The sequence below is a fragment of the Proteus sp. FZP2095 genome, from assembly GCF_023701425.1.
In the GTDB taxonomy this organism is placed as follows: domain Bacteria; phylum Pseudomonadota; class Gammaproteobacteria; order Enterobacterales; family Enterobacteriaceae; genus Proteus; species Proteus cibarius.
This window is the reverse complement of the sequence record NZ_JAMQBJ010000002.1, coordinates 57,672-115,342: the sequence shown is the minus strand read 5'-3', so window position 1 is coordinate 115,342 and position 57,671 is coordinate 57,672. Positions and strand designations below refer to the sequence as shown.

The following is a 57,671-nucleotide window of genomic DNA, read 5'->3' as shown; positions in this document are numbered from 1 at the left end:
ACATTGCACGAGTAAAAAGCGCGCGTTAGAAATTATCAGTGAAAATGCAGCAAAAGCACTTAATTTACCCGAAACACTGATATTTGAAGCTTTATTGACGCGTGAAAAAGTCGGTACAACAGGGATTGGGGGGGGGTTAGCTATCCCTCATGGACGTATTGAAAGTGATGAAACAGAAAAAGTAGTTGGTGTGTTTCTTCACCTAAGCGAACCTATTGCCTTCGACGCTATTGATAATCAACCTGTCGACTTGTTGTTCGCATTACTCGTTCCTGCGACACAATGTAAGGAACATTTACACACACTGTCTTTGATTGCAAAACAGTTGGCAGACAAAAACTTATGTCGCCGACTACGCTCCGCACAAAGTGATGAAGAGCTTTATCAGATTATCACAGAATAACCCCTACGGGTTTAGTAGGACGCGAATAGCATACAGTGGAATGATATTCATCACTGGGAAATTATAGGGGAGCTACCTCATGGTGCTGATGATAGTCAGCGGACGCTCTGGTTCAGGTAAGTCAGTCGCTTTGCGTGCGCTTGAAGACATGGGATTTTATTGTGTTGATAACTTACCTGTTGATCTTTTACCTGAGCTCGCAAAAACACTGGCTGAACGTGATGCTTCTGCTGCCGCAGTCAGTATTGATGTCCGAAATATGCCAGAATCGCCGGAGATCTTCGAAAAAGCGCTGGAAAGTTTACCCGCTGAATATTCTCCACAACTCTTATTTTTAGATGCAGATAGAAATACCTTAATTCGTCGTTATAGTGATACTCGACGTCTTCACCCTCTTTCGACCAAGAACCTTTCATTAGAAGTGGCAATTGATACCGAAAGTGATCTACTTGAGCCATTGCGATCACGCGCTGATCTCATCATTGATACTTCTGAGATGTCAGTTCATGAGCTCGCAGAAATGCTACGTACTCGCTTATTAGGTAAGCGTGAACGTGAGCTGACAATGGTCTTTGAATCATTTGGCTTTAAGCATGGTATTCCTATTGATGCAGACTATGTTTTTGATGTGCGTTTCTTACCAAATCCACATTGGGATCCTAAACTGCGTCCAATGACAGGTCTTGATCGCCCTGTCGCGGCATTTTTAGATAGACACACCGAAGTTCATAACTTTATTTATCAAACTAGAAGCTACCTTGAACTTTGGTTGCCGATGTTAGAAACCAATAACCGTAGTTATTTGACGGTTGCGATTGGTTGTACGGGTGGTAAACACCGTTCTGTTTATGTTGCAGAGCAACTCGCAGATTATTTCCGTTCTAGAGGGAAAAACGTACAATCACGCCACAGAACACTAGAAAAACGCAAATGACCCAATATCGACAAGTTGCGATTAAAAATCGACTTGGTATGCATGCAAGGCCTGCGATGAAGTTGTTTGATTTAGTAAAAACATTTCAATCAACCGTCATTTTACGCAACAACGAAGGGGTTGAAGCACAAGCGGATAGTGTGATTGCTATGCTGATGTTAGATTCAGAGCAAGGCAGTCAAATTGATATAGAAGTAACTGGTAGTGATGAAAATGAAGCTATTAATGCTATTATCGCATTATTTGAATCGGGGTTTGATGAAGAATAATCGTAATAGAAAACAATAGATTAGCATTTCTTAACTAAATAACCCGAAAGAGACTGTGATCACTGTCTCTTTCTTTTTTATACAGAACCGCCTATTATCTCTTATATGAGTTTAACAACACCCCCACCTCACCCGTGGGGGTGTTGTTTTGCATTGGAATAAATTGGAGTGTGGTATGACAAAGCCAACAATTATCATCAACGAACTTGATGCAGAACGTTTAGATTCATTACTTGAACAACCGGCATTTGCAGATAGCCCGATTGCTGAAGCATTGAATGAAGAGTTAGATCGTGCTGACATTGTTACACCAGCTGATATCCCTGCTAATATTGTCACAATGAACAGCAAAGTCCGTTTTATGGACTTAAAAAATAATGAAGAGCGTACTCGTACGTTAGTGTATCCAGCTTCATTAAAAGATAGCACTACTGAACTTTCCGTTATGGCGCCAATGGGTGCTGCGCTACTAGGTTTAGCGATTGATGATGAGATCAGTTGGAAGCTACCAAATGGCCTTGAAACCAAGGTTAAAGTATTAGAAATTCTATACCAACCTGAAGCTGCGGGTGAATTACACCGTTAAGCAGAGCTGAAGGTTCGCGTCTTATTTTTATCTTATCAAATTGAAAAGCACACTGATAAACGCGATATCTCAGCCCATTGCGGGCTGAGATTAAAGGTTACGATAAGTGTCTAAAATTCACTCACCAGCAATACTCATTTCTGGTAATAACAGCGATCCACACTGAACATTACTACGCATCTCGATATCATCACCCATAGTGGCAATATTTGCCCACATATCTTTTAAATTACCGGCAATAGTCACTTCGCTTACAGGGTATTGGATTTCACCGTTTTCAACCCAAAAACCACTCGCGCCACGAGAATAATCACCCGTTACTGTGCTGACGCCTTGTCCCATCAATTCAGTGACAACAAGACCTGTTCCCATCTCTTTTAACAACGCATCAAACGATAAACCTTGTCCTGGGATATACCAGTTATGGATCCCACCAGCATGACCATTACTTTTTAAACCCAATTTTCTCGCTGAATAAGTAGTTAATAGCCACTCTTGTAATACGCCATCTTTAATAATTTCGGCATCGGTTGTGCGCACACCTTCACTATCAAACGGTGTTGATGCCAAACCTCTTATTAAGTGAGGTCGTTCTTGAATATTTAGCCATTGAGGGAAAATTTGCTTACCTAAGCTATCGAGTAAACAAGATGATTCACGATAAATCATGCTACCACTAATTGCTGCAACCAAATGACCAAAAATACCTGTCGCAACATCGGCAGCAAAAATAACGGGGGCTTTCATGGTTGGAAGTTTACGAGGTGCAAGGCGAGATAAAGTACGGCGAGCACACTCTTGACCTACCCACTCAGGTGATTCTAGATCATCAAAACGACGGCTAATGGTGTAGGCATAATCGCGTTCCATATCTTCACCATCACGAGCAATAACACAGCTCGACATAGAATAACGTGAAGATGAATAGCTTTTTAATAAGCCAAGACTATTACCAAATACACGGGTTCCACTATGACTATTAAAGCTCCCCCCTTCGGTATTAATAATACGACTATCGCTATCTAAAGCAGCTTTTTCTGCTCTTGATGCTAATTCAATCGCTTTATCTGCCGTTATCTCGGTAGGATGGTAAAGATCAAGGAAAGGCGCATCAAAGGCTAATAGATCTTGATCAGCAGGTCCTGCATATGGGTCAACGGAAGTGTAGCGTGCAATATCCACAGCGGCTTGTACAGCTCGCTTAATTGCATCAGGACTTAAATCTGTTGAAGATGCACTACCTTTACGTTGTTGTTGGTAAACCGTAATGCCTAAAGCACCATCACTGTTAAATTCAACATTTTCAACTTCACCGTAACGCGTACTCACACTAATACCCGTCGATTTATTAATAGCGACTTCGGCACTATCACACTGTTTTGCAGCCAGCTCTAATGCGAGTGAGACGGCGTCTTCAAGCTGTTTTACCTGATCTGAATTATTCATTGAGAACCATTTTCCTAAGGAGAACACCACTTTTTACTTATTTTTCGCAAAGTAAATCAATTGACAGGTGGTCAACAAGCGATTTTCCCAGTTACAATAGAAGATATATGAATGTTATCACCCGTCGGGCTTTTGGTCATTCACCAAATCACACTCCCGGCTTACTCTGCAACAGGAATTTTTATTATGGCAAAGCAGCCTGAAGAGTGGCATTACCTCAATCCTGAATTTGACGATACATCGTCAGAAGAGGAAGAAGAGGAAGAAATTATCTGGGTCAGCAAAAGTGAAATTAAACGTGATGCTGAAGCACTCAAAAAACTGGGTACTGAATTAGTTGAATTAAGTGCGCAAGAATTAGAGCGTGTGCCATTAGATGAGAAATTATTAGCCTCTATTCAATTAGCACAAAAAGTACAGCGTGAAGCACGCCGTCGCCAAATTCAATATATTGGAAAACTACTGCGCAATGTGGACGAAGATCCGATCCGCCAAGCACTCGATAAACTAAAAAACCGCCACAACCAACAGATCTTAGTGTTACATAAACTAGAAGATCTGCGAATTCGCCTTATCGAAGGTGGTAATGAAGTGATTGAAGAAGTCGTGGCACTTTATCCAATGGCCGATCGCCAACAATTACGCACACTTATCCGTAATGTAAAAAAAGAAAAAGAAGCGAATAAACCACCAAAATCATTCCGCTTACTATTCCAATATCTAAAAGATTTATCAGAATCAGCATAAAACCTGATCATCCTGAAAACGCAGTGTAAATTCAGTATCACTGCGATTTTCAGGGCGTGCCTTCTACGCTTAATTACTTTTGCGCTTTATGCTCACAATGAAAGCTCAATACGTCTTTACCAAGCTCATTTTGTGCTTCTTGCATCACTTCTACTAAAGGCTGAAAATCACGGGAATGATGAGGTAGATGCTTGAAAACAATACTGACAGGTAATTCTATTCCTCCCACTAATGCATCCCATAATGCATCTAGGTTATCGCCAAAATTATCATCTAACTGAAATTGCAGTGCAAAATCCTGATAAAAAGCATCTCTATCTACTAGCATCTTAAAATCGAAGATAACCTGTTTCATTAAGGAGCAACCTTTGTCATTGTGCGGTAATGATCGGTGGTGACATAAATCAACCCATCATTCGAATAGAGCAATCTGTCGCTACCACGATGACCACAGTGATAATTTACATCCGCTTCATACCACTGCCGTCCTGCTTCTTCTGGTAGCTGTTTTTCACGGTTCATAAAACGATCGCCACCAATTGCTCTTCCCGGCAAAACTTCACATAAGTTACCTTCTTTCGCATTCCAGCCTTGTTCTCTTGCCTGTTTTTTAGTGAGATAAAAACTCGGTAGCTGTTGGTGACGTTGTAAATAGTTAGCCACTGCATTGGCTTGTGTTTTTTCATCAATAGAAAGAGGAATTTGTGCTGGTTTATTGCTGCTATTACTTGATGATGTTGGAACAGAGACTGGCGATGAAGAGGATGATATTTTCGCTTCAGGAAGCAAACCTTTGTAGAGAACACCAAATAAAACAGCAATAACAATAATAACTGGTAATAAACGTTTACCCATAAATTAGCACCTTCACTGTCGCTAGGATAAAAAACTCCATCAAAAGATGGAGTTTTATTAATACGTATAAATAACTATAACAAAGATTAAGCAGTACCGCCTACAGTGATCTTATCAAGCTTCAACGTAGGTTGACCCACACCAACAGGGAGGCTTTGTCCTTCTTTACCACAAACGCCCACTCCTTTATCTAAAGCGAGATCATTACCCACCATAGAGACCTGTTGCATAGCTTCAATACCTGAACCAATCAGAGTTGCCCCTTTAATTGGTTTTGTTATTTTTCCATTCTCGATTAAATAAGCTTCTGAAGTTGAGAAAACAAATTTACCCGATGTAATATCAACCTGACCGCCACCAAAGTTTGGTGCATAAATACCGCGATCAACGCTGGCAATAATTTCTTCAGGTGAGGATTTGCCTGCTAACATATAGGTGTTTGTCATACGAGGCATAGGAAGATGCGCATAAGACTCACGACGACCATTTCCTGTCGGTGCAACACCCATTAAACGTGCATTCATCTTATCTTGCATATAGCCTTTTAAGATGCCGTTTTCGATTAAGACATTATATTGACCCGGAACACCTTCATCGTCGATAGCAACAGAGCCTCGACGACCTTCAAGAGTGCCATCATCAACAATCGTACAAAGCTCAGAAGTAACTTTCTCACCAAGGCGACCAGAAAATACGGAGGTTTCACGACGGTTGAAATCACCTTCTAAACCATGACCCACAGCTTCATGCAATAATACCCCCGGCCATCCTGCACCTAATACCACAGGCATTGTTCCCGCTGGTGCTGCAATCGCTGATAAATTCACTAATGCCATACGTACAGCTTCACGAGCATAAGTGACTGCATGGCTTTCACCATACACTTTAGTTAAGAAATAGTCATAACCAAAGCGACCACCGCCACCACTTGCGCCACGCTCACGCTTGCCATCTTCTTCCACCAGCACACTGACAGAAAGACGAACTAAAGGACGCACATCAGCGGCTAACGTACCATCGGTTGCTGCAACCAGCACATGCTCATAAACACCAGTTAATGACGCGTTAACTTGTTTAACACGTTTATCTTCAGCACGAGCGGCTTTATCTACCTCATGCAATAATGCAATTTTCTCTTCGCGAGAAAGACTTTGCAGAGGATCATTTAAGCTGTATAGCGGAGAATGTTGAATAGCACCTAAAGTATGGATACGACCATTACCTTTAGTCTGAACAATACTTCGTGCAGCATGAGCACTTTGATTAAGTGCGTTAAGCGTTAGTTGGTCAGCATAAGCAAAACCGGTTTTTTCACCGTAAATTGCTCTAACGCCAACACCTTGATCAATATTGTAAGAGCCATCTTTAATAATCTGATCGTCGAGGATCCAAGCCTCGTGATAACTTGACTGAAAATAAAGATCACCATAATCAATTTGACGCTGTGCAAGCTGCTCTAGTGTTGATGCTAAATCATCTAAACTAAGTTTGTTTGCTTCCAACAGACTTTCGCTGACAACAGCTAAACTCATAATTCTTCTTTATCCTTAATTTTTTTGATTAAGTGGGTCAGTTTCGGGCGAAAACGGTTATGTTTTACAACTCGGATCTGTTCACGCATACCGTGTAAACTATCGACGCCAACATTCAGCGTTAGCGCACTGACAGCATCAGGGTTCTTTTTCAAGACTTTACCCCAGCCATCAATCGCCATAGTATGACCCCAAGTCCGGCGCGTATCATGTGTACCCACTTGTGCTGGCGCTAATATAATACACTGATTCTCAATGGCACGAGCACGTAATAAAGGTTCCCAGTGTGCTTTTCCTGTTAAACGGGTAAAAGCCGCTGGCACAGAGATTATCTCGGCACCTTTTTCTCTTAATGCTTGGAAAATACCTGGGAAGCGTAAGTCATAACAGATCGTTAAACCTAATTTCCCAACGGGAGTATCAACGACGGTTAAACGTTCACCACGTTGATAAATAGAAGACTCATTATATTCGCCTTGCTCATCATCAATACTGACATCAAACATATGGATTTTGTCATAACGAGCGCGGATAACTCCTTCATCATCAAACACCAAGCTACTGCTGGTAATTTGGTCTGGAGAGTCTCGACTAATCAATGGCATAGAACCGACTAAGATCCATACTTTGTAACGCTGAGCCATTTTAGCGATAGCATTTTGTAAAGGCCCATCGCCCTGAATTTCAGCGTGTTTATGGTAATCTTTAGAGTTTGAAAAAAGTAACGCATTTTCAGGTGTTAATACAAGCTTCACTGAATCGGGTAATTGTTTAATCTGTTGCTCAATTTGCGCTAGATTATTTTTTGTGTTTTTACCGCTACAAAGTTGCAAAAGTGCGACATTAACTTTTTTCATAACGCCTGATTCTCCTTAAGCTGACGCAGTACTTCGTCAATTTTGGGTTGTTCCATAGTTCCGGTCACATGATAACGGATAACAGAAATCTTACTCCAAAGTGGCCCCAGAACCTTTGATGCCGCAAACACTGCGGCGCCTGCAATTGGGTTTATAGCGAATGCAGTAGCAACACCGACTGTTGCTGAAATCTCTGGCGTTACCACAACTTGTAGGTCCATTTTACGTTCAAGTAAATCAACTTTCCCACTGATTGCAATATCGGCAATAACACCATCAACTCGGACACTATCAGCATTCATAATACCTTGATTAATCGTAATTTCACTCTTAATCGAATCATATTCAAAATGCTCACTGAAAGTATCTCTAAAATCAAACTGTAATTTACGTAAAAGTGCATCGAAACTCACAAGGCGAAGTAACTTACCGGCTTGTCCGACATTCACTTTTTCTATCCGCCCTTTCCCTAAAGTAGATTTGATATCACCATTTAAGGTCGCAAGATCAAAATTCCATGGCGTATTATGCCATTGTAATGAAAAATCAGCAGAAAGAGGAGATTGCAAAATAGGAACGATATAGCCAAAGTAAGCTGCCATTTCATCAATTTCATCTGCTTTTAGCTTACCTTGTAGCTTTGTGATGTTGTTTCCTGCGATATCATCAGACCATTCGCCATTAACATGTAGCTCACCACTGCTATTTTTTAATTTACCGTCAGTTAAAAGCAATGTGCCATTACTTTGCTTTAATGAACCTTGAATTTTCCCTAAAAGCAGACCGTTCACCCAACATTCTCGACATTCAAAATCAATAGAAGGGATATTTTTTACTGAAAATTTCAAAGCATTAGGATCAGAAGCGCTCGCCATTTTTAACGTTTTTTCTTCTTGGTCAGAGGAGATACCATTAAAATAGAGGTAATTAATATTCACTTGCCAAGGTGTTGATGTTTCAGGAATAAACACATCACCTCGTAATTCATTTCCTGAAAATGCAAATTTTACACCGTCACTAACGCGCATAATTTCAGTTTGCGGATCACGCCATTTTTGCCCTGCAAAATTTAAATCAGGCAAACTAATGTGCACATTATCAGGAAAAGTGACTTCTTTTTCAGATGGCGTTAAAGACGAAAAAGCCATTAATGTTGGCAACCATTTATCCCCCTCTAATCCTTTAAGGGCAATAGTTAAGCGTTGTTGTGAACCTAATTCTGGTAATTTAATAGAAGAAGAAACAAGATTACCTTGTAATAACCGTAACTGTTTTCCTAAAGCCCATTGGCTATTAAGTTTCCACAGTTTCTCAGCACTAGCATTCACGCTTAAGGTTTCACTGTTACCTTTTGCAGAAATAACAATAGGTGGTGAAGTTTTTAAATCTTGCGTTTCAGGTGCGGTTAATTTGCTATTTAATGCATTTATATTTCCAGTTAAATCGACTTGATAATCGACATCACCTTTTTCGGGGATCTTAACATTAACGTTGCCGCTCCAAGGGAGTATGCCACTCAATTTCTGTTGAATATCGCTTGGTAAACCTTGAATTTTTTGAATATCCCATTGACCTTTCAAGCCTACATCAACCTGATAATTATCCGTATCATTGTGACTTGTAAATGAGAAAGCGAGAGGCTGCCCAAACCAATTAGCTGTTAATGTATCACTCTCAAGTTTGTCATTGTGATAACGAAATTGTCCACTGACGCCCTGTAAGGTGGTATCCATAAAATTCAATGTGACATCATTGTTTTTTAAATTAATATCACCCGAAGCCACCACATCTTCACCACCAAAGGGAATATCTAATTTCAATGTACCATTGATTTTCCCAGCGACTTTAAGCTCTTCAAGTGTATGACCTATACTCGCCATTTGAGAATCTAAGAAATACTCTTTCAACTCGTCGCCTGTGGCTTCAATATCCGCATTAATTAAGATCTTCTCTTGTCGATAACTCTCAATCACTGCACTTAAATTTGTGGCAGTGGCTTTACCCACTTTCGCTTGTGCAGAAGACATCCATAATCCATCATTTTTAAAATCTAAATTAATATCTAGATCGAATAATGCAGGCCATTCGCTATCAAATTTAAAGGTGGCGTGTTTAACAGGAGCATAAACTTGGAACCAGCCTTTGTGATTATCAAAAGGAAAATCGGCGGGATCGCCATGGAAAATAAAGGTTCCATTATCGATATTACCCGCAATAATCGCCTCTGAGAGGTATTGTGTCAGCTCTTTACCAACATATTCCTCTGGCAGATAACGCCATGCATCTCCTGCATTTGTAACTCTTACACCTGAGAGTATAGAAAGACGCTGATCTTCACCTTGTTTCTCGTAACGAAAATCACCCGTAACCCATGCTGATGTAGCTTGAACATCTACCCCTTCACTCCAAAGAGATAAGTCATCTCCAGAATGAGTCCAGTAAACTGTGCCTTTCCCTTTCTCAATATTCAGCGGTGCTTTAAACAATTCGCCAGTATCTATTTCACTGTTTGCTAGCGCGAAATTAAGTTCACCGCGTTGCATATTGCCTTTTAATTGCCCGCTGAAATGTTGTATAGAAGGGATCTCTTGCCAACGCTTCCAACCCACATTTTCCCATGAGAGATTAATCGCGCTTTGCTCAAAATGCTCAGGCGTAAGATCTAATGCAAAATCATTAACCATCCCAGAAAATTGGCGATACTGCCATTGACGAACAAAATCAGGTGTTAAAAAAGAGAATAATGGCAATACAGCATATAGCCTATCTAACTCAATATTTTTGGCACGAATACGCCATGCTTCATCATGTTGTTTTTCTTTTGGTTGATAAAGAACCGCCAAATAACCATCAGGCCACTCTTCACCATCCATGGTAATTTTTCGAGTATAAGGAATATCTGCAAGCCAACCATTCTCTTGCCTTCTCATCCGCAATATTAAGTCTTCAACTTTTAATGCATGTGAGGTTCCATCATTACTCCAATCCATTTCACCTTGATGAATTTGCAATTGACTTCCGGTAATACGCCCTTGAGTAATTTCAATCCAGTTAGATAAACTCGCTTTGGCTTCACCTACTCCGCTATTATTTTTTACCCACTGACTAAGCCAAGGTGAGATATCAATATCATCTGCGGTAAGAAATACTTTGCCGTTATCGATTAAACCGTTCTCTGTGGTATAGAGATCAAGGCGCACCTTTAATCCGCCATAATGATTAACCGGTGTATCAAGAGTGACTTCACCTTGAGCACGATGACGATTTTTTTGATTTAACCACATCAATTCGGGCACATGTAATGTACTGGTATCTCCTGAAGGGGTTAAAAAAACAAAACGGCTTTCAATCAGTTTAAAGCGATCAAACTGTTCAAGAAAAATGGAAGAAATATCATCAGGTTCAGTTAACGTTATATCCCCACTTTGCCCAGTAAAAATAGGGCTATGGTAATTAACATATAATTGTTCAAAGGTCAGTTCACGAAAATGAAGGCGAAAAGCGAATAATGAACGCCAAACGTCAAAAGAAAAAGTCACTTTTTCTGCCGTAACGTTCACATCTTTATTGGTAATATTCAGCCCTTCTACTTGAATATCAGGGCCAAAATTCTGCCACTCCCCCATAATCTTTGTCATGGAGACAGGGCTATTGAGCTGCTTTGTAAGATACGATTCTATTTCTGGGCGATAACTATCTAAGCGAGGCAGAAAATAGCGAAATCCGCTTAATACCAAGGCAAAAACGATGAGGCAAAAAACTGTTATCACTAACAGGTATTTAGGCAGCCGCTTCATTTTTGTCTCCTTTCTGCCATCATATTCATTAGGAAGGCGAATCCATTACATCATCACCACATCAAATTGCTCCTGACTATAGAGTAGCTCAGTTTGCACTTTCACTTGTTTACCGACAAAAATTTCAACCTCTGCTAATGCATGTGACTCATCGCCTTTCAAGGTGTCTGCCACTGCTGAAGATGCATAAACCAAGAAGCGATCTGCATCAATCGTTTTATGCACGCGTACTATTTCACGTAAAATCTCATAACAAACCGTCTCAACTGATTTTACCGTACCTCGCCCTTGGCAAGTTGGGCAGTCATCACAAAGAACATGTTCAAGGCTTTCTCGAGTTCTTTTACGTGTCATTTCGACTAAGCCAAGTTGAGAGAAGCCATTAATCGTTGTTTTCACTCTATCTTTACTTAGAGCTTGTTCAAGTGATGCCAATACTCTGCGTTTATGCTCATCATTATTCATATCAATAAAGTCAATAATGATGATGCCGCCTAAATTACGTAACCGTAATTGACGAGCAATGGCTTGGCTTGCTTCAATATTAGTATTAAAAATCGTTTCTTCTAAATTTCTATGACCAACAAATGCCCCTGTATTGATATCAATAGTGGTCATTGCTTCAGTTTGATCGATAATTAGATAACCGCCTGATTTCAATTCAACTTTGCGCTCTAAAGCCCGTTGAATTTCATTTTCTACACCATAAAGATCAAAAATAGGCTGATTACCTTGGTGTAATTCAAGTTTAGCGGTTAATTCAGGAATATATTCACCAATAAATTCCTGTAGTTGATTGTAAGTTAATTTAGAATCAACTCGTATGCTATCTAATTCAGATCCAGCAAAATCACGTAAAATACGCTGTGCTAAAGCCAGTTCGCCATAAATTTGAATGCGGGTTTTATTTCTTTTCTTACGCTCAATAATTTTATTCCATAAGCGTTTAAGAAAAGCGGCATCTTGCTTAATTTCATGCTCGCCAACACCTTCAGCCGCTGTACGAATAATAAAACCGCCATTTTCATCGCAATACTCTTCAACGAGTTGTTTTAAGCGCTCACGCTCTTCTTCACTATCAATTCGCTGAGAAACGCCCACATGAGATGCGCCAGGCATAAAGACTAAATAACGAGAAGGTAATGTAATATCAGTGGTAAGGCGAGCGCCCTTGGTTCCTAAAGGATCTTTAACCACTTGTACAATTAAGTCTTGTCCTTGATGCACCAGTTGTGCAATATCACGAACATTAAATTTCTTCTGCTCTTCACCCGCAATGCATTCAGTGTGAGGCATAATATCAGAAGCATGTAGAAAAGCGGCTTTATCCAGCCCGATGTCAATAAATGCAGCTTGCATCCCGGGTAATACGCGACTTACCCGACCTTTGTAGATGTTTCCGACGATACCTCGTTTGGCTTCTCTTTCGACATGAATTTCTTGAAGTATGCCTCCACGAATATAGGCAACACGAGTTTCAGATGGCGTCACATTCACTAATAATTCAGCTGTCATGAAATCTCCTTCTCATTAGCTAGAGACGAAAATTGAGCTATCAACGCTTCGGTTTCAACAAGAGGCAATCCGACAACAGCATGATAACTCCCCTCAATCCGTTGAACAAAACGGCCTCCTTTTCCTTGAATACCGTAAGCGCCAGCTTTATCCATTGGCTCTCCTGACTCAATATACGCGCTAATCTCACTCTCTGTCATCTCTCTAAAAGTGACGTGTGTGACGACTAATTGACTCAATGTGCGTGTTCTATTAGAGATAGCAATTGCTGTCATCACTTGATGTGTTGCGCCTGAAAGTGAACGTAGGATTTGTGCGGCATGGGTTTCATCACGAGGTTTTTCAAGAATGTGACCATCATGAACCACAATAGTATCAGAGCCCAAAACGGGATAATTATGAGGTGCTTGTCTTACGCCTTCTTGTGATTTTTCTTTTGCCAAACGAAGAACATACTCTTCTGGCTTTTCACCTTGTTGCCAAATTTCATCAATTGCTGGCGTAATAATACTAAATTCAATATCTAATAACGCGAGAAGTTCACGTCTTCTTGGCGAGCTGGAAGCAAGGTAAAGCGTGGTCACAAATAATGTCCTCATGACGGTAACGCAAAAGTGACCGCCATGATCCAATAACTTAGTGAACTAAAAACTGGTGACGGATTTTGCGAAGCAAAAAATAAAGCCATGGCCAAAGAATACCACTGACTGGGCTATTCCAGAATACTTGAGGGTGAAAAGTCACAGGTGAAAGTAAAAATTCCGCCCAAAATACAGCAAGATCAACAACAACAACGCTTAACATCACCACTAAGGCTTGTTGCCATAACGCTAAATTACAAAAAAGCTGATATTTAAAGGCGATGACATAACTCACTAAAGTATAGGCCAGTGCATTAACACCCAAGGTTGTTCCTTGGACTAAGTCCATAACCATACCCAAGACAAATGCAGTTCCGACACTGATACGATGAGGAATTGCTGTTATCCAATAAATAAGAAATAACATGGGCCAAATAGGTCGATACACGGCTAACTGTTCTGGCCACGGCATAATTTGTAAAACCAATGCGACAAGAAAAGAGAGCCAAACGACCCAACGTCCACGACTTTGATATGGATTCATCGTATCTACCTACTTCTATTAGTATTAGCAGGTGTATTTGTTGCAGCCGGCGTTGTTGCTGGTGTCGCGGTTCCATTAGTTCCTTCAGCCGTATTGTCTAATGGCTCTTGAGACATAGAACGAGGAAGCGGTGGTCCTGCTTGTTCATAATTAGGTAATACTTGAGGCATCAGTTGCATTAAACGCTCATTGGCAGCGTGATAAACCTCTGAAGGCAGAGGGGGCTCCCCCGTTTTATCTGATGCATTCCATAATAAAAGCAAATAGCGTAAACGCTGTAGCTCTGCTGATGGACGAACATTAATTACGGAATAAGCCCGCTGATTATCTACTTTAACGGAAGATACCACACCAACAGGATACCCTTCTGGGAAGCGACCGCCCAATCCTGATGTCACTAAAACATCACCTACACGAATATCAATATTGGCCGGTAATGCTTCTAACAATAAATCATCGGCACAACCCGCACCAGAAGCTATAACTCGAATATCGTTACGCAAAACTTGTACTGGTAATGCATGAGAAGTGTCACATATTAATAGAACACGACTCGTAAGCTCACTTACGGCAATAACTTGTCCTACAACACCTTTATCACTAATAACAGGTTGTCCTTCATAGACGCCATCATTGGTTCCTTTATCAATAACCACTTGATCTCGATAAGGCGTGCTATTACCAGACAGCACTTGCGTCACTGTCATTTGTTCATTTTGGCGTAATGGTGAACCAAGTAATTCTCGTAAACGAGCATTCTCTTGCTTAAATTGTTCAAGTAATTGACTTTCTCCGCTGCGAACTAACAACTCTTTTCTTAACGCCTGATTCTCAAATTGTAAACGCTCACGCGTGGCAAATGTTTCTGAAATTTGATCAAGGAAACGGCGTGGACCATTTGCAAGAAAATAGAAGGGACTAACAGCAGTATCAAGATACTGGCGGACTTTAGAAAATGCACCAATACGGTTATCAGCAATCAATAAAGAGATAGCAACAACCACGGCGATTATTAATCTTAGTTGCAGGGAAGGGCCCCGACTAAAAATTGGCTTCATAAACTCTAAGATCACTCACACGGAGAAGTAAAAGAACAGGCGTTAATATTCTCACCAAGGGGGAATCCATTCTCCCTTGTTAGAATTAATCTCAATCTTCGCTAAACAGATCGCCACCGTGCATATCGATCATTTCTAATGCTTTACCACCACCACGAGCAACACAAGTCAGTGGATCTTCAGCAACAATCACAGGAATACCTGTTTCTTCCATTAATAAACGGTCTAGGTTACGTAATAACGCACCACCACCAGTTAATACCATGCCACGCTCTGAAATATCAGAAGCCAATTCTGGCGGGCATTGTTCTAATGCAACCATGACTGCGCTTACGATACCTGTTAATGGTTCCTGTAAGGCTTCAAGAATTTCATTAGAGTTTAATGTAAAGCTACGAGGTACACCTTCTGCAAGGTTACGACCGCGAACTTCAATCTCATTGACTTCATCAGAAGGATAAGCTGAACCGATATCGTGTTTGATACGTTCTGCGGTTGCTTCACCAATCAGTGAGCCGTAGTTACGACGCACATAGTTAATGATAGCTTCATCAAAACGGTCACCACCGATACGAACAGATGAAGAGTAAACGACACCATTTAATGAAATCACGGCAACTTCTGTTGTACCACCACCAATATCAACCACCATTGAGCCTGTTGCTTCAGAAACAGGTAAACCTGCACCGATTGCTGCAGACATAGGTTCTTCAATTAAAAACACTTCGCGAGCACCTGCACTTAGTGCTGATTCACGGATAGCTCTACGTTCTACTTGAGTTGCCCCAACGGGTACACAAACTAATACGCGAGGACTTGGACGCATAAAGCTATTGTTATGAACCTGTTTTATGAAGTGCTGAAGCATTTTTTCGGTTACATAAAAATCAGCAATCACACCGTCTTTCATTGGACGGATAGCAGCGATATTCCCAGGTGTACGCCCTAACATCTGTTTGGCTTCATGCCCTACAGCTGCAACACTTTTTGATGTGCCAGCGCGATCTTGACGAATAGCGACAACGGAGGGTTCATCGAGAACAATACCCTGTCCTTTGACATAAATAAGGGTATTGGCGGTACCCAAGTCAATAGACAAATCGTTGGAAAACATGCCACGAAATTTTTTAAACATACGAAAGGATAATCCTGCAAGCCGGGACGGAAAAATCCGTCTACTCTATCAACCACAATAAGCAGCGACAAGGCGCGATTCACTACTTAAATTAAAGTGGACACGTAAATAATCTTAAAGGCACAATATTCTACGTTACTTTTCCCAATTGGAGCAGAAAAAAACTGCATAAAAATGGGCTAATTAGAACGATTAACGCATAATTTCGATCCTACGCTGTTCATATTTAAGTTATGTAACAATACAAACAACGCTCACATCAATAAAGAAAAATCTCACTTTGTTGCCAAACTGTGACTCAAAAGTCTCGTTGCAAGTTCAAATAAAATTTATTCATTTGAATAAGCACAATCACTCTATTGATATTAAATGGTGTTTCATCGACAAAATTTGACTGAGATAACAACCAGAGTACCCATCTCGAATACTTCTAAGGCAACACATTATCTTTAAAATTCGAGTAATAAAGAGAAATGCTAATTTTCATCCAATCGTAAACCATTAACGGTGTTATCTAATAACCAAGATATAAAACTCAGAATAATCTCTGCACCAATAAACATAGCCCCCCGTTTATACACTAAAAAAGGATTATTTGTCTCATTATTACAATAGATATTGTGCACAATCACGACGAGGCCTAAAAAATCACCTATCATGACACAAGTAGAAATCGATGAGGGGTCAAGATGAAAGCATTATTAGTAGAACAAAATGACAACAAACTCAGTGCCAGTGTACAGAGTGTTGATGAAAAAAAACTTCCTATTCATGAGGTTATTGTCGATATCCATTACTCAACGCTTAACTATAAAGATGGACTCGCGATCACAGGCAAAGGAAAAATACTGCGCCAATTCCCAATGGTACCAGGTATCGATTTTTCAGGTGTTGTTCATCACACCGAAGATCCTCGCTTCCATATTGGTCAACATGTTTTATTAACTGGCTGGGGTGTAGGTGAAAGTCACTGGGGTGGGCTTGCACAAAAAGCTGGTGTAAAAGGTGATTGGCTAACTGTAGTACCAGAAGGACTCTCTTTAAAAAATGCCATGACAATTGGGACTGCTGGTTTTACTGCCATGCTTTGTGTAATGGCATTAGAACAAGGCGGAGTCACTCCTGAAAGTGGTGATATTTTAGTCACAGGAGCCAGTGGTGGTGTCGGAAGTACCGCCATTAGTTTACTAACAGCATTAGGTTACCAAGTTACCGCACTAAGTGGCAGAGCAAGTAACCATGACTATTTACGCAAACTTGGTGCTAAAAATATTATCACTCGTGAAGAGTTTGAGCCTGCGGGTAAGGCTTTAGATAAACAACACTGGGCGGGTGCAATTGATACCGTAGGTGGGCAAATTCTTGCCAATATTCTGTCACAAACAAACTATAACGGAACAGTAGCAGCTTGTGGATTAGCGGGTGGTTTCTCTTTACCAACGACAGTCATGCCTTTTATTTTACGTAATGTTCGCTTACAAGGCGTCGATTCGGTTTATTTCCCAGCAGAAAAACGCGCTCAAGTTTGGCAACGTTTGTTAAAATTACTGCCAGAAACGTTCTATCAACAAGCGACGACTGAAATTACGCTTGATGAAGTTCCTCGTTATGCCCAAATGATTATGGATAATCAGGTAACAGGTCGAACCCTAGTAAAACTCTAATTTTTGGTTTTTATCTGCTTATTTCTGGCGTTAACTCACCTTATTTAATGCCAGAATAAGCTTCTTTGTGTGTAGTAGAGATGCCAAATTGTGATGTAGATCACATTTATGACATATATTGATGATTAATCTCAAAGAAGCTCAGATTTCCAGTGACATCAATAAATAACGTGGTGTTATGATTATTTTTTAGACACCTATTTATTTTGCTTTCTTGCATTTACAATCTTGTAAAAACTTTTAACTTTTCATCAAAATAAACCCTTCACTCCCTGATTAGACCAGTATTTTGCTGTTATCTTCTGTGAAATGTCTATAATGTCGGACTTTGTGATATGTATCGTAGCATTGGATACAATAAAAGATGACAAAACGAAAAGCACAGGTTATTTTGTCATTTCGTTGACGAATTGACGGAGATAGAAGCATAATGTCGGAAAATTTTCATATTTTGCTCCTGAATGGTCCGAATCTAAACCTGCTTGGAACAAGAGAGCCGGAAACCTACGGACACTTAACTCTGGATGATATCGTTCAAAGTTTGTCAGCAGATGCTCAGGCATTAAATGTGAAACTCAGTCATTTTCAGTCTAACGCTGAATTTGAGCTGATAAATAAAATTCATGCAGCTCGGGGTAATGTCGATTATATATTAATCAACCCTGCAGCTTTCACGCATACCAGTGTTGCACTGCGTGATGCATTATTAGGGGTGGATATTCCATTTATTGAAATTCACCTGTCCAATGTCTACAGTCGGGAGCCTTTCCGTCACCATTCATATCTCTCTGATATCGCAACAGGCGTAATCTGTGGATTAGGTGCAGAAGGTTATCGGTTTGCTTTACAGGCAGCGGTCAGCCGCTTGTCTTAATAAAAAACATCAAAAAGAGTACGGAATCAACTCATGGATATTCGTAAAATTAAAAAACTGATCGAGCTAGTCGAAGAGTCTGGCATTTCTGAACTGGAAATCTCTGAAGGTGAAGAGTCAGTACGTATTAGTCGTAACTCTGGCCTCCAGGGTCAAATGGCTCCTCAGCAATATTTTGCGGCACCAGTGGCACCACAACCTGCATTAGCAAATGCAGTTGCGCCTGTAGCGCCAGAAACACCAGCGGCTACACCAGCGCAAGAAATCAGCGGTCACGTTGTACGTTCACCAATGGTCGGAACGTTCTACCGCTCACCAAGCCCTGAAGCTAAGAAATTTGTTGAAGTCGGTCAGCAAGTCAATGTAGGCGATACTCTGTGCATCGTTGAAGCAATGAAAATGATGAACCAGATTGAATCTGACAAAGCGGGTGTTGTTAAATCTATCCTTTGCCAAGATGGCGACAACGTTGAGTTTGACGCTCCACTCTTTGTTATCGAATAACGAGGCAGGTCCATGCTAGAAAAAATCCTCATTGCCAACCGTGGTGAGATAGCACTGCGTATCCTAAGAGCATGTAAAGAGCTTGGGATCAAAGCAGTTGCTGTTCACTCCACGGCAGACCGTGATTTAAAACACGTTCTGCTGGCAGACGAGACTATCTGTATTGGTCCCGCTGCTTCAGCAAAAAGTTACCTAAATATCCCTGCAATTATTGCAGCGGCTGAGATCAGTGGCGCACAAGCCATTCATCCAGGATACGGTTTCCTGTCTGAAAATGCTGATTTCGCAGAGCAAGTTGAACGTTCAGGCTTTATTTTTATCGGTCCAAAAGCTGAAACCATCCGCCTAATGGGTGACAAAGTTTCTGCTATCGAAGCGATGAAAAAAGCAGGTGTTCCTTGTGTACCAGGATCAGATGGTCCTTTAGGTAACGACACTGCAAAAAATATTGAAATTGCTAAACGTATTGGCTACCCAGTTATCATCAAAGCCTCTGGTGGCGGTGGTGGACGCGGTATGCGTGTTGTTCGTTCTGAAAAAGATCTAGAACAATCCATTACAATGACGCGTGCGGAAGCAAAAGCGGCATTTAGCAACGACATGGTATACATGGAAAAATACCTTGAAAACCCACGCCATGTTGAAATTCAAGTTATGGCTGATGGTCAAGGTAATGCAATCTATTTGGCTGAACGTGATTGCTCAATGCAACGTCGTCACCAAAAAGTGGTTGAAGAAGCACCAGCACCGGGTATTACCCCTGAAATCCGTAAAAATATCGGCGAACGCTGTGCGAACGCATGTATTGAAATCGGCTATCGTGGTGCAGGTACATTCGAATTCCTGTATGAAAATGGTGAATTCTACTTTATTGAGATGAACACCCGTATTCAGGTTGAACATCCAGTAACAGAAATGATCACTGGCATCGACTTAATCAAAGAACAGTTACGCATTGCATCAGGCTTACCTTTATCAGTAACCCAAGATCAAATTAATGTTCATGGTCATGCAATTGAATGTCGTATCAACGCAGAAGATCCAAAAACCTTCATGCCAAGCCCTGGTACGATCACTCGATTCCACTCACCAGGTGGATTTGGCGTTCGTTGGGAATCGCATATTTACGCAGGTTATACTGTTCCACCTCACTATGATTCAATGATTGGTAAATTGATCACTTACGGTGAAACACGCGAAATCGCGATCTCTCGCATGAAGAATGCGTTGGCAGAACTTATCATTGATGGTATTAAAACCAATATTGAACTACACCAGTTCATTATGAATGATGAGCAATTCCAAAAAGGTGGTACCAATATTCACTACCTTGAAAAACGTTTAGGTTTAGCTGAGAAATAATCTTTCTCACTTAACAAGAAAAGGCATAGTTTATTAACTATGCCTTTTTTATTGCAGATTTTCTGATAGGTATTTATTTAATAGGAAACCCTTTAAAAGGTTTTATTTCTCGAATGCTAAAACTGGTATTCATCTCTTTAATATTACCAATGGCACGCACTTTCATCATTGAAACGTTGTGAAAATCTTCCATATCTTTAACAACCAGTTGCAACATATAGTCGTATCGGCCTGAGATATTATGACAAGAAATCACATTATCAATTTTCATTATTTCTTGTTCAAAATGCGCCATATTATCTTCAGAATGCAGATCTAACGTGATGTTCATAAATGCATAAAAATTAAACCCTAAATGCTTAGGTTCAATTATCGCTCGATAACTCTTTATCACTCCCTTTTCTAATGCCTTAAGTCGCTTCCAACAAGCCGGTGGGGATAAAAAAACACGCTTAGCAATTTCCGAATTATTTAATCGCCCTTCTTCCTGTAACAGCTTAAGTATCCCCATATCCGTTTTGTCAAGATCCATTCTATTCGCACCTCTGTGACATTAATCAAAATAACTTTTTTATCAAAGATAATTAATTCATAACTAAATTTTAGCGAATTTTATTAATAAATAAGTCCATCTAGCTTCCAATATGGAGAAATAATTAATCACACTAATTGCTAAAATAATTTTCGAAGTATCGTTATTCAGCTAATACAAAATGATTAGAAATCATGTTCCAAAAATAAACTTAACAAAACAAATACTATAAATTTTACTTTCACATGGGATTACATGTATGACCTTATTAGAACAAAAAGTTGATAGGGCCTCTCTCTCAAAAGAAGAATGGAAAAAATTAACTCGATTTGATAATACCGATATGGGGTGGATTATTATCAGTATCGGTATGGCAATTGGTGCTGGTATTGTTTTTTTACCCGTACAAGTTGGCTTAATTGGATTATGGGTATTTTTACTCTCTTCTATTATTGGCTACCCTGCCATGTACCTCTTTCAACGCCTGTTTATTAATACCCTTGCCGATTCTAAAGAATGTAAAGACTACCCTAGTGTTATCGAAGGTTATCTTGGTAAAAACTGGGGAATGTTTTTAGGGTTACTTTACTTCTTGATGTTAGTGATTTGGATTTTTGCTTATCCAACAGCGCTGACTAATGATACAGCATCTTATCTACACACCTTTGGCGTAACAGAAGGATTACTGTCAGAAAATCCATTCTATGGCCTAATTCTTATCTCATTTCTCGTTTTAATTGCATCACGAAGTGAAGAGTTATTATTTAAAATCTCAAGCTTTATGGTGTTATCTAAATTATTAGTTGTGTTTGCGCTGGGTGTCATGATGATCAGTATGTGGGATTTATCGAAAAATATCGATGCCTTCCCGCCTTTTAGTCTATTAATTAAAAACGCTATTATTACCCTACCTTTTACGCTCACTTCTATACTCTTTATTCAATCCCTTAGCCCAATGGTAATTTCTTATCGTGCCAAAAATAAGTCGATTGAAATCGCTCGCTACAAAGCCCTAAGAGCCATGAATATCTCTTTTGGTACATTATTTTGTGTTGTTTTCTTCTATGCCGTTTCTTTTACTTTTGCCATTGGACATGATGAAGCGGTTAAAGCCTATGAGCAGAATATTTCTGCACTAGCGATCGCAGCACAATTTATTGAAGGTGATGCAGCTAAATATGTGACTCCTGTTGGTGTGACACTCAACATCTTTGCATTAATGACAGCATTCTTTGGGGTTTATCTTGGCTTTAAAGAAGCAGTACAAGGCTTAGTCATGAATGCTCTTACTCGTATTATTCCCGCAGAAAAAATTAATCAGAAAATCCTCTCGCTCTGTATTGTCATTTTCACTGTCGTTATTGCGTGGGGAGCCATTGTTCTTAATCTGCCAGTATTAATGTTCACTTCAATCTGTAGTCCTATTTTCGGGATTGTAGGTTGTCTTATTCCTGCTTATTTAGTTTACAAAGTACCTTCATTGCACCGCTATAAAGGTGGATCACTGTATTTAATTATCTTTACAGGCATCCTACTTTGTATTTCTCCTTTCTTAAAATTTATTTAATTAAATTAGATGTATTAAAGGCTTAACCATGAAATATAACTTTGACGAAATTATAGATAGAAAAGATACTGATGCTTTAAATTATGATGGTTGGCGCCAGTATATTTTTAAAGCAGATAAAGATGCGCAATTTTCCTTTGCTGATAATGAGTTTATTAGAATGTGGGTTGCAGATATGGACTTCTCTACTCCTCCTGAAGTGCTTGACGCCATTAAAGCGCGCCTTGATAGAAAAATATTAGGTTATACCAAGGTGTATGATAATGAGTATTACCAAATATTTAAAAACTGGTGTCAAAGACATTATGATTGGGAAATTGATCCGCGTGAAATCGTATTATCACCGGGTATTATTCCTGCGTTAAATCGCCTAGTGCCTTTATTAATAAAAGAAGATGAAAGCATCCTGATTCAAACGCCTTCTTATACTCCCTTTAAACAAGCGGGAGATTATAACTCTCGCCAAGTGATCTACTCTGATTTATTAGAAGAAGATGGTGAATACGCTGTCGACTTTGCTGATATGGAACGCAAAATTAAAGATAAGTCACTTAATATTAAGCTCTTTATTTTATGTAATCCTCAAAACCCAACGGGTAAAGTATGGATTGAAGAAGAGCTAATTAAGATGGGGAAACTCTGTATTGAAAATGATATTTGGATAATATCAGATGAAATACATTGTGATTTATTACGTAACGGTGTGACGCATACTCCTATTGCTAAACTCTTTCCTCATTATGAAAAAATTATCACCTGCATGGCTCCAAGCAAGACATTTAATCTTGCAGGTAATCTGATGTCTCATATCTTTATTAAAGATAAAGAAGTAAAAAAAGAGTGGCTTCGTCTTTATGATGACTTTATTTCACCATTAAGTTTAGTTGCAACAAAAGCCGCTTATTCTCAATGTGATGAATGGTTAAAAGAACTAAGAAACTATCTCGATGATAACTTCAAATTAGTACAAGAGTTTACACAGATTCATTTTCCAAAAGCAAACTTTAAAATACCTGATTCAACCTATTTAGCGTGGATTAATTTGGCAAATTATTTACCTGAAGATGTCGATAACCAACAGCTTTCACTCTATTTTGCGAATAAAACAGGCATTCTATTAGAAGGTGGAAATATGTTTGTAAGTAATGGTGATAACTATATTCGTATTAATCTTGCTTGCCCTCGCACCATTATCAAAGAAGGTTTAGAAAGAATAAAAAATGCCCTTTAATTTTTAATTTATGAGATGAGTAAAACAAAGAAGAGCACCACTTTTGATTAATTTATTTTAGTGTCTGCTCTTCTTTTATCCTATTTCCATTATATTAAGCACCCTGCTTATGGCGATTATTTCAACAATTTATTTGTTGATTAATATACAAATCTATCTCTATTCTATTATTCTCTTAATAGAAAATGGTCACTAATCCTTTTTAAAACAATAAGATAATCTATTTTTAATATCCTCTCGCGACTTTGTGATTAATTTTCACTGAATCAATACTCACTTTCCCGTACAATCCTTCCATCATTTTTAACCCTATTAAGATTGGGAGAACAGATGGACAAACGTTTTGTTCAGGCCCACAAAGAAGCCCTTTGGGCCCTAATTTTAACTTTTATGTATTTGTTGGGTTGGTTAATTACCGGCTATTTACCTGATAACACACTAGGCATTACTGGTTTACCTCTTTGGTTTGAGCTTTCATGCTTATTCCTACCTGTTTTGTTTTTTCTGTTGTGCTATCTGATGGTGCGCTACTTTTTCAAAGATATGCCGTTAGGAGATGAGCATGACGATGCAAACTGAGGTCATAGTGCCACTGATTGGCTACCTTCTGCTGGTCTTTCTGTTATCAGCTTATGCTTATCGTAAGCGCGAAAAAGGCGAGTTTCTTAACGAATATTTTCTGGGTAACCGCTCAATGGGTGGCTTCGTGCTAGCCATGACTATCACAGCAACTTATGTCAGTGCCAGCTCCTTTATTGGTGGGCCGGGTGCTGCCTATAAATACGGTATCGGTTGGGTATTACTTTCGATGATCCAACTTCCCGCAATTTGGCTCTCTCTGGGGGTTTTAGGGAAAAAATTTGCCATTTTAGCGCGCCGTTATAATGCCGTAACCTTAAACGATATGCTCTATGCGCGTTACAAAAGCCGTTTTCTAGTCTGGTTTGCCAGTTTAAGTCTGTTAGTCGCTTTTGTCGGCGCCATGACAGTGCAATTTATTGGTGGAGCGCGTTTATTAGAAACTGCAGCAGGCATTCCTTATGAATTCGGCTTACTGATCTTTGGGATCTCCATTGCGTTGTACACTGCAATTGGTGGATTTAGAGCTAGCGTATTAAACGATGCCTTACAAGGCCTTGTGATGCTGCTTGGTACCTTTATTCTCCTGTTTGCCATTATCTATAAAGCTGGTGGATTAGATATTGCGATACAAAAACTCAATGCCATCGATCCTGCGTTAACATCTCCCCAAGGGGCGGATGGTATTTTAAGTGGCCCATTTATGGCTTCATTTTGGGTACTGGTCTGTTTTGGTGTTATCGGCTTGCCACATACTGCGGTACGTTGCATCTCTTACAAAGACAGTAAAGCCATGCATAAAGGGATCATCATTGGTACCATTGTGATGTCACTACTGATGTTTGGTATGCACTTTGCTGGCGCATTAGGTCGGGCGATCATTCCTGATCTGACGGTTCCTGATCAAGTTATTCCAACACTGATGGTTGAAGTATTACCACCTATTGCAGCAGGTATTTTTCTTGCGGCACCGATGGCTGCCATTATGTCGACGATTAATGCGCAACTGTTACAATCATCAGCAACGTTAGTCAAAGATCTCTATCTCAATATCGCACCGCATGCGATCACGAATGAAAAACGTATTTCTCGTTTATCAAGCCTTTCGACCTTGATTTTAGGTGTGTTACTGCTGTTTGCAGCATGGAACCCACCATCGATGATTATTTGGCTTAACTTACTTGCTTTTGGTGGCCTACAAGCGGTTTTCTTATGGCCTTTAGTTCTTGGGCTTTATTGGGAAAAAGCCAACCGTTATGGTGCGATTGCGGGCATGATCACAGGTGCCACACTCTACGCTACCCTTGCGACATTTAATATCCAGATAGCTGGATTCCACCCCATTGTTCCATCACTGTTATTGAGCTTAGTCGCGTTTCTTGTGGCTAATCGATTTGGGGAGCATACTCTGCCCCAATCAGCATCATTACAGTGAATTCGTTTTTAAAGAGACTAATTATGCCTTGGATACAATTAAGACTTAATGCAACCGCCGCTAATGCAGAAGCTATTGGTGATGAATTGGTTGAAAGCGGTGCCGTTTCAGTGACTTTCCAAGATAGTCACGATACCCCTATTTTTGAACCTTTACCGGGTGAAACTCGTCTTTGGGGTGATACTGACGTTATCGGTTTATATGATGCAGAAACTGACATGAAAATCGTTGTGGCGATGTTAGAAAATACGCCATTACTCGGTCAAGGTTTCCTGCACAAAATTGAACAACTCGAAGATAAAGATTGGGAACGTGAATGGATGGATAATTTCCACCCAATGCGTTTTGGCGAGCGTTTATGGATTTGTCCAAGCTGGCGTGAAGTGCCTGATCCTAACGCCGTTAACGTCATGCTAGACCCTGGTCTTGCATTTGGTACAGGTACCCACCCTACCACCTCATTATGCCTTCAGTGGCTTGATGGTTTAGATTTAGCGGGTAAAACAGTTATCGACTTCGGTTGTGGCTCTGGCATATTAGCTATTGCGGCATTAAAACTGGGTGCAGCAAAAGCGATTGGTATTGATATCGACCCTCAAGCTATCCAAGCAAGTCGTGATAATGCACAGCGTAATGGTGTTTCTGACGCACTCACACTGTATCTTGCAAAAGACCAGCCTGATAACCTCAGCGCTGATGTTGTAGTCGCCAATATTTTAGCAGGTCCATTGCGTGAACTAGCACCTGTTATCAGCACACTACCTCGCCAAGGTGGACATCTAGGTCTTTCAGGGGTGTTAGCGACACAAGCAGAAGGTGTAACTGCTGCCTATGAAGGATTATTTAACTTAGATCCTGTTGCTGAAAAAGAAGAGTGGTGTCGTATTACCGGTGTGAAAAAATAACGCCGAACAAATATTAACCAAAATGAGATGATCTCATTGCGTTAAAATTTCGCTTAATTATTGTTTATCAGGCATTAATCACATTTTTGCCTGATAAACTCTACTTAGTTTCACTTGTTTATCAATTCTATATCATCAATTTTTAATTTTCTAAAAACATATAACATTATGTTTTTATTGATTAAATAATCAATTCATAAAAAATCAAGTGTAAAAAAGTAACTTTTTTTCGCAATTTGGTTAAACTTTGTCCTTTCATATCTGGCAAAAAATGCGTAATATACGCGCCCTTGCAGTCACAGTTTGGCCCTCTTTTCATCTATGCGAATCGGACAGTATCAGTTAAAAAATTGCCTTATCGCGGCTCCCATGGCTGGCGTTACAGACCGACCTTTTCGGTCGCTTTGCTATGATATGGGTGCGGGTATGACAGTTTCTGAAATGCTTTCTTCCAATCCTCAGGTTTGGCAGACAGACAAGTCTCGATTACGAATGGTACATAGTGATGAATTGGGGATCCGCTCCGTACAAATTGCAGGAAGTGATCCCGTTGATATGGCGGCAGCTGCGAAAATAAACGCAGATAGTGGCGCTCAAATTATCGACATTAACATGGGTTGCCCTGCAAAAAAGGTGAATAAAAAGCTAGCCGGTTCAGCACTACTTCGTCATCCCGACCTTGTCGCAGAGATCCTCTCTGCTGTGGTTAACGCGGTAGATGTTCCTGTTACTCTCAAGATCCGTACTGGCTGGTCACCTGATGAACGTAACTGTGTAGAGATTGCCAAATTGGCTGAACGTTGTGGTATTCAGGCTCTCACTATTCATGGACGTACACGCGAGTGTTTGTTCAAAGGGGAAGCCGAATACGACAGTATTCGGACAGTTAAGCAGAGTGTTTCTATTCCCATTATTGCGAATGGAGACATAACAGACCCGCTAAAAGCCAGAGCAGTATTAGACTACACTGGAGCCGATGCTTTGATGATCGGTCGCGCTGCTCAGGGAAGACCCTGGATCTTTCGGGAAATCCAGCACTATCTGGACACAGGTGAACTGTTGCCCCCTCTGCCGATTGCAGAGGTACAACAAATAATGCAAAAGCATGTGCGTGAGTTGCACGACTTTTACGGTCAAGGCAAAGGAACTCGCATTGCACGCAAGCATGTCTCTTGGTATCTCAAGGAACATGCCCCTGATGACCAGTTTCGGCGCTCCTTCAACGCCATAGAGGATGCCAGCGAACAGCTGGAGGCGTTGGAAGCATATTTCGAAAATTTTTTGCGTAAATAAATAAAAGAGCTGACAGAACTATGTTCGAACAACGCGTAAATTCAGACGTACTAACAGTTGCCACCGTAAATTCACAAGATCAGGTGACCCAAAAACCTTTACGTGACTCAGTTAAACAAGCACTGAAGAACTATTTTGCTCAATTAAACGGTCAAGACGTTAATGACTTATATGAGCTAGTATTGGCTGAAGTTGAACAGCCATTGTTGGACATGGTAATGCAGTACACCCGTGGCAACCAAACGCGTGCAGCGCAAATGATGGGCATTAACCGCGGCACACTGCGTAAGAAACTGAAAAAATACGGCATGAACTGATCCTAGTCAGTTAGGTCTATTTTTATAAAAAGCCTTTTCTGGTTTTCCAGGAAAGGCTTTTTTGTTGCTTTTTTTTCACACTTTCTCTATAAAGTTAATAGATGAATATATTCAATACGTTAATTATTTAATTAACAAGGCTTATTGATGAGTTACTTAAGAAATGGACACCTGTCGCAGAAGAAGGCTCAACGCTCATTTCTGCTGGTCAATCTATTGGTTATTTGGAAAGAATACTTATTTTAACCTTCATTCTTTTAAACCAATTTGCAGCAATTGGTTTTTTATTAGCAGACAAATCTATATTTAGATTTGGTGAGTTACAAAATGACCAAGATAAAAAACTAACAGAATATGTTATGTTAGGTACGCTTATTAGCTTTAGCATCTCTATCCTTCTCGGGCTTGCCACGACATACCTAGTAACTCAATTACCCATAGGCAAATAACCCTTCAGTTGTTTGAAATGAACGTTATATTCTCTGATGGGAACCCTGCTGGAAATGACTGACAACGAATTCGTTTTGATAGCACTCCTTCTAAAAACCCTGTCAGATTTTCTGCAATAAATTCTACTTCAGAGGCTCTGGATGGAATAATTGCTATTGTCCATAAACTGCTATCATTGGATGAAACAACCCAAAACAGAGTATCTCCATTATCTGTCACTCCAATAGGCAAAAGTCCATTATCTTTAGGGTACAGATGAAAAGTATAATAATCAGGATCAGCCTGTATTAACGAATCAAAATCCTTAAGGATTGCCTCTTTTTGCTGAAAGAAATTAAGATATTCATTCTCACTAAATGGATTAAATAACGTAATAAAGTTGGCTATGTGCCCTGAACCATATTGCATGACAAATTCAATATAGTCTTGAGGAAAGGTGTATCGATTATCAATAAGCAGCCATTCCTTATCTTCTCCTCGTTCTATCGGACATAAAGGTATTGGTAGCCACTGATTTAATGTTGTTAACATTCTATCCTCTCTGATTTGATTTCCATTTTATCGCTCAATTTATGGTATTTTATCTTTACCTTATTTTTATCATAACTTCGCTAATTTCTATCACTCTAGATACGTGATAAAAATCCGATACCAACAAGACGATAATCATGACAACACCTTCACATACCATTACATTTATTGATAGCGCTTACCCTAAACCTCATAACATTGAAGAATTTGTCTGGTCTGGGCGATTAGATAAACATGGCCAACTTTGGTTTGATCTGCATCTTAGAAGTGCCAGCTACTATTTAAGTGAAGGTAAGGATTATCCTGATGATATAGATGAAGATGAGCTAGATGATGAGGAAGAATATACCAGCCTTGTTGATTGGCAATCTAGGATTGTCTGGGATAATTATCATCGTTGCACTCTCTCTTCAACATTTTGGTCAGATGAAAAAGGTATTTTACTGAGTACAGGCGAAGTTCCTTTTGATTTTGACAATTTTATCACGCACCAATTTAATCTTGATACTGCACCACAAATAAATCATTCTGAAGACGACGATGAGCCAACAGAAATCTCCGCATTCAGTATTTATTTATTAGGACATGATGAATGTAAAAATCATCAAATTCACTTCCAACGTCAACAAGATAACACTTATCACATTAATTGGAGTGGAAAAATCGCACTAACTTATGGTGGATTTGATGAGTTTATCCATCAATTTATTGCAAGATTAGAAAATATTTCTTTTGATGGTTTTTACTTCCCTAAATCATGGGATTTAGATAAAGCGAAGGTTGAATTTAAAAAAGTGCTTTCTCATTTTGAACACTATGAATTCACATTAATTAACCCCAAAAGCCAAATAAAACAGTGGAAATTGAGTTATATAGGTGAGACTCAATCATAAATCTAATTATTTTTAATTCTAATATCAACATTCTATTTAGATAAACATTTCTTTAATAAAAAGCAATGTTTATCTCTATCAAATAATTATAAATAGCACTTTATACTTCGCCCTTACGTTTGAACAAAAAACACCTAGTCGTATATTTAATATAAAACACTCATATAAAGACCATCTAAATAAGAAACACTTACACTAAATAAATATTCCGATATTCTTATTTGCATTCTTCAATTATCATTTTCCGATAATTAATCTTATAAACTCTCCACTGAATTAAATCCCCCCCCCGAAAATAAGCAAGAATAGTCTTAAAGAAATTATTTTTCTTGAGATTGTTCTTAAATACTTAATTATAATATTTAATTTTTTTCACTCTGTAATATTACTCAATTTTTTACTTTTATTTTTCAGACTAAGCCTCCCATTTTATTTTATTTATTTATTTATTAATAAAGAGAACAGTATTTATAAAATGGTTGTTTCGCCTTGATTTTATTGTTATTTTTGTTTTTATTTCTACTTTTTAATTAATTATATTTAGTCTTACTTTTCATATTTCACAAGAATTTTGTTTTATTTTATTGTTTTTTATTTTATCAAAAATAAACAAATTAGGTTAAATCTAGCAATATTAACTTAACGCAAAACCAAATTAATTTAACTTGAAGATCACGATACCATCAAAAAAGTAAGAATATGTGTGAGTAATATCACAAAGTTTGTTTTTTAGTGGGGTTTGTTTTTTATTATTCAATATTTTACACTCAATCCGAGTAATTAAGATTTCAATCAAATTTCATTATAAAATCAAATCAAAAATATCATTTAATTAGGATGTGTTAATGAACCATATTTATAAATTAATTTGGTGCATGGCAAGTAATTGCTTTATTGTTGTTTCTGAATTAGCTAAAGGTAACAAAAAAAGCATATCTTGTACCAAAAAAAAATCTCTTTTGTCTGTAGCATTAATTAGTATATTACCAGTTTCAACTTCTTTTGCAGTTGAAAATGAAGTTCCATTAAATATTTCGGGGAAAAATCAACAGGTAGTTAACACATCTAAAATTAGCAATGTTAATATTATCAATAATATTACAATAGAAAAAATCGGTAATGGTAAGCATGCGATTGAAGCAGTTATTGATAATACGACATCGACAGGAAATATTTCAATAAAAAACACTGGAAACCTGAAAACAAATGGTAACCATGCTTTTGGTATTTTTGCTGAAAATAAAGATGTGGGGGATATAAAGATTGAACACTCGGGAAATATATCCACAAATGGACTAGCAAGTCATGGTATTTATGCCAAAAGTGATGCAGACGGTGCCTCACAAAAAATAAATATTGATGTGAAAAAATCAAACATTATGATTAATGACTCTTTAGCCACTAATGATAATGAAATTGCATATCATGTCTATGCTGAGCAAGATAATATCCAGTCTGGCGATGTCAATATTAATGTTAGCGATAGTAAATTATCAGGTATTAGTGGCGATTATGGCTCTACTGCAGTTTATATTAAATCCAAATCAGATAAAGGTAACCTGCTTGCTACATTAAATAATACAGATATTTCATTGGATGGCTTCAATGCGGATGGCGTTCACTTAGTGAATTTAAGTGATACATCTGCAGGAGACATTACCATAGAAACTAACTCTGGAAGTATTGTTAGCAAAAATTCAGAGGGTAACGTTGAATATAATTATGCTCTTTTTGGTAACCAAAAAGGTAAAAATGCCACAGGTGATATTCGTATAACAAATAATGCAACAAATATCACAACAGGAAGTAAAGATAATGATAATGGCCGAGGTGCGATAGGTATACATGCGCTATTCGATAGCCAAACTGCAAGCGGTGATATTGTTATTGATAACAAAGGAAATATTAATACGCTAGCAAAAGGTGATATGAATAATGGTATTTATACAAATAACGCAGGAACAGGTAATATCCTTATAAGTAATACAGGAAATATCACAACGAATGGAACAGCATCAAGTGCAATTCATTCACAGCAAGATAATGTTCAAGCTAAAAAAGACAGTGTGAACCAAATTAGTAACTCAGGGAAATTAGAAACTCTGGGAAATTATTCTAGTGGAATTACCTTAATCAAAAAAAATGCAGGAAAAGTACTTGTTAATAATGAAGGTGATGCTGTAATCAACGGAAGCTTCTCCCATGGCATCTATTTGGATACTCAAGGTGGAGATATTCAAGTTCAGTCATCTAAAGGGGATATTACAACAAGTGGTGATACTTCCCATGGTATTTTTGTAAATAATAAATCAGCTGCTGATAATACGTTAGTTATTAATAATAGTTCGAATATTTCAACAACGGGAGCAAGAACAGGTAGTAATAATTCTGCGGCTGCAATCCGTGTGACACAGGAAGGTGATGGAAAAATAAACCTCACTAACTCAGGAAATATTTCAACAAAAGGTATTGAAGCAAGAAATATCTATATTAATGCACTTGGCAATTCAGCTGTTGAAGTAAATAACAGTGGTTCATTAACATCCGAAAATAGCTCGGCAGTAGGTATTTATAGCCAAGGTGATGTGTTAATCACAAATACCGGAAATATTTCTGCAAAAAACAAGGCAGATAGTAAACAAGAAGTCTCAGGTCATGGTATCGAAGGTATTTCAAGAACGGGTAATATTAATATCCAGCATTTAGCTGGAGATATCACTGTTGAAAATAATGCACAAAATCAACAATCTCATGGAATTGTAGCTGGGGGTGGCACAAATACAGAGGTTGCTCGTAGTGCTGATATTCTTATTGGAAGTAAAGCGAATATTGATGCAACACAAGGGAACTCTGCTGTTTTCTTAAAAACCGTAAAAGAAGGTTCGGTTAATATAAACCAAGGAGCCACAGTTAAAGGTGGTAACGATGCTGGTGTTCATTTTGAGGTAGAAAATGGCGGTGCTGGTGATTATGCCATCAATAATGCCGGTTTTATTAGTGCAAAAAGTGATAAAGCGATTAATGTGGTTGGCTCTGATGCAAATAGCCAGTTATCTCTAACTAATAGTGGCACCCTCCAAGGTGTTGTGAACGCCAATAATAAAACTGCACTTAATTTAGAAAACACAGGAACCTTTTTAGTTCGCAATCAAAATAATGAAACTAAAAATGTTGCTATTTCTCACTTTAATAATGGCACTATCAATAATACTGGCACAATTAAACTTTTAGCCGTTGATGGTATTAACAGTAATACTACTGGGGAATATGTTCCTCATGGCACATTAAGTAGTGCCAGTTCAGGAATTGTTCATGGACAATTATTAGGCGTTAAGGACTTCAATCATAGTGGTGTACTTGACTTAACCGGCGCTGGGTTATCGGGTAATAGTTTTGTGATAAGTGGTGGCCAAGTCGCAGGACAAAATGGAAATGGAACTTTCACAACCAATGGCGGCACCCTAAAAATGGCGACAACTTTGAATGAAGGGGGGCAAGAAAGCCGTAGTGATGTTTTAGTGGTTGATAACCTGAAAAAAGGTAATGACGCTACTAAAATTGACATCGTCATTGCTTCCGGAAGTAAAGAAATCGCCACTAAAGAAAATGGGATTCAACTCGTTAAAACATTAGGGACGCAAGATGCGGATGCATTTGAATTAGCGGGGCCAGTCACTTATGGTCGATATGAATACTTGTTATATGATGGAGATGCATCTGGAGTCAATGATGGTTATTACTTACGTAATCAATTGAAAAAAACCGATGAAAAAATACCTAACCCAAACGTAGGGGCTTATCTAGGTAACCAATACGCTGCTGCGAATATGTTTAATCAAAATATTCTAGATAGGCGTGATAATGTTCAAGCTCCAGATCAAACAGTATGGGCTAGAATTAATTACAATCAGGTTAAAACCGATCATATTCGTGATACTCAAGAGCTCCAGATTGATAGTACCTTGTTACAAATAGGAGCCGATTTCTACCGCGATGAAGAAAAAGGTCGAGTCGCAGGTGCCTATGTTGGTTATGGGTACAGTGATGTAGAAAACCGTTCCCGCTTAACTGGAACAAAGGCTGAAGGTGATGTAAAAGGTGTACAACTTGGGGCGTATTATAGTTGGATGCCAGAAAAAGATAATGGCCCTTATGTTGATGTTTGGGGACATTTTGCCCATTACAACAATAAACTAAAAGGACAGGCTCAGAAAAACCAAGATAGAAAATATGATAGCTATGGTTTTGCGGTGTCTACAGAAGGAGGATATTCCTTTATTGTTGAAGAAAATGATGTCAATAAATGGGTACTCAAGCCACATGTACAGTTAACGTATAACTATATTGATGCGGATGACTTTACCGATCATAACAATACTCGTTTTAGTCATAATAAGAGTGAAGGTGTTCAAACTCGATTAGGTGCTCGTTTTTATGGTAATAAACAGCAACCAAAAGGGTTATTACCATTTGTTGAAGCTAACTGGTTATACAACGGAATGGATAATGAAGTGGTTTTAAATGGTGACAAAGAAAGTAGTGACATCGGTAAAAATATTGGTGAATTAAAAATAGGCTTACAAGGAAATGTGAATGACTCATCAAGCTTATTTATTCATTTTAATGTTCAAAAAGGCTCACATGATTACCAACAAATAGGTGGGCAAATTGGTTATAACTATAACTGGTAAATAGTTCGTTCTGAATAGAGCATCATTTTATATTGGAGCTTCCTACTAAATAGGAAGCTCTTTTTGTTTTATAATTAGAACTTAGCTAAAATTAGTCTTGTTTCTTTTATAAAATAAAAGACAATTTTGTATCAAAATAATTATTCCACTTCAATTTTCTTCTCTTTTGTTGATTTGGCTATCGAGCATTAAAAGTAGGACTAATAAACCAATGAATAGTCTTAATTGATGCCAATAATAATGACAGGCTAATGGTGATAACAGTGAGAGCTAATACCATTGGAAATGTAAGTGATAAATGGAAAAAAACTATTCCTTGTAAGAGGATAAAGCAAATGATGGGATGAATTAAATAAATGCCTAACGCATTATTGGCAATAGAGGCATGTTTTGGAGTTGTCGGTGCAACGGAGATAATCCCTGCACTTAAAATAACACCAATCAATAAAGAGATAATATATGTTATTAAATTTACGATTAATATATTTAACTCTAATTTTTTTATAAAAAAAGAATTAACATAAGAATAATAATAAAGTATATATAGTGATAACATGCTTAATAAAACAATAACAAGTAGAGGTTTACCTTTAAATTTAGCTATGGTTCGTTGGTCTACTAAATAAGCGATAATAAAAAATGGGAAATATTGTACTATAGCAAAAAAAGTAGATAATTTGTTTTCATAACCTTTAGTTAGATAAGATAACAGTACACTCACAAATAAAATAGATAATAATATTAGTTTATTATTTTTTATATAGGAAGGTAACAGTAGGAAAAAAGCTTGCCAAATTGGTGTCGCTAGAAAGAACCAGACACCATTTTGAGGAAAAATAAGGTAAGTGTTAAGATCGAATTGCCCTGAGTAATAGAGGGGTATCATATCAATAGTTTGAAAAGTACCATAAATTACTAAAGCAGCTAATAAATTATTACGCCAACTTTCCCATGTTCCTTTTTTACTGATAAAAGCAACAATAAAAACAAACATAGGAATTAATGTTAAATCGAATACATTAATCAATAATGAAAAGTCATGTATCTGACTTTGTTTCAAATAAAAACTAAAAACAATAAGAGAACTTAATATCAATTTTAATGTAGGCCAATGGGGTTGTTTAATTTCGTCCGTACTCAACATTAACTTACCTTGGTTATTTATATTCTTTTATATAGAATAATAAACCAATTTACAGATTCCTGCTAACATTAATATAAACGAAACTAAATACTCTCTAGATAAAACGACTTAAGAAATAATTGATAAAGTTGGTGTTCGAAAATATATTACTCAGAACCTAACTCAATATCCTATCGATAATGCCCGTTTCAACTTAAAGCAATCTCATTTTATCAATAGCATTGATGTTTTTTTTAATTATCAGGCAATAAAATCTTTACTGTTACCATTTGTTTATATAAATATTGTCTATACAATAGGCAATATTTATGTTTATCAGGGAATTACAATGACTGCCTTACCAAGAAAAAAAACATGGCAGATTGTCCTCACTATTATTTTAGTTGGGATAAACTTACGCCCATTCTTAACTGGCCCCGGCCCTGTTATTGACAATATTATTGCCTCAACAGGAATGAGTTATAGTCAAGTCTCATTACTCACACTATTACCCATGCTTTTAATGGGAATAGGCGCATTAATCGTTCCCTTCTTACAACCTTATATTCAAGTACGTAAAGGGCTTTTAGTCGCAATGCTAATGCTTCTGATGGGCTCCTTTTCTAGAGCCTATGTTTCTGATGGCAATCAACTATTACTGACGGCACTCTTTTGTGGTTTAAGTGTCGCCTATATTCAAGCGGTATTTCCCGGCATTATTAAAGGGTGGTTTGGAAATCGAACTCCTATCATGATGGGATTATATTCCGCAATGCTAATGGGGGGAGGCGCACTTGGGGCGCAATTATCTCCCCTTCTTACTGAGAATTATGGCCATTGGCAAAGTGCTTTAGCGTGGTTTGCGCTTCCCGCAGGATTTGCATTTATCGCGATCCTTTTTTCTATTAAAAATAGCGCCACTTCCGCCAATAAAATATCACTAAATACCTTAATTTGGCGTCCTAGAACAGGATTACTTATTTTAGGATTTGGTTGTGTTAATGCAGGTTATGCCTCTGTTGTGACATGGTTGGCACCATTCTACCAATCATTAGGAATGCCAAGTGCCCAAAGTGGCTCACTTGTTGCTATTCTTTCTCTTTTCCAAGCCTCTGCCGCTTTAATTATTCCTTTCTTGGCGGCTAAAAATCACGACAGGCGTTTTTGGCTTACGATAACATTAATAAGCCAATTTATTGGTTTTGTCGCGGTTATGGTTATTCCGATGAGTGCCCCTTATCTTTGGAGTATATTCTTAGGCTGTGGTTTGGGGGGATGTTTTTCCATGATGATGATTGTCGCTCTCGATCATATTCCTGATCCGGCACAAGCAGGTGCTCTATCAGCATTAATGCAAGGTGGTGGCTTTATTATTGCTGCTTTCGGCCCATTAGTTGCAGTGCTATTACGCCAGCCTGATGGAAGCTTTACTTATGCATGGGCATTTCATGCCATTTTAGTGATTGTGACTATAGGATTATTTGCACGATTAAATCCTCGTCATTATGCGAAAGCTTATCCCGCTAATCATCCTACTCAATAACGCCCTATATTTAAGACTCATATAAAATAAGCGCCTTACTACAAATAAGGCGCTTATCAAAGATAATAATTTAATACTACTTATGGAGATAATTAAGCAACGATATGTGTTCCAGTTTCACCTTTTAAGGCTGAAGCTAATTTTTCTGGCGTTGTGATAATCACTCTTTTTCCGCCAGCAGCTAAAAATGAGAGACTGGCTTCAATTTTAGGAAGCATACTGCCCGGAGGGAAATGCCCTTCATGCATATATTGTGTCATTTCTTCAACCGACGTTTCGCCTAATGCTTTCTGTTCTGGTTTGCCGAAATGAATACAGACTTTTTCAACGCCCGTTGTGATAATAAGAATATCTGCATGTAATTCTTTTGCGAGCAATGTTGATGACAGATCTTTATCAATAACCGCATCAACACTTTGGTAATTGCCGTGCTCATTTTTGATAACTGGTATACCGCCACCGCCTACTGCAATCACAACATAGCCACACTCTGACAGTGATTTAATTGCCTTAGATTCAATAACATGCTGTGGAATTGGAGAGGCAACAACACGGCGATAACCACGACCAGAATCTTCAACGAAATGCCATTGAGGATTTTCTTGCTTTAATTGCACCATCTCTTGTTCTGAGAAAAATGCACCAATAGGTTTTGTTGGAGAAACAAAATTTGGATCGTTTTTATCAACTTCAACTTGTGTGATAAGAGTGATCGCTTGTTTATTTTGTTGAACACGAAGCTTATTCGTTAATGCTTGTTGTATTAAATAACCAATACCACCTTGTGTATCTGCAACACAGTTGGCTAATGGCGTTAACGGTAAACCTTCTTGCACATGTGCCACTTCTGCGCGACGTAAATCAAGCCCGACTTGTGGCCCATTACCATGTGTTAAAACAATATTATACCCTTCAGCCACCATATCACTAATATGGGATGCAACCTCTTGTACTGCTTGTTCTTGATGAGCGATAGACTGGCTAGCATTGTCTTTAATAATACTGTTGCCTCCAATGGCAACAACAACGAGTTCTTTCATATTTCACTCTCAATTATATTATTGGCAATTAAAGTAGAAATAACACACCTCTACTCTTAGAGGTTGGGTTGATAAGGTCACCATATTCGCTAACCATTTTCCCCATTTTTATTTTTAATGAGATAAACATTATTGTGTTGAACAATATCTATTCATTAATTGCGCAGGATAATAGCAGAGAATGTAAAGAAAACATCTATTACTCAACGTTTCTCTTATTTAATTTCTATAAATGCAATGCACAAAGAAGGGAATGAAAGGCGTTATCAAACACATCAATAGCGCCTTATTCAATACAAGTGGGCGGGATAGTTAGTCCTTTTTTATTTTGCTATTTGATAAACATCAGGCATATCAGTAATTAGCATATCAACACCCCATTGCTCATAATCTTTCACTTCTTCAGGATCATTTGGGGTATAACAATAAATTTCATAGCCTGCTTGTTTTAACAATTGCGCTTGTTCTTGCGTAAGGTATTTGTAATTACAATGCACACTAAAACCATCAATCGCTTTTAGCGTTTCTAGCGCATTATCAGGGATCTCATCCCATAATTGCCCTCTACGAATAAAAGGCAGATATCGTTTCATAACAATAAGTGCATGTGTATCAAAAGAAGAAAATAGAATTTGCTCATTAGGAATATCTGCACTTTTTATCATGTCAGAAACCGCTAAACATAAACGATCAACATCATCATCGGGCCACGTTTTCAGCTCAATATTAAGCTTTGTTCCTGAACGCTTAATGAGTTGTAATCCTTGTCTTAAAGAAGGAATTTTCTCACCTTGATAGAGTGAACTAAACCAACTTCCTGCATCAAGGCGATGTAAATCATCTAAGGTATGAAAACGCACAGCACCTTGCCCATTCGTGCAACGATTAACTGTTTTATCATGAATAAGCACAGGAACATGATCCGCGGTTAATTGCACATCCGTTTCAATCCATTCGCACCCGAAATCAATCGCCATTTTAAATGCAGCCAGTGTATTTTCAGGGGCTTTTCCAGAAAAACCTCGGTGAGCAGCTATCTTCATTTCTCTCTCCTTTTCATTTGTGCCGACATCATGACAACCATTTATGACAGCAATTTGACAGTCATACCATCAATATATCTTCATTTAATTGTCACCCTTTTGTCATAAATAACATCTAGGGTAATTCGCAGATTAGATTGCACCTTTAACTCTCGATTAAAAAGGAAATTCTGCATGTCGATAAAATCAATAACAGGTCTTGCTGTTGCGATGGCGTTATTTACTTCTCCTACACACGCAAAAACACAAATTGAATGGTGGCATGCAATGGGAGGTGCACTTGGTCAGAAAGTCAATCAAATCGCCTCTGATTTTAACGCCAGTCAATCTGAATATGAGATAAAACCTGTTTATAAAGGCACTTATGCTGAAACGATGACCAGTGCAGTGGCTTCATTTCGCGCTAAAAACCAACCTGCTATTGTACAAGTATTTGAAGTGGGTACAGCCAGTATGATGGGAGCTAAAAAAGCCGTTTTTCCTGTTTACCAATTAATGGAAAAAACTAACGAACCTTTTGATCCTAATAGTTATTTATCAACTGTCACGGGTTATTACACCACCAGTGACGGCAAAATGATGTCGTTGCCATTTAATAGTTCAACACCGGTGCTTTATTACAACAAAACACTCTTTAAAAAAGCGGGTATAGAACAGCCACCTAAGACATGGAAAGAGATGGAAGCTGTTTCTCAAAAACTGCTCGATTCTGGTGTTAAATGCGGATTTACTACTACATGGCAATCGTGGACACAAATCGAAAACTTTGGTGCTCGCAATAACTTACCTATTGCTACCCAAAATAATGGTTTTGATGGCTTTGATACTACTTTCCTATTTAATAAGGCACCTTTCGTCGCTCATATTCAACAAATGGCAGATTGGTCGAAATCCGGTATTTTCAAATATGGCGGACGCCAATCAGATGCAATGCCTCTATTTTATACTCAAGAGTGTGCAATGGTGATGGAATCATCTGCGGGTTTTGCTGGTATTAAAGAGAACATGAAAGGTCTTGATATTGGTGTTAGCCAATTACCTTACGACGATACTCTTGTACAAAAACCAGCAAATACCATTATTGGCGGAGCATCATTATGGGTTATGTCTGGGCGTCCAGATGCCGAATATAACGGTGTTGCCAAATTTTTCACCTATCTTTCAAGCCCTGAAGTTCAAGCCGATTGGCACCAAGCAACGGGTTATTTACCCGTCACTAAAGCAGCTTATGCGTTAACACAGCAACAGGGTTTTTATCAGCAAAATCCAGGAGCTGACACCGCAATATTACAAATGACAACCTCAGAGCCTACCGTAAACTCAAAAGGATTACGCTTTGGTAATTTCCTACAAACTCGAGAAATCGTTGATGAAGAGTTAGAGAAAGTGTGGTCAGGAAAACAAAGTGCTCAAGTTGCATTAGATAATGCAGTTACACGTGGAAATGAGCAGCTACGCCGTTTTGAACGTACTCAACAATAGTCACTTGTATTAGGCGAGCAAAATAGCTCGCCTTCTGTTTTTATCGATTTACTGGATATTGTATGGCTTCTCAATCCATTTATTTCAAACAAAAATGGCTACCTTTAGCGCTGATTTTTCCTCAATTAGCTATCACGCTTATCTTTTTTATTTGGCCTGCTGGGCAAGCTTTCTTTCAGTCATTTCAATTAGAAGATGCATTTGGGCTGAGTCGAGAATTTGTTGGTTTTGAAAATTTTCAGCGACTTTTTAGCAATAGTTATTACTTTGATAGTTTGATCACGACGCTTATTTTCAGTACCAGTGTTGTATTTTTATCTATGTTATCAGCGCTGGTTTTGGCGGGTATTGCCGAACAAATTTTACGGGGCAAGCTTTTCTATCGCACCATTTTAATTTCACCCTATGCCATTGCTCCAGTTATTGCAGGCTTTCTTTGGTTATTTATGCTTGATCCCACAATTGGCGTATTAAGCCAACAATTAAAGAAAATCGGCATTAACTGGGATCCGGTACTGAATACACATCATGCTATGTGGATGGTGATTTTAACGGCGACATGGAAACAAGTGAGTTATAACTTTCTGTTTTTTCTCGCCGCATTACAATCTGTGCCTAAATCGCTTTTAGAAGCAGCCGCTATCGATGGTAGTGGCCCGATTAAGCGATTTATAACGATCAGTTTTCCTTTAATTTCTCCTACCACCTTTTTCTTACTCGTGGTTAATTTTGCTTATGCCTTCTTTGATACTTTCGCCATTATTCACGCGATGACGCAAGGTGGCCCCGGAAGTAGCACATCAACACTGGTTTATAAGGTCTATAACGATGGTTTTGTGGGGTTAGATTTAGGCTCTTCCGCCGCACAATCTGTTATTTTGATGTTTATTGTCGCGATATTAACCATTATTCAATTTCGCTATGTTGAGAAAAAGGTGGCTTACTGATGGTTGAACGTAGACCTTTATTTCATGCTTTTTGCCACTTTATTCTTATTGTCGGCATTCTTTCTGTTGCGTTCCCTGTCTGGATTGCACTTGTGGCAACAACACATCAAAACACCGAATTTGCTACTGGCTCTCCTCTTTGGTTTGGTGCTGAAGGCTTCAATATTTTTAAATCGATATTTTCACAAGCAGGCACTACGCAAAATAGCGCTATTTCAATTAATAGCATGTTATTGAATTCATTGATTATGGCGTTAGTGATCACCATCGGGAAATTAACAATCTCAATTTTATCGGCATACGCCGTCGTTTTCTTTCGTTTTCCAGGAAGAATGTTGGCCTTTTGGACTATCTTTTTTACGTTAATGCTACCTGTTGAAGTTCGCATTATGCCTACATTTGAGGTTGTCACTAATCTCAATATGTTGAACTCTTATGCAGGTTTAACCATTCCATTAATTGCCAGTGCCACAGCCACCTTTTTATTTCGCCAATTCTTTCTTACCATCACTCCTGAATTAATTGAAGCCGCTAAAATTGATGGCGCAGGCCCTATTAAATTCTTTTTCACCATCTTACTTCCTCTTTCTCGCACCAATATCGCAGCCCTATTTGTCATCACTTTTATTTATGGCTGGAACCAATATCTTTGGCCAATGTTGATCACAACAGATACTCACTACTACACCATTGTCATGGGCATTAAACAGATGGTTGCGGTTTCTGATGGTGTTGTTGAGTGGAATAAGATTATGGCAACTACGTTAATTGCAATGTTGCCTCCCGTCCTTATTGTCATTTTGATGCAAAAAGCCTTTGTAAAAGGCTTTATTGATACGGAGAAATAACATGACAACCGTCACTCTCACAAATTTAGAAAAATGTTATCCAAATGGTCATCAAGCTATTTCAAAATTAAATCTTTCTATTGAGCAAGGTGAAATGGTGGTATTAGTCGGCCCAAGCGGTTGTGGTAAATCGACTTTACTGCGAATGATTGCGGGGTTAGAAAACATTACACAAGGTGATTTATTTATTGATAATTTACGAGTTAATGAGCATGAACCTAGTGAACGTGATATCGCCATGGTGTTTCAAAACTATGCTCTTTATCCTCATATGTCAGTTTATAACAACATGGCCTATGGTTTACGTAATCGAAAAACACCCAAAGCAAAGATTGAAGAACTCGTTACCAATGCCGCCCAAATGCTGGAAATCAGCCATTTACTTGATAGAAAACCCAAAGAGCTTTCAGGGGGACAACGCCAACGTGTGGCTATGGGAAGAGCCATCGTTCGTGATCCTAAAGTCTTTTTATTTGATGAACCTCTTTCTAACCTTGATGCAAAACTACGGGTACAGATGCGTTTGGAGATCAAAAAATTACAGCGGAAACTCTCCACAACCTCTATTTATGTGACGCACGATCAAGTAGAAGCGATGACATTAGCCGATAAGTTAGTGGTTCTAAATCAAGGAATTATAGAGCAAGTAGGCACACCATTAGATATTTATGAAAGTCCGGCCTCCGTGTTTGTGGCCACTTTTATGGGCTCGCCAGCAATGAATATCTTAGATACTCCGATTAATTATGGTGTGATTGAAATCGCTGATGGGCATATTGCCGTTTCATCTCAGCATTTTCCTTATCAAGCCATTAAATTGGGTTTACGTCCTGAACATTTGATTATTAGCCATCAACATCCTCTTTTTCATGTTGATGTGGAGTTTATTGAAGCACTGGGTGCAGATGTTTTAATTTATGCCACTACTTGTGATAAACAGAAACAACCTCTCGTTATTCGTGCGCCAAACGATCATGGGGTGGAAATTGGTAATAAAATAGGTCTTACCATTCACCCAGAAAATCTCCATTTCTTTAATGAACAATCGGGGAAGCGTATTAATCGCCCTTTTATGCTCATCAATGAATTAATGGTGTCATAAAGCGATGATATCGCTTTATTCACTTTCGGTTTAATCTGAATAGCGATGTTTTGAACATTGCTATTTATTTAATATTAAAGCAATAAATGTTAAAAATATAAATTTTGTCAGAATTAAAAGAATAAAACACACACGAATATCAATAATTTTCTAATATTATTCTAAATAAAAGAAAAGCAGTCTCACTTACCGTTAAAGTATGTAAAATCAAAGAGCTTATAGATTATTTAATTAGTAAAAATCATCTTCCATATAAACTATCACTATAAATTCCCTTAAATTTAAAGAAGTTAAATTGATTTATTTATTTTTAGCGAACATTAAGATAAGAAAAAACAATATATTCTTGTTGAAAATAGAAAAAATAAATATTGAGGTAATATTCTTCTTATAAAATGGTTATATTGCACCAATAGATAAGCACTGCTATTCTTTTGCGCGAAATTGATCTGCAATTATATAAACTGCCAAGCAGAAAAGGACTTAATTAAAAAATGAAAATTAAATTACTTGCTACAGTGATGGTATCAGCGGCACTACTCTCAGGTTGTCAAAACCTCAATACCGATATGCTGACAAAATCAGGGACCCAACTTTTCCAAGCAGCGACATTAAGCGACGATGATATCAAAGCGCTAACGAATGATGCTTGTAAAGAGATGGATGCTCAAAATAAAGTTGCACCTGCAAATAGTACTTATACTAAACGCTTAAATAACATCGCTAAAGCGTTAGGTAATGAAGTTAATGGCACCCCTGTCAATTACAAAGTTTACATGACTAAAGATGTAAACGCATGGGCTATGGCTAACGGCTGTGTCCGCGTTTATAGTGGCTTAATGGATATGATGACTGATAACGAAGTTGAAGGCGTTTTAGGTCATGAAATGGGTCACGTTGCTTTAGGTCATACTCGTAAAGCCATCCAAGTTGCACATGCAACGGTTGCAGCTCGTACAGCGGCGGCATCTGCAGGTGGTGTAGCTGCAAAATTAAGCAGCTCTCAGTTAGCTGAAATGGGCGAAAAGCTGGTTAATGCTCAGTTCTCTCAACATCAAGAAACTGAAGCGGATAATTTCTCTTATGATTTGCTAACAAAACGTGGTGTTAATACAGCAGGATTGGTTACAGGCTTTGAGAAGCTCGCTAAATTAGGTGGCGGTGATTCAAGTATGTTTGATTCTCATCCACCATCAAAAGAGCGTGCGGATAATATCCGTAATCGCATCGCTAAAGATAAAAAATAATTATCTTGCCCCTATACCTCATGGTATGGGGGTTTTCTTTTCGAGTTTATCTGTTACGAACGGCGAAAACGACCCACAACATCGGCCAGAAAGCGTTTAATTGCCATCCGCTCCTGCTGGTCATATTGCTCAAATAACGCAGACCATTTTGCTTGAGATTGTTGATGTAACACCTCATGAGCATGAAAAAGACGCTCTCCCTCAGCTGTTAAGATAAAAAAGATCTCTTTTTGATTATCTGCCAACTTTATTTTTTCAATAGCTCCCTTCTTTTGTAGCCGACTACAAATTTTTGAGACAGCCCCTCGTGTCATAGACATATATTCACTGATGGTTGTGAGATTTCTCATACTCTCTTCACCAATACAATGAATAACATGTAGTTCTGTGAGTGAATAATTCTCTAACCCCTTCTCTTCTAATACTTTTTTATGCTCCTCATTAACATGTTCATCTTTAAGATGCAAAAAATCACTTAACCCTTTTAGTAAATCTTGTATTGTGACATTTTCTTTTGTCATTTTGTTTCCTTGGAAAAAATATTTAAAAAATAGTACCAAAAGTATTTACAACAATCAAAATATCGCTATTATATTTTTTGTTTCCGTGGAAACAAAAATAAGAGGCAATATTATGAAATTATCAATCCGCAGTTTGTTTTATCTCATTTGCTTTAGCGCACTATTAGGCTCTTTGGCACAAAATATCTATACCCCTGTACTTCCCTTGATCCAACAACAATTTAATACCACATTATCACTGGTTAATTTAACGGTATCTGCATTTACTTTTGCGATGGCTGTTATGCAACTATTTTATGGTTCATTGATTGATAAATGTGGAAGAAAACCGGTTTTACTCAGTGGATTAGCAATTTCTATTGTGGGTGCATTGGGTTGTGTTTGGTCTGACTCTATAAACTTATTAATTTTTTGGCGTGTGATCCAAGCTATCGGTATCGCCGCTATTCCCGTTGTTGCTGCAACAATTCTAGGTGATCTTTACCAAGGAAATGATCGCGCAAAAGCAATGGGATCGTATCAAATGCTATTAGCGTTAGCGCCTGCCTGTGGCCCTTTATTAGGAGGATATTTAGCGCAACACTATCAATACCAAGGTATTTTTATTTTCTTGGCGGTTGTCGGTGCCATATTGCTTATTACTCATCTCTTTTATTTACCTGAAACACGTCCTGAACAGAAGGAAACCTTTAAAAGCTTATCTGCAATGCAACAAGTACTCACCGCACCTGCGGGTAAATCTGTGTTTGTCATGAGTTTTATGGTGTTTTATAACTATTTTTGCCTTTTGGTATTTTTACCTTTGATTGCCTTTCATCTCTATCAGTTAAACAGTACTGAAATTGGTGGATTATATGTACCAATGTCGATTGCGCTTATTTTAGGTAGCTATCTCTATCGTAAAGTTTGCCATCTATTTAGTGTTGAATATGGAGTGATATTCACCTCTTGTATCAATTTGATTATGTTGGCGTTATTTGCACTATTTTGGCAAATCTCATTACCTGTCATGCTTAGCTTAACTGTGTTATATGGGCTTTCTTTAGGCTTAACCATGCCAACACACACGACATTATTAGCAAGTTATTTTGGCTCGATGAGAGCAACTGCAATGGGGATTTATAACTTTATTCGTTATTGTGGAATGGCTGCTGGCCCTATGATTTCGGTCTATTTTGTGACTGACAATAATTATGAGTACGTCTTTTACTCTTGTGTGATCTTCACGAGTTTGGCATTGTGTTTCACCATTAAGACCTTAATGTCTTCATTAAAAGAAAAAAAACAAGCAGCAAACTAACAGGATACTTAATGAAACTGACCATTGAAAAACTGACGCAATTTTCTGAACAAGACCGTATTGATTTAGGGAAAATTTGGCAGGATGCACGTTATCAATCAGCCCTAAAAAACGAGATCAACAACGAGAATATACTCTTTGTGGCGAGATTTAATGAGCGATTATTAGCTGCCTGTTGGGTTAAATTATCAGGTGAAAAAGCGGTGATCACAGATTTTATGGTGAGAGAGGTTACTCGTCGTCGCGGTGTTGGGCATTATTTACTGACACAATGCTTATCTGCTTATCCTGATATTCACCATTGGCAGGCAATAGGCTTATCAGCGGAAGAAAGCGGGTATGATATTGCACATGCTTTTTTAGCACATCATCAATTTAGTGCATCACCACAAGATCGTATTTACACCCTAACTATTTGACAGTGTTCTTACTCTAAATAATTCAAGGTATGAACGAGTCGCTAGGAGCATATATAAGTATGTGACTAGTGCGAGTGAGTGTAGTCAACAACGCTACAACTTGAAGTATGACGAGTAACTACAACTTGAATAGACACAAACAGATACTCTAAATAATTCAAGGTGTAGCTAGGCGACAAATGAACGAGTCGCTAGGAGCATACATAAGTATGTGACTAGTGCGAGTGAGTGTAGTCAACAACGCTACAACTTGAAGTATGACGAGTAACTACAACTTGAATAGACACAAACAGATACTCTAAATAATTCAAGGTGTAGCTAGGCGACAAATGAACGAGTCGCTAGGAGCATACATAAGTATGTGACTAGTGCGAGTGAGTGTAGTCAACAACGCTACAACTTGAAGTATGACGAGTAGTATAAAGTCTAGCCACATTATAAGCCGTCTCACTCAAATTCTTTTGCGCATTATGAAGTGCATCAGCCAGTGTAGAAACACCCGGTACAATAGAAAAAACAGCATCAATACCCTGCTGATGAACTACATCATAATCAGGTAAATAGCCACCGACCAAAGCAATAACGGGAAGGTGATATTTTTTTGCGAGCAAAGCAACGCCTGTTGGCGTTTTACCTTGTGCCGATTGGCTATCCATTCGACCTTCACCCGTTATTACCAAATCCGCATCAATTAACTGTTTTTCTAATTCAACAGCGTTAGCTACCAATTCAACACCTTGCGAAAGTGTTGCTTGCGTAAATGCAAGCAAAGGTAAAGCTAATCCTCCTGCCGCACCACTTCCTGCAATATTGATAAGGCTACGTTGCGTCATTTTCTCAAGATAAGTACCAAAATGGTGTAATGCATTATCAAGTTGCGCAATATCGTCTTTGGTCGCTCCTTTTTGAGGACCAAAAATAGCGGATGCCCCTTTTTCTCCACACAACGGATTTGTTACATCGCAGGCAATCTCAATTTCAATATTTTTTAGTTTAGGGTTAAGAGTCGTGATATCAATAGAGTGAAGTTGTGCTAATGCCAGTCCACCAAAAGGCAAAGATGTGCCAAACTTATCTTTAAGGCCTAGACCGAGCGCTTGCATCATTCCTGCACCTGCATCATTTGTGGCACTGCCACCTAATCCCAATATGATTTTTTTAACACCCATTTCAAGTGCAGCATTAATTAATTCACCCGTACCATAACTGGTCGTTAAATTGGGATCGCGTTGAGATGAAGAAATAAGATGAAGACCAGAAGCTTGTGCCATTTCAATCACGGCAGTGGTGTTATCCCCTAAAAGCCCCCAAATTGCAGTTACTTGTTTACCTAACGGCGAACACACTGGTGTCGATATAAAACGGCCTTGCGTTGCATCCACCAGCGATGTCACCGTTCCTTCGCCACCATCCGCCATAGGAATACAACAATATTGCGCATTGGGTAAATAACGTGAAAAACCCTGTTTTATTGCCATCGCAACATCTTTCGCACTTAAACTTTCTTTAAAAGAATCAGGGGCGATAACTATTTTCACGTTTTTTCTCCAAGCAATAAAAAAGCGATATTTTCATATCGCTTTTATAACATACTCTACTTTATGAGAGAGTGTGCTTGGTCTGAAATGTGATTAATCTTCAATCGCTAAACGCAATTTCTTCATCGCATTTTTTTCTAATTGGCGAACACGTTCAGCAGAAACACCGTATTTTGTCGCCAAGTCTTGCAATGTCGATTTGTTATCATCATCTAGCCAACGAGCACGAATAATATCTTGGCTACGTTCATCAAGAGTTTCAATTGCTGACGTTAGTTTATCCGTTGCATGATTATCCCAGTTATCTTCTTCAATGCCATCGGCAAAGTCAGAAGACTTATCTTCTAAGAAGAGTACAGGGGCGATAGGATGTGAATCATCACTATCATCAGCAGTCATATCAAATGCCATATCTTGAGCTGACATTCGTGATTCCATTTCTCGGACATCACTTTCTGATACACCTAACTCTCTTGCAACAAGTTCTACTTCATCTTGATTAAACCAACCTAAACGCTTTTTATTTTTTCGCAGATTAAAAAACAGTTTACGTTGTGACTTTGTAGTCGCCACTTTCACGATACGCCAGTTACGTAGCACATATTCGTGAATTTCAGCTTTGATCCAATGCACAGCAAAAGAGACCAGTCGAACTCCCACTTCTGGGTTAAAACGACGAACCGCTTTCATCAAGCCAATATTACCTTCTTGGATAAGATCAGCTTGTGGTAAGCCATAACCTGAATAGCTGCGAGCAACATGAATAACGAAGCGCAGATGTGAAAGGATAAGCGTTCTTGCCGCATCCAAGTCACCATCGTAATGCAGCCGTTCAGCGAGTTCCTTTTCTTCCTCTGCGGTTAACATCGGATAGGAATTGGCTGCACGTATATACGCTTCGATGCTGCCTTGCGGAACCAATGCTAAGGATTGCATTTCTTTTGTCATTCAAATCCTCATGAAAATTAAATAAATAATTAAAATTATCGCTGTAAGGGAAAGTAGATGAGCCTTCTAAATATAGCTTAAATAGGAAGTCAGTTAAGGTTTTTTACGATGTGTTTTTATCATAACGACTATTTGACCAGCATAAAGACTAAAGGTTCATCTCGCATCTATGTTTACATATCTTTGTACTTTTCTATCACCGATAGCAAACATGATAGTTGCCTTATCGTAGAAAAGAGTGCGCGCAATATTATGCCAGAGACAGGGCGTCGATAAAATGGCTGGGTGATGATATTAATGTCACCCAGCCTGATAAAAGATATCTTCTCATTATTAGAGGATAACTCTAATTCACTATTCCGGTGTGAATTGACGTAAATGTTGCATTGTCGTCAACCATGCAGCAAACCAACCAATAATCATAGATACAAGAATAAGAATGATAGACTCATCAAAACCTAATCCTGAAATAGAAAATGAAGTGCCAAATACAGTGGCAGCTTGAGTCACCACATCAGAAAGCTTCCATACTAATAGAGCCGAAAAAATCAAGGCAAATACAGCGCCAATAAAGCCGAGGATTAATCCCCAATTCAGGAAAGGGCGCATAATAAAGCCATCAGTTGCACCAATAAGTTTCATCACATTAATAGTATCACGGCGACTGAAAATATTGAGACGCACACTGTTACCAATCACCAATAACAAGGCAACAACCATCAAAGTGCCAATCACCAAGGCAATTTGCCCCACCAATGAAGTTAATGTTGAAAGCCGAGTAAACCAGCTATCATCCATTCTCACCTCATCAACCCCTGCAATTTGTGAAACCGCATCTCGCAAATTCACCATGAGTTGTTGATCATTAGGCTCCATAACCGGTGTCACAATTGCTACCGCTGGCAGTGGATTTTCTTCTAACATATCCAACGCACTGCTAAAACCAGACCAAGAACGAAATTCCACCAGTGAGTCTTGTCGTGAAAGGTAGTTAACATCTTCCACTTTCTCTAGGGCTTCTATTTTTTTGATTGTGGCTTCAGCCAGTGAATCATCAAGTGATTTATCAAGGTAAACCGTTAATTGTGGTGTTGGATACCATTGTTCTGCCGCTGTTGAGACATTCTTCCACACAATATAAAAGATGCTAGGCAAGGTAAGAGATATCGCGACAACCATTACCGTTAAAAAAGAGGAAAGCGGTTGGCGTAAAAAATCTGCCACCGTGTTACGCCATGCATAGCGCCACTGTTCGCGTCTTCCCCCTTTTAGCGCCTTGGTTTTTGCACCCGGCGTTGGCATTGATTTACGGGAACTTTTTGCTTTAGCCATTTTGCCCTCCCACCATTCTGCCTTGCCCTAATGTAAGAATGCGATAATTTCTACGTTCTATCAGCGACATATCGTGCGTTGCCATTAACACTGTTACACCAACACGGTTGAACTCTTCAAAAAGGCGCATGATCCCTTCTGAAAGCTCACCATCGAGGTTACCTGTTGGTTCATCTGCGAGTAAAACAGTCGGTTTATTCACAACAGCGCGCGCAATACCGACACGTTGTTGTTCACCACCAGAGAGTTGTATAGGATAATTTTTGGCTTTATCCAATAGTCCCACTTTATCTAAAGCGGCTGAAACTCTTCGTCGAATATCCTCTTCACTCGCGCCAGCAATAATCAGTGGAAGAGAGACATTGTCATAAACCGTTCTGTCCATCAATAAGTGGTGATCTTGGAAGATCATACCAATTTGACGACGCAGAAAAGGGATCTCACTATTTTTTAGCCTACTAATATCATGACCAGCAAACCAAATAGCGCCATCACTTGGGCGTTCTATTCCACAAATTAACTTAAGCAATGTACTTTTACCGGCGCCAGAGTGACCCGTTAAAAAAGCCATTTCACCAGGTCGAAGATGAAAATCAACCCCCTGTAATGCTTGTCTTCCACCTAAATAAGCCTTGCTGACGTGTTCGAAGCGGATCATTAAAACTACTCCTCGCGGGCAAACAGAGCCTCAATAAAATCGTCGGCCTTAAACGGACGTAAATCTTCAATACCTTCACCTACCCCAATATAACGGATAGGAATACTAAACTGATCAGCAATGGAGAAGATAACGCCCCCTTTTGCTGTACCATCGAGTTTAGTCAATGTTAATCCAGTTAGCCCAACTGTTTCATTAAAGAGTTTTGCCTGACTAACTGCATTTTGTCCGGTACTTGCATCTAACGTCAGCATCACCTCATGTGGTGCTTCTTCGTCTAGTTTTTTCATAACTCGAACGATTTTTTTCAGCTCTTCCATTAAATGGGATTTATTCTGCAATCGTCCTGCGGTATCAGCAATAAGAACATCGACACCTTTTGCTTGGGCTGACTGAATCGCATCAAAAATAACAGATGCAGGATCAGCACCAGTATGTTGCGCCACAACAGGGATATTATTACGCTCACCCCAAACTTGTAGCTGTTCAACCGCTGCAGCACGGAATGTATCACCAGCTGCTAACATGACAGATTTACCTTCAGCTTGGTATTGTCGCGCTAATTTTCCGATTGTGGTTGTTTTACCAACACCGTTAACGCCAACCATTAAAATAACAAAAGGTTTTTTACCTTCAATATTTAATGGTTTATCGACTTTACTTAAAATATCGCTCATCTCTTCACGTAATTTACCGTAAAGGGCTTCAGCATCTTTAAGATCTTTATGAGTGGCATGTTTAGTCAGACTAGTGATGATTTTAGTTGTAGTTTCCATACCCACATCAGCAATTAAGAGTTGCTCTTCTAACTCTTCAAATAGCTCATCATCAATTTTCTTACCACGAAATAGGCCAAGGAATCCTAAACCTAAGTTTTGGCGAGTTTTCAGTAAGCCTTTTTTCAGTCGGCTAAAGAAACCTTCTTTTTTAGGTTTCTCTTGTTCAACAACTTTATCTGCCAGCACTTCTTCGCGTAAAGATTCAATATCTTCAGCTTCTGCTTGCGCAATAGCGAGACGTTCGTTTTCTTCTTGCGCTAGACGTTGAGCTTCAGCTTCTTGAGCTAAACGAGCTTGTTCTGCACGCTCCGCTTCTTGACGTTGTGCCTCTAAGCGTTCTTGTTCCGCTTTTACCTCAGCTTGACGTTGTGCTTCTTCTTGCGCAAGGCGTTGAGCTTCAGCTTCTTGAGCTAAACGAGCTTGTTCTGCACGCTCCGCTTCTTGGCGTTGTGCTTCTAAACGTTCTTGCTCCGCTTTTACCTCAGCTTGACGTTGTGCTTCTTCTTGCGCAAGGCGTTGAGCTTGTGCTTCTTGAGCCAGACGATCTTGTTCTGCACGCTCCGCTTCTTGACGTTGTGCCTCTAAGCGTTCTTGTTCCGCTTTTAGCTCAGCTTGACGTTGTGCTTCTTCTTGCGCAAGGCGTTGAGCTTGTGCTTCTTGAGCTAAACGAGCTTGTTCTGCATGCTCTGCCTCTAAACGCGCTTGCTCTGCTTCTATTTCTGCTTGGCGCTGGGCTTTCTCTTGTTCTAAACGTTGTTTTTCAGCTTCTTGTACCAATCTATCTTGTATGACACGTTGCGCTTCTTGGCGCTCTGCTTCTAAACGTTCTTGCTCTGCTTCTAATTTCGCTTGGCGAGCCGCATCTTCTTTAGCTTCTTTTGCCAAACGTTCTTGTTCTAAACGCTCTTCTTCTAAGCGTTGCTGTTCTTTCTCTTGCTCAATATTTTCTTCTTTGTTACGCCCAAAACCGAGCCACGAGAAAAAACCTTTTTTTTCTTTTGCCATTAGCTACTAAACTCCTCGCACTAAATCATGGCGCGATTACATTGACGATATTGAAAATAATAATGAAGTCTATCATTTGATCATGGATAAACGCATCTTTTATACAAATTTTATGGTAAATTATTCCAGATTAAATCAAGAGAAGTCATCGAGATAACAACAGACACGAATTCCTTATTCCAAAAGACACTCCAAAACTCACGTTTAAACGATATAAATTAAAATAATATGGCCAAAAAACCACAAAAAGCCCCAATGGGACAAATCAGAATAATTGGGGGAAAATGGCGTGGTCGTAAACTTCCTGTTCTCGATAGCCAAGGATTACGACCAACAACGGATAGAGTAAAAGAAACGCTCTTTAATTGGCTAATGCCCGTTATCCAAGATGCTCGTTGCCTCGACTGTTTTGCAGGAAGCGGTGGTTTAGGTATTGAAGCGCTTTCTCGCTATGCTCGTGAAACCACGTTTATCGAATATGAACGTGCAGTTGCCCAACAAATTACCACAAATTTAACCTTACTTAATGCCAACAATGGGCATGTCATTCAAGACAGTGCATTGTCATATCTTGCTAAACAAGGTTCGCCTTATAATGTCGTTTTTTTAGATCCTCCTTTTCATAAAGGCATGTTGTCAGACACTATCCAATTATTAGAAAATAACGGTTGGTTAGCACAAGATTGCTATATTTATATTGAGGAAGAAGTTAAAGCACAGACTTATACAATTCCGACTCATTGGACATTGCATAGAGAGAAGATCGCAGGGCAAGTCGCGTATCGTCTTTTTATTCGCAGTTTATCTGCTTAATTTTTTATGGAGCTGCTATGTTAATCTTTTTTGGCCGATTTTTAATGGTCGGTGTTTGGGGCTTTCTGTTTTTAAATATTATTTCCCCATTTCCTAAACCTCTAAAATATTTTATGGATATTGCATTGATTTTTATGGTAATTATGCATGGATTACAAATCGTTATGTATAAAGCAGGACAACCTAAAGATCAAAAACCCTCAACGGCATTACAGTTTCGCATTTTCTTCTTTGGGATCTTTGAACTCTTAAAAATACAAAAAGAATTACGTAAAGAATACGAAGAAAAACAGAAGAATAAAACTAAACCACAGCCGTAAATATTGTCATATCCTCGCAATTATCTGGGGTCGATAATCAACCCCAGAGGTTGCCAAGTAATAAATATTCTCTTTTATTTATTATTTGGCTCATCACTTGCCATATCGGTTTCAAATTTTACAAAACGACTGCCTTGCATAAACAAACGCCCTTTCATTTCAGGTTCGATATCTTGATAAGCTGATTTATCAATTTTTAACACTAAATCTTTACGATCATCAGTAGTTAAACGAAAGGTCACTTGATAATAATATGTTGTTTCTGGGCCATTTACATCATTTTCTCTTGAACGTCGTTCATTTGCTGCGACTTCTTTTTTGTCAATCACTTCAACCATATAGAGTGTAACAGGTGAATTATCGTCACTTATCCGCTGTTTTCTTTGCTCGAAAAAACGATAAGTTGCTGACGCTATAATAATCACCAGTACCGCAATTCCTAAAATAGCCGCTTTATTCATTACATTAATTCCTATCGTTATATGGATTAAAAAACAGTGTGCTTTATATTATTTTAATAAGTCCATCAGTTTCGTCATTAACCGCTATTCTTAAATTAATCTTTCTGTTATGAATAATAAAACAGTTCTGAATATAAGGAAGATATTATGAGTTGGCCTTTTCTCGCCGTATTATTCTCCGGATGGCTTTATATCGATGCTGCATATCGAGGCCCTAATTGGCAACGATGGTTATTCCGTCCTATCACACTACTTCTTTTATTACTTTGGGCATGGCAAGTTCCCGAACACAATATTAATAGCTACCTTATTGTCGGCGCGTTATTAGCGACACTGCTTTCCGATATCTTAAGAATATTTGATGGTAAGTATTTACTACCTTCTCTTGCCTTGGTTTTTCTAAGCTATGTACTCTATATGGTAAGCTTTTTATTACCACTACAGCTCTCATTCTACCTCCCTTTACTTGGATTCGTTATTCTTGCTTTTATTATCATTTTAGCCATTGTTTGGACTAAGCTCGATAAATTAGCCATTCCAGCCTCTTTAACTTTACTAGCCGCATTTGCTATGTTTTGGATTGCGGGCGAAAAATTCTTCTACTTAAGTAATGATTACAACTTATCAGTGATGATTGGCTCATTATTGTTAGTGATTGCTTACTCAATATGGCTAATCAACCGCTTCCGCTTCTCATTTTCAGCTTCTAAAGGACTTGTCAGCGCCTGTTATTTTATTGGGCATTTCTTTATTGTCAGAGCACTGTTCCTTTAGTTTAAATCCAGCCCCTTGTTTTAAATATTTAAATCAAGGGGTTAATTTTTTGACCTAATTCGCACTTTTTGCCAATGAATATGCCTTCGGTATCTTGACTCTGGACTCTACTCCAAGCTGTAAAGTACTTATCAGATAGATAAATTTAGACTTTACTTTGTTGAACAAGGAGAGCCAGTTATGACTAAACATGCTCATCAACACGATAACCATAAACATACCGATGCTTGTTGCTCAAGCTCTCAATGCTGTTCAGGCCACTCAGAGAATAGTACGCACTCACATACTGAAAGTGGGCATTCTCATACCAAAATAGATAAAAGTGATCCTGAATGCGAGGATGAGCACCACCACGGACACTCCCACGAACATGATCACGACCATAACCATGATGGGCACAACCACACTCATGGAAGCTGTGATATCAACGCCCCTGTCTCTAACATTGAGCCAGAAAAGATTGCACAACAGCGCTTTAGCTGGAAAGTGCAAGGTATGGATTGCCCAAGTTGCGCTCAAAAAATTGAAACAGCAGCACTCAAAGTTGCGGGTGTAAAACAAGCAAAAGTCCTTTTTGCCACCGAAAAATTAGTCGTTGATGCTGATAGTGATCTACGTGCTGATATCATTGCGGCCATTAACAGTGCCGGTTTCGAGCTTTTTGATCTCTCATCGCCTCAATCCCAAAAAGTGGTGAAGCAGAGTTTCTTGAAAGAGAGCTCATTTGTGATTGTTTTGGCGCTTTTGATGGCGATTAGCTGGGGTGCCGAGGTTATTGATCCCCAAGCAGGTCGAGCAGCCTTTATTGCAACAACCTTAATTGGTCTATTCCCCATTGTGAAAAAGTCCTTACAACTTATTCGCAGTGGTACACCGTTTGCTATTGAAACCTTGATGAGTGTCGCAGCAATTGGTGCACTATTTATTAATGCAACCGAAGAAGCAGCAATGGTTATTTTGCTGTTTATGATTGGTGAAATGCTGGAGTCTTATGCTGCAGGACGTGCTCGTCGTGGTGTGAGCGCATTAATGGCGTTAGTGCCAGAAGAAGCAACATTAGTCAAAGACGGTAAAAAACAAACTGTTCCTGTTGCGCAATTACGTCCGGGCGACATTATTGAGATAGCGCCGGGTTCACGTTTGCCAACAGACGCAGAGTTAGTCAGTGCGTTTGCAAGCTTTGATGAAAGTGCATTAACAGGCGAATCCGTACCCGTAGAGCGTTTACAGGGCGAAAAAGTCGCTGCTGGTTGTTTATCTGTCGATAGATCTGTACAGATGAAAGTGGTATCTGAACAAGGGCAAAATGCTATCGACCGTATTTTGCAATTGATTGAAGAA

At 38.8% G+C, this 57,671-nt stretch carries 53 protein-coding genes (2 of these 53 cut by a window edge); 30 read left to right on the top strand and 23 right to left on the bottom strand.

Annotation, left to right across the window (positions count from 1 at the left end; genetic code table 11):
- From ptsN to rnk, 4 genes are all read left to right on the top strand, one after another.
- Positions 1-403 carry the 3' portion of a PTS IIA-like nitrogen regulatory protein PtsN gene (gene ptsN, locus NBG71_RS10815; RefSeq protein ID WP_023582879.1) on the top strand. The gene continues 65 nt to the left of window position 1, outside the view, so 403 of the gene's 468 nt are visible here — the last part of the coding sequence; its start codon lies beyond the left edge, outside the window; it ends in the stop codon at positions 401-403.
- A gap of 79 nt (positions 404-482) precedes the next feature.
- Entirely contained in the window at positions 483-1,337 is an 855-nt protein-coding gene (rapZ, locus tag NBG71_RS10810; RefSeq protein ID WP_064718868.1) for an RNase adapter RapZ, read from the top strand.
- Positions 1,334-1,606, top strand: coding sequence for a PTS phosphocarrier protein NPr (npr, locus tag NBG71_RS10805; protein ID WP_075671463.1), 273 nt, complete (start codon positions 1,334-1,336; stop codon positions 1,604-1,606). Before rapZ ends, npr begins: the two co-directional genes overlap by 4 nt.
- 175 nt (positions 1,607-1,781) lie before the next feature.
- Positions 1,782-2,192: a nucleoside diphosphate kinase regulator gene (gene rnk, locus NBG71_RS10800; protein WP_075671465.1), complete on the top strand. Its 411-nt coding sequence runs from the start codon at positions 1,782-1,784 to the stop codon at positions 2,190-2,192.
- A gap of 117 nt (positions 2,193-2,309) precedes the next feature.
- Here rnk and pmbA read toward each other — a convergent pair whose 3' ends face one another.
- Positions 2,310-3,638, bottom strand: a complete 1,329-nt coding sequence (gene pmbA, locus NBG71_RS10795) for a metalloprotease PmbA (RefSeq protein WP_075671467.1) — start codon at positions 3,636-3,638, stop codon at positions 2,310-2,312.
- A 186-nt stretch (positions 3,639-3,824) separates the two neighbouring features.
- Here pmbA and yjgA point away from each other — a divergent pair, with 186 nt between their 5' ends.
- Positions 3,825-4,385, top strand: a complete 561-nt coding sequence (gene yjgA, locus NBG71_RS10790; protein ID WP_075671509.1) for a ribosome biogenesis factor YjgA — start codon at positions 3,825-3,827, stop codon at positions 4,383-4,385.
- A 73-nt stretch (positions 4,386-4,458) separates the two neighbouring features.
- Here the strand turns inward: yjgA and NBG71_RS10785 are convergent, their stop codons facing one another.
- From NBG71_RS10785 to mreB, 10 genes are all read right to left on the bottom strand, one after another.
- The gene (locus tag NBG71_RS10785; protein WP_075671469.1) at positions 4,459-4,740 is read right to left on the bottom strand and encodes a barstar family protein; all 282 of its coding nucleotides are present in this window, start codon (positions 4,738-4,740) and stop codon (positions 4,459-4,461) included.
- The gene (locus tag NBG71_RS10780) at positions 4,740-5,240 is read right to left on the bottom strand and encodes a ribonuclease domain-containing protein (RefSeq protein WP_075671471.1); all 501 of its coding nucleotides are present in this window, start codon (positions 5,238-5,240) and stop codon (positions 4,740-4,742) included. The genes NBG71_RS10785 and NBG71_RS10780 overlap by 1 nt, the downstream gene beginning before the upstream one ends.
- 86 nt (positions 5,241-5,326) lie before the next feature.
- Positions 5,327-6,772 (bottom strand): metalloprotease TldD, encoded by a 1,446-nt coding sequence (tldD, locus tag NBG71_RS10775; RefSeq protein ID WP_075671473.1) that lies wholly within the window; start codon positions 6,770-6,772, stop codon positions 5,327-5,329.
- Positions 6,769-7,629 carry a deaminated glutathione amidase gene (gene nit1 / locus NBG71_RS10770; protein WP_099660014.1) on the bottom strand — a complete coding sequence of 287 codons (861 nt, stop codon included), beginning with the start codon at positions 7,627-7,629 and terminating at the stop codon, positions 6,769-6,771. Before nit1 ends, tldD begins: the two co-directional genes overlap by 4 nt.
- Positions 7,626-11,426: an AsmA2 domain-containing protein YhdP gene (gene yhdP / locus NBG71_RS10765; protein WP_250916851.1), complete on the bottom strand. Its 3,801-nt coding sequence runs from the start codon at positions 11,424-11,426 to the stop codon at positions 7,626-7,628. The genes nit1 and yhdP overlap by 4 nt, the downstream gene beginning before the upstream one ends.
- A 45-nt stretch (positions 11,427-11,471) precedes the next feature.
- Complete coding sequence (rng, locus tag NBG71_RS10760; protein ID WP_075671477.1) at positions 11,472-12,941, bottom strand: ribonuclease G; 1,470 nt, start codon at positions 12,939-12,941, stop codon at positions 11,472-11,474.
- Positions 12,938-13,525 (bottom strand): Maf family protein, encoded by a 588-nt coding sequence (locus NBG71_RS10755; RefSeq protein ID WP_075671479.1) that lies wholly within the window; start codon positions 13,523-13,525, stop codon positions 12,938-12,940. The genes rng and NBG71_RS10755 overlap by 4 nt, the downstream gene beginning before the upstream one ends.
- A gap of 52 nt (positions 13,526-13,577) precedes the next feature.
- Positions 13,578-14,066, bottom strand: coding sequence for a rod shape-determining protein MreD (gene mreD / locus NBG71_RS10750; protein WP_075671481.1), 489 nt, complete (start codon positions 14,064-14,066; stop codon positions 13,578-13,580).
- A gap of 5 nt (positions 14,067-14,071) precedes the next feature.
- Complete coding sequence (gene mreC / locus NBG71_RS10745; protein WP_075671483.1) at positions 14,072-15,124, bottom strand: rod shape-determining protein MreC; 1,053 nt, start codon at positions 15,122-15,124, stop codon at positions 14,072-14,074.
- Between the two features lie 91 nt (positions 15,125-15,215).
- Complete coding sequence (gene mreB / locus NBG71_RS10740; RefSeq protein ID WP_023582893.1) at positions 15,216-16,259, bottom strand: rod shape-determining protein MreB; 1,044 nt, start codon at positions 16,257-16,259, stop codon at positions 15,216-15,218.
- A 689-nt stretch (positions 16,260-16,948) separates the two neighbouring features.
- Between mreB and acuI the strand changes: the two genes are divergently transcribed.
- The 4 genes from acuI (at position 16,949) to accC (ending at position 20,663) form a co-directional block, all read left to right on the top strand.
- Positions 16,949-17,923 carry an acrylyl-CoA reductase (NADPH) gene (gene acuI, locus NBG71_RS10735; protein WP_075671485.1) on the top strand — a complete coding sequence of 325 codons (975 nt, stop codon included), beginning with the start codon at positions 16,949-16,951 and terminating at the stop codon, positions 17,921-17,923.
- Between the two features lie 430 nt (positions 17,924-18,353).
- Entirely contained in the window at positions 18,354-18,797 is a 444-nt protein-coding gene (aroQ, locus tag NBG71_RS10730) for a type II 3-dehydroquinate dehydratase (protein ID WP_075671487.1), read from the top strand.
- Between the two features lie 33 nt (positions 18,798-18,830).
- Positions 18,831-19,301, top strand: coding sequence for an acetyl-CoA carboxylase biotin carboxyl carrier protein (gene accB, locus NBG71_RS10725; protein ID WP_075671489.1), 471 nt, complete (start codon positions 18,831-18,833; stop codon positions 19,299-19,301).
- Between the two features lie 12 nt (positions 19,302-19,313).
- On the top strand, positions 19,314-20,663 hold the full coding sequence (accC, locus tag NBG71_RS10720; protein WP_075671491.1) for an acetyl-CoA carboxylase biotin carboxylase subunit: 1,350 nt from the start codon (positions 19,314-19,316) through the stop codon (positions 20,661-20,663).
- Between the two features lie 73 nt (positions 20,664-20,736).
- Here accC and NBG71_RS10715 read toward each other — a convergent pair whose 3' ends face one another.
- Complete coding sequence (locus tag NBG71_RS10715; RefSeq protein ID WP_159363771.1) at positions 20,737-21,195, bottom strand: Lrp/AsnC family transcriptional regulator; 459 nt, start codon at positions 21,193-21,195, stop codon at positions 20,737-20,739.
- A 343-nt stretch (positions 21,196-21,538) separates the two neighbouring features.
- Here NBG71_RS10715 and NBG71_RS10710 point away from each other — a divergent pair, with 343 nt between their 5' ends.
- The 7 genes from NBG71_RS10710 to fis all read left to right on the top strand — a co-directional run bounded on the left by NBG71_RS10710 (position 21,539) and on the right by fis (position 28,522).
- The gene (locus NBG71_RS10710; protein ID WP_419894606.1) at positions 21,539-22,762 is read left to right on the top strand and encodes an aromatic amino acid transport family protein; all 1,224 of its coding nucleotides are present in this window, start codon (positions 21,539-21,541) and stop codon (positions 22,760-22,762) included.
- Between the two features lie 28 nt (positions 22,763-22,790).
- Positions 22,791-23,993 carry a MalY/PatB family protein gene (locus tag NBG71_RS10705; protein ID WP_211838823.1) on the top strand — a complete coding sequence of 401 codons (1,203 nt, stop codon included), beginning with the start codon at positions 22,791-22,793 and terminating at the stop codon, positions 23,991-23,993.
- A 330-nt stretch (positions 23,994-24,323) separates the two neighbouring features.
- A complete protein-coding gene (locus NBG71_RS10700) occupies positions 24,324-24,572 on the top strand; it encodes a YhdT family protein (RefSeq protein ID WP_075671499.1) in 249 nt (82 codons plus the stop codon).
- Positions 24,562-26,007 carry a sodium/pantothenate symporter gene (panF, locus tag NBG71_RS10695; protein WP_075671511.1) on the top strand — a complete coding sequence of 482 codons (1,446 nt, stop codon included), beginning with the start codon at positions 24,562-24,564 and terminating at the stop codon, positions 26,005-26,007. Before NBG71_RS10700 ends, panF begins: the two co-directional genes overlap by 11 nt.
- Before the next feature lie 23 nt (positions 26,008-26,030).
- Complete coding sequence (gene prmA / locus NBG71_RS10690; protein WP_211838822.1) at positions 26,031-26,912, top strand: 50S ribosomal protein L11 methyltransferase; 882 nt, start codon at positions 26,031-26,033, stop codon at positions 26,910-26,912.
- 321 nt (positions 26,913-27,233) lie between these two features.
- On the top strand, positions 27,234-28,205 hold the full coding sequence (gene dusB, locus NBG71_RS10685) for a tRNA dihydrouridine synthase DusB (protein WP_069368388.1): 972 nt from the start codon (positions 27,234-27,236) through the stop codon (positions 28,203-28,205).
- Positions 28,206-28,225: 20 nt separating this feature from the next.
- Positions 28,226-28,522: a DNA-binding transcriptional regulator Fis gene (fis, locus tag NBG71_RS10680; RefSeq protein WP_004245342.1), complete on the top strand. Its 297-nt coding sequence runs from the start codon at positions 28,226-28,228 to the stop codon at positions 28,520-28,522.
- Positions 28,523-28,975: 453 nt separating this feature from the next.
- On the opposite strand, the gene NBG71_RS10675 is transcribed toward fis, so the two are convergent.
- On the bottom strand, positions 28,976-29,503 hold the full coding sequence (locus NBG71_RS10675) for an SMI1/KNR4 family protein (protein ID WP_164530305.1): 528 nt from the start codon (positions 29,501-29,503) through the stop codon (positions 28,976-28,978).
- A 137-nt stretch (positions 29,504-29,640) separates the two neighbouring features.
- On the opposite strand from NBG71_RS10675, the gene NBG71_RS10670 reads away from it, so the two are divergent.
- Both NBG71_RS10670 and NBG71_RS10665 read left to right on the top strand, forming a co-directional pair.
- Complete coding sequence (locus tag NBG71_RS10670; RefSeq protein ID WP_099660020.1) at positions 29,641-30,396, top strand: hypothetical protein; 756 nt, start codon at positions 29,641-29,643, stop codon at positions 30,394-30,396.
- A gap of 845 nt (positions 30,397-31,241) precedes the next feature.
- Positions 31,242-35,087 carry an autotransporter outer membrane beta-barrel domain-containing protein gene (locus NBG71_RS10665; protein WP_099660047.1) on the top strand — a complete coding sequence of 1,282 codons (3,846 nt, stop codon included), beginning with the start codon at positions 31,242-31,244 and terminating at the stop codon, positions 35,085-35,087.
- Positions 35,088-35,265: 178 nt separating this feature from the next.
- Here NBG71_RS10665 and NBG71_RS10660 read toward each other — a convergent pair whose 3' ends face one another.
- Positions 35,266-36,231: an acetyltransferase gene (locus NBG71_RS10660; RefSeq protein WP_075674176.1), complete on the bottom strand. Its 966-nt coding sequence runs from the start codon at positions 36,229-36,231 to the stop codon at positions 35,266-35,268.
- 328 nt (positions 36,232-36,559) lie between these two features.
- Here NBG71_RS10660 and NBG71_RS10655 point away from each other — a divergent pair, with 328 nt between their 5' ends.
- Positions 36,560-37,753, top strand: a complete 1,194-nt coding sequence (locus tag NBG71_RS10655) for a cyanate transporter (protein WP_164530302.1) — start codon at positions 36,560-36,562, stop codon at positions 37,751-37,753.
- Positions 37,754-37,845: 92 nt separating this feature from the next.
- Here NBG71_RS10655 and NBG71_RS10650 read toward each other — a convergent pair whose 3' ends face one another.
- Entirely contained in the window at positions 37,846-38,793 is a 948-nt protein-coding gene (locus NBG71_RS10650; protein WP_075674174.1) for a carbamate kinase family protein, read from the bottom strand.
- Between the two features lie 323 nt (positions 38,794-39,116).
- A complete protein-coding gene (locus NBG71_RS10645; protein ID WP_075674173.1) occupies positions 39,117-39,836 on the bottom strand; it encodes a glycerophosphoryl diester phosphodiesterase in 720 nt (239 codons plus the stop codon).
- Between the two features lie 174 nt (positions 39,837-40,010).
- Here NBG71_RS10645 and ugpB point away from each other — a divergent pair, with 174 nt between their 5' ends.
- The 5 genes from ugpB to loiP all read left to right on the top strand — a co-directional run bounded on the left by ugpB (position 40,011) and on the right by loiP (position 45,462).
- Positions 40,011-41,318, top strand: a complete 1,308-nt coding sequence (ugpB, locus tag NBG71_RS10640; protein ID WP_250916849.1) for a sn-glycerol-3-phosphate ABC transporter substrate-binding protein UgpB — start codon at positions 40,011-40,013, stop codon at positions 41,316-41,318.
- Between the two features lie 62 nt (positions 41,319-41,380).
- Positions 41,381-42,265, top strand: coding sequence for a sn-glycerol-3-phosphate ABC transporter permease UgpA (gene ugpA / locus NBG71_RS10635; RefSeq protein ID WP_075674171.1), 885 nt, complete (start codon positions 41,381-41,383; stop codon positions 42,263-42,265).
- Positions 42,265-43,113, top strand: coding sequence for a sn-glycerol-3-phosphate ABC transporter permease UgpE (ugpE, locus tag NBG71_RS10630; protein WP_099660025.1), 849 nt, complete (start codon positions 42,265-42,267; stop codon positions 43,111-43,113). The genes ugpA and ugpE overlap by 1 nt, the downstream gene beginning before the upstream one ends.
- Before the next feature lies 1 nt (position 43,114).
- Positions 43,115-44,215, top strand: coding sequence for a sn-glycerol-3-phosphate ABC transporter ATP-binding protein UgpC (ugpC, locus tag NBG71_RS10625; RefSeq protein ID WP_075674169.1), 1,101 nt, complete (start codon positions 43,115-43,117; stop codon positions 44,213-44,215).
- A gap of 494 nt (positions 44,216-44,709) precedes the next feature.
- Entirely contained in the window at positions 44,710-45,462 is a 753-nt protein-coding gene (gene loiP, locus NBG71_RS10620) for a metalloprotease LoiP (protein WP_075674168.1), read from the top strand.
- A 53-nt stretch (positions 45,463-45,515) separates the two neighbouring features.
- Here the strand turns inward: loiP and NBG71_RS10615 are convergent, their stop codons facing one another.
- Positions 45,516-45,983 (bottom strand): MarR family winged helix-turn-helix transcriptional regulator, encoded by a 468-nt coding sequence (locus NBG71_RS10615; RefSeq protein ID WP_099660026.1) that lies wholly within the window; start codon positions 45,981-45,983, stop codon positions 45,516-45,518.
- Between the two features lie 112 nt (positions 45,984-46,095).
- Between NBG71_RS10615 and NBG71_RS10610 the strand changes: the two genes are divergently transcribed.
- Entirely contained in the window at positions 46,096-47,283 is a 1,188-nt protein-coding gene (locus NBG71_RS10610; protein WP_075674166.1) for an MFS transporter, read from the top strand.
- 11 nt (positions 47,284-47,294) lie between these two features.
- On the top strand, positions 47,295-47,702 hold the full coding sequence (gene panM, locus NBG71_RS10605) for an aspartate 1-decarboxylase autocleavage activator PanM (RefSeq protein ID WP_075674165.1): 408 nt from the start codon (positions 47,295-47,297) through the stop codon (positions 47,700-47,702).
- Positions 47,703-48,067: 365 nt separating this feature from the next.
- Here panM and NBG71_RS10600 read toward each other — a convergent pair whose 3' ends face one another.
- The 5 genes from NBG71_RS10600 to ftsY all read right to left on the bottom strand — a co-directional run bounded on the left by NBG71_RS10600 (position 48,068) and on the right by ftsY (position 53,962).
- On the bottom strand, positions 48,068-49,240 hold the full coding sequence (locus NBG71_RS10600) for a glycerate kinase (RefSeq protein ID WP_075674345.1): 1,173 nt from the start codon (positions 49,238-49,240) through the stop codon (positions 48,068-48,070).
- 93 nt (positions 49,241-49,333) lie between these two features.
- A complete protein-coding gene (gene rpoH / locus NBG71_RS10595; protein WP_023583733.1) occupies positions 49,334-50,188 on the bottom strand; it encodes an RNA polymerase sigma factor RpoH in 855 nt (284 codons plus the stop codon).
- Positions 50,189-50,542: 354 nt separating this feature from the next.
- A complete protein-coding gene (gene ftsX, locus NBG71_RS10590; protein WP_075674344.1) occupies positions 50,543-51,520 on the bottom strand; it encodes a permease-like cell division protein FtsX in 978 nt (325 codons plus the stop codon).
- Positions 51,513-52,178 carry a cell division ATP-binding protein FtsE gene (gene ftsE, locus NBG71_RS10585; protein WP_023583735.1) on the bottom strand — a complete coding sequence of 222 codons (666 nt, stop codon included), beginning with the start codon at positions 52,176-52,178 and terminating at the stop codon, positions 51,513-51,515. Before ftsE ends, ftsX begins: the two co-directional genes overlap by 8 nt.
- A 5-nt stretch (positions 52,179-52,183) precedes the next feature.
- Positions 52,184-53,962, bottom strand: coding sequence for a signal recognition particle-docking protein FtsY (gene ftsY, locus NBG71_RS10580; protein ID WP_250916848.1), 1,779 nt, complete (start codon positions 53,960-53,962; stop codon positions 52,184-52,186).
- Positions 53,963-54,190: 228 nt separating this feature from the next.
- On the opposite strand from ftsY, the gene rsmD reads away from it, so the two are divergent.
- Complete coding sequence (rsmD, locus tag NBG71_RS10575; protein WP_075672965.1) at positions 54,191-54,775, top strand: 16S rRNA (guanine(966)-N(2))-methyltransferase; 585 nt, start codon at positions 54,191-54,193, stop codon at positions 54,773-54,775.
- 17 nt (positions 54,776-54,792) lie between these two features.
- On the top strand, positions 54,793-55,095 hold the full coding sequence (locus NBG71_RS10570) for a DUF1145 family protein (protein WP_075672964.1): 303 nt from the start codon (positions 54,793-54,795) through the stop codon (positions 55,093-55,095).
- A 74-nt stretch (positions 55,096-55,169) separates the two neighbouring features.
- Here NBG71_RS10570 and NBG71_RS10565 read toward each other — a convergent pair whose 3' ends face one another.
- Positions 55,170-55,556 carry a DUF2500 domain-containing protein gene (locus NBG71_RS10565; protein ID WP_075672963.1) on the bottom strand — a complete coding sequence of 129 codons (387 nt, stop codon included), beginning with the start codon at positions 55,554-55,556 and terminating at the stop codon, positions 55,170-55,172.
- Between the two features lie 147 nt (positions 55,557-55,703).
- On the opposite strand from NBG71_RS10565, the gene NBG71_RS10560 reads away from it, so the two are divergent.
- Together NBG71_RS10560 and NBG71_RS10555 are read left to right on the top strand one after the other, a co-directional pair.
- Positions 55,704-56,330, top strand: a complete 627-nt coding sequence (locus NBG71_RS10560) for a lysoplasmalogenase (protein ID WP_075672962.1) — start codon at positions 55,704-55,706, stop codon at positions 56,328-56,330.
- A 180-nt stretch (positions 56,331-56,510) separates the two neighbouring features.
- Positions 56,511-57,671, top strand: the 5' portion of a protein-coding gene (locus NBG71_RS10555) for a zinc/cadmium/mercury/lead-transporting ATPase (RefSeq protein ID WP_075672961.1). It continues 1,230 nt past the right edge of the window; 1,161 of the gene's 2,391 nt are visible here — the first part of the coding sequence; its start codon is at positions 56,511-56,513; its stop codon lies off the right edge, out of view.

What these genes read in the sequence shown, in the direction of transcription:
- rapZ (WP_064718868.1), top strand. Translation starts at nt 483, where the DNA reads ATGGTGCTGATGATAGTCAGCGGACGCTCTGGTTCAGGTAAGTCAGTC.
- npr (WP_075671463.1), top strand. Translation starts at nt 1,334, where the DNA reads ATGACCCAATATCGACAAGTTGCGATTAAAAATCGACTTGGTATGCAT.
- rnk (WP_075671465.1), top strand. Translation starts at nt 1,782, where the DNA reads ATGACAAAGCCAACAATTATCATCAACGAACTTGATGCAGAACGTTTA.
- pmbA (WP_075671467.1), bottom strand. Translation starts at nt 3,638, where the DNA reads ATGAATAATTCAGATCAGGTAAAACAGCTTGAAGACGCCGTCTCACTC.
- yjgA (WP_075671509.1), top strand. Translation starts at nt 3,825, where the DNA reads ATGGCAAAGCAGCCTGAAGAGTGGCATTACCTCAATCCTGAATTTGAC.
- NBG71_RS10785 (WP_075671469.1), bottom strand. Translation starts at nt 4,740, where the DNA reads ATGAAACAGGTTATCTTCGATTTTAAGATGCTAGTAGATAGAGATGCT.
- NBG71_RS10780 (WP_075671471.1), bottom strand. Translation starts at nt 5,240, where the DNA reads ATGGGTAAACGTTTATTACCAGTTATTATTGTTATTGCTGTTTTATTT.
- tldD (WP_075671473.1), bottom strand. Translation starts at nt 6,772, where the DNA reads ATGAGTTTAGCTGTTGTCAGCGAAAGTCTGTTGGAAGCAAACAAACTT.
- nit1 (WP_099660014.1), bottom strand. Translation starts at nt 7,629, where the DNA reads ATGAAAAAAGTTAATGTCGCACTTTTGCAACTTTGTAGCGGTAAAAAC.
- yhdP (WP_250916851.1), bottom strand. Translation starts at nt 11,426, where the DNA reads ATGAAGCGGCTGCCTAAATACCTGTTAGTGATAACAGTTTTTTGCCTC.
- rng (WP_075671477.1), bottom strand. Translation starts at nt 12,941, where the DNA reads ATGACAGCTGAATTATTAGTGAATGTGACGCCATCTGAAACTCGTGTT.
- mreD (WP_075671481.1), bottom strand. Translation starts at nt 14,066, where the DNA reads ATGAATCCATATCAAAGTCGTGGACGTTGGGTCGTTTGGCTCTCTTTT.
- mreC (WP_075671483.1), bottom strand. Translation starts at nt 15,124, where the DNA reads ATGAAGCCAATTTTTAGTCGGGGCCCTTCCCTGCAACTAAGATTAATA.
- mreB (WP_023582893.1), bottom strand. Translation starts at nt 16,259, where the DNA reads ATGTTTAAAAAATTTCGTGGCATGTTTTCCAACGATTTGTCTATTGAC.
- acuI (WP_075671485.1), top strand. Translation starts at nt 16,949, where the DNA reads ATGAAAGCATTATTAGTAGAACAAAATGACAACAAACTCAGTGCCAGT.
- aroQ (WP_075671487.1), top strand. Translation starts at nt 18,354, where the DNA reads ATGTCGGAAAATTTTCATATTTTGCTCCTGAATGGTCCGAATCTAAAC.
- accB (WP_075671489.1), top strand. Translation starts at nt 18,831, where the DNA reads ATGGATATTCGTAAAATTAAAAAACTGATCGAGCTAGTCGAAGAGTCT.
- accC (WP_075671491.1), top strand. Translation starts at nt 19,314, where the DNA reads ATGCTAGAAAAAATCCTCATTGCCAACCGTGGTGAGATAGCACTGCGT.
- NBG71_RS10715 (WP_159363771.1), bottom strand. Translation starts at nt 21,195, where the DNA reads ATGGATCTTGACAAAACGGATATGGGGATACTTAAGCTGTTACAGGAA.
- NBG71_RS10710 (WP_419894606.1), top strand. Translation starts at nt 21,539, where the DNA reads ATGGGGTGGATTATTATCAGTATCGGTATGGCAATTGGTGCTGGTATT.
- NBG71_RS10705 (WP_211838823.1), top strand. Translation starts at nt 22,791, where the DNA reads ATGAAATATAACTTTGACGAAATTATAGATAGAAAAGATACTGATGCT.
- NBG71_RS10700 (WP_075671499.1), top strand. Translation starts at nt 24,324, where the DNA reads ATGGACAAACGTTTTGTTCAGGCCCACAAAGAAGCCCTTTGGGCCCTA.
- panF (WP_075671511.1), top strand. Translation starts at nt 24,562, where the DNA reads ATGCAAACTGAGGTCATAGTGCCACTGATTGGCTACCTTCTGCTGGTC.
- prmA (WP_211838822.1), top strand. Translation starts at nt 26,031, where the DNA reads ATGCCTTGGATACAATTAAGACTTAATGCAACCGCCGCTAATGCAGAA.
- dusB (WP_069368388.1), top strand. Translation starts at nt 27,234, where the DNA reads ATGCGAATCGGACAGTATCAGTTAAAAAATTGCCTTATCGCGGCTCCC.
- fis (WP_004245342.1), top strand. Translation starts at nt 28,226, where the DNA reads ATGTTCGAACAACGCGTAAATTCAGACGTACTAACAGTTGCCACCGTA.
- NBG71_RS10675 (WP_164530305.1), bottom strand. Translation starts at nt 29,503, where the DNA reads ATGTTAACAACATTAAATCAGTGGCTACCAATACCTTTATGTCCGATA.
- NBG71_RS10670 (WP_099660020.1), top strand. Translation starts at nt 29,641, where the DNA reads ATGACAACACCTTCACATACCATTACATTTATTGATAGCGCTTACCCT.
- NBG71_RS10665 (WP_099660047.1), top strand. Translation starts at nt 31,242, where the DNA reads ATGAACCATATTTATAAATTAATTTGGTGCATGGCAAGTAATTGCTTT.
- NBG71_RS10660 (WP_075674176.1), bottom strand. Translation starts at nt 36,231, where the DNA reads ATGTTGAGTACGGACGAAATTAAACAACCCCATTGGCCTACATTAAAA.
- NBG71_RS10655 (WP_164530302.1), top strand. Translation starts at nt 36,560, where the DNA reads ATGACTGCCTTACCAAGAAAAAAAACATGGCAGATTGTCCTCACTATT.
- NBG71_RS10650 (WP_075674174.1), bottom strand. Translation starts at nt 38,793, where the DNA reads ATGAAAGAACTCGTTGTTGTTGCCATTGGAGGCAACAGTATTATTAAA.
- NBG71_RS10645 (WP_075674173.1), bottom strand. Translation starts at nt 39,836, where the DNA reads ATGAAGATAGCTGCTCACCGAGGTTTTTCTGGAAAAGCCCCTGAAAAT.
- ugpB (WP_250916849.1), top strand. Translation starts at nt 40,011, where the DNA reads ATGTCGATAAAATCAATAACAGGTCTTGCTGTTGCGATGGCGTTATTT.
- ugpA (WP_075674171.1), top strand. Translation starts at nt 41,381, where the DNA reads ATGGCTTCTCAATCCATTTATTTCAAACAAAAATGGCTACCTTTAGCG.
- ugpE (WP_099660025.1), top strand. Translation starts at nt 42,265, where the DNA reads ATGGTTGAACGTAGACCTTTATTTCATGCTTTTTGCCACTTTATTCTT.
- ugpC (WP_075674169.1), top strand. Translation starts at nt 43,115, where the DNA reads ATGACAACCGTCACTCTCACAAATTTAGAAAAATGTTATCCAAATGGT.
- loiP (WP_075674168.1), top strand. Translation starts at nt 44,710, where the DNA reads ATGAAAATTAAATTACTTGCTACAGTGATGGTATCAGCGGCACTACTC.
- NBG71_RS10615 (WP_099660026.1), bottom strand. Translation starts at nt 45,983, where the DNA reads ATGACAAAAGAAAATGTCACAATACAAGATTTACTAAAAGGGTTAAGT.
- NBG71_RS10610 (WP_075674166.1), top strand. Translation starts at nt 46,096, where the DNA reads ATGAAATTATCAATCCGCAGTTTGTTTTATCTCATTTGCTTTAGCGCA.
- panM (WP_075674165.1), top strand. Translation starts at nt 47,295, where the DNA reads ATGAAACTGACCATTGAAAAACTGACGCAATTTTCTGAACAAGACCGT.
- rpoH (WP_023583733.1), bottom strand. Translation starts at nt 50,188, where the DNA reads ATGACAAAAGAAATGCAATCCTTAGCATTGGTTCCGCAAGGCAGCATC.
- ftsX (WP_075674344.1), bottom strand. Translation starts at nt 51,520, where the DNA reads ATGGCTAAAGCAAAAAGTTCCCGTAAATCAATGCCAACGCCGGGTGCA.
- ftsE (WP_023583735.1), bottom strand. Translation starts at nt 52,178, where the DNA reads ATGATCCGCTTCGAACACGTCAGCAAGGCTTATTTAGGTGGAAGACAA.
- ftsY (WP_250916848.1), bottom strand. Translation starts at nt 53,962, where the DNA reads ATGGCAAAAGAAAAAAAAGGTTTTTTCTCGTGGCTCGGTTTTGGGCGT.
- rsmD (WP_075672965.1), top strand. Translation starts at nt 54,191, where the DNA reads ATGGCCAAAAAACCACAAAAAGCCCCAATGGGACAAATCAGAATAATT.
- NBG71_RS10570 (WP_075672964.1), top strand. Translation starts at nt 54,793, where the DNA reads ATGTTAATCTTTTTTGGCCGATTTTTAATGGTCGGTGTTTGGGGCTTT.
- NBG71_RS10565 (WP_075672963.1), bottom strand. Translation starts at nt 55,556, where the DNA reads ATGAATAAAGCGGCTATTTTAGGAATTGCGGTACTGGTGATTATTATA.
- NBG71_RS10560 (WP_075672962.1), top strand. Translation starts at nt 55,704, where the DNA reads ATGAGTTGGCCTTTTCTCGCCGTATTATTCTCCGGATGGCTTTATATC.